The 57,671-nt window shown below is 65.1% G+C and carries 55 protein-coding genes (1 of these 55 cut by a window edge); 45 read left to right on the top strand and 10 right to left on the bottom strand.

What is annotated here, in order from left to right; all coding sequences use genetic code 11:
- On the top strand, positions 1–1,204 hold the 3' portion of the coding sequence (locus QW863_RS03970) for a S41 family peptidase (protein ID WP_315711628.1). Its footprint begins 131 nt before the window's first position; 1,204 of the gene's 1,335 nt are visible here — the last part of the coding sequence; its start codon lies off the left edge, out of view; it ends in the stop codon at positions 1,202–1,204.
- A gap of 241 nt (positions 1,205–1,445) precedes the next feature.
- On the opposite strand, the gene QW863_RS03965 is transcribed toward QW863_RS03970, so the two are convergent.
- The 5 genes from QW863_RS03965 to QW863_RS03945 all read right to left on the bottom strand — a co-directional run bounded on the left by QW863_RS03965 (position 1,446) and on the right by QW863_RS03945 (position 8,585).
- Positions 1,446–4,157: an EAL domain-containing protein gene (locus QW863_RS03965; protein WP_315711629.1), complete on the bottom strand. Its 2,712-nt coding sequence runs from the start codon at positions 4,155–4,157 to the stop codon at positions 1,446–1,448.
- A gap of 152 nt (positions 4,158–4,309) precedes the next feature.
- Complete coding sequence (gene moaC, locus QW863_RS03960; protein ID WP_315711630.1) at positions 4,310–4,804, bottom strand: cyclic pyranopterin monophosphate synthase MoaC; 495 nt, start codon at positions 4,802–4,804, stop codon at positions 4,310–4,312.
- Between the two features lie 2 nt (positions 4,805–4,806).
- Positions 4,807–5,625, bottom strand: a complete 819-nt coding sequence (gene trpC / locus QW863_RS03955; protein ID WP_315711631.1) for an indole-3-glycerol phosphate synthase TrpC — start codon at positions 5,623–5,625, stop codon at positions 4,807–4,809.
- 16 nt (positions 5,626–5,641) lie between these two features.
- Positions 5,642–6,655, bottom strand: a complete 1,014-nt coding sequence (gene trpD, locus QW863_RS03950; RefSeq protein WP_315711632.1) for an anthranilate phosphoribosyltransferase — start codon at positions 6,653–6,655, stop codon at positions 5,642–5,644.
- Positions 6,656–6,677: 22 nt separating this feature from the next.
- Positions 6,678–8,585 carry a peptidylprolyl isomerase gene (locus tag QW863_RS03945; RefSeq protein WP_315712605.1) on the bottom strand — a complete coding sequence of 636 codons (1,908 nt, stop codon included), beginning with the start codon at positions 8,583–8,585 and terminating at the stop codon, positions 6,678–6,680.
- A gap of 222 nt (positions 8,586–8,807) precedes the next feature.
- On the opposite strand from QW863_RS03945, the gene tpiA reads away from it, so the two are divergent.
- The gene (tpiA, locus tag QW863_RS03940) at positions 8,808–9,563 is read left to right on the top strand and encodes a triose-phosphate isomerase (protein WP_315711634.1); all 756 of its coding nucleotides are present in this window, start codon (positions 8,808–8,810) and stop codon (positions 9,561–9,563) included.
- A 27-nt stretch (positions 9,564–9,590) separates the two neighbouring features.
- Here the strand turns inward: tpiA and QW863_RS03935 are convergent, their stop codons facing one another.
- Positions 9,591–10,118 (bottom strand): GNAT family N-acetyltransferase, encoded by a 528-nt coding sequence (locus tag QW863_RS03935; RefSeq protein WP_315711635.1) that lies wholly within the window; start codon positions 10,116–10,118, stop codon positions 9,591–9,593.
- Between the two features lie 2 nt (positions 10,119–10,120).
- Entirely contained in the window at positions 10,121–10,687 is a 567-nt protein-coding gene (locus QW863_RS03930) for an XRE family transcriptional regulator (protein WP_315711636.1), read from the bottom strand.
- Between the two features lie 210 nt (positions 10,688–10,897).
- Between QW863_RS03930 and secG the strand changes: the two genes are divergently transcribed.
- From secG to QW863_RS03880, 10 genes are all read left to right on the top strand, one after another.
- Positions 10,898–11,281 carry a preprotein translocase subunit SecG gene (gene secG, locus QW863_RS03925; RefSeq protein WP_315711638.1) on the top strand — a complete coding sequence of 128 codons (384 nt, stop codon included), beginning with the start codon at positions 10,898–10,900 and terminating at the stop codon, positions 11,279–11,281.
- Between the two features lie 167 nt (positions 11,282–11,448).
- Positions 11,449–13,080 carry a CTP synthase gene (locus QW863_RS03920; RefSeq protein ID WP_315711639.1) on the top strand — a complete coding sequence of 544 codons (1,632 nt, stop codon included), beginning with the start codon at positions 11,449–11,451 and terminating at the stop codon, positions 13,078–13,080.
- A gap of 198 nt (positions 13,081–13,278) precedes the next feature.
- Positions 13,279–13,605, top strand: a complete 327-nt coding sequence (locus QW863_RS03915; RefSeq protein ID WP_315711641.1) for an NIPSNAP family protein — start codon at positions 13,279–13,281, stop codon at positions 13,603–13,605.
- Between the two features lie 117 nt (positions 13,606–13,722).
- On the top strand, positions 13,723–14,586 hold the full coding sequence (gene kdsA / locus QW863_RS03910) for a 3-deoxy-8-phosphooctulonate synthase (protein ID WP_315711642.1): 864 nt from the start codon (positions 13,723–13,725) through the stop codon (positions 14,584–14,586).
- Positions 14,586–15,794: an MFS transporter gene (locus tag QW863_RS03905; protein WP_315711643.1), complete on the top strand. Its 1,209-nt coding sequence runs from the start codon at positions 14,586–14,588 to the stop codon at positions 15,792–15,794. The genes kdsA and QW863_RS03905 overlap by 1 nt, the downstream gene beginning before the upstream one ends.
- A 1,741-nt stretch (positions 15,795–17,535) precedes the next feature.
- Positions 17,536–18,009 (top strand): hypothetical protein, encoded by a 474-nt coding sequence (locus QW863_RS03900; protein WP_315711645.1) that lies wholly within the window; start codon positions 17,536–17,538, stop codon positions 18,007–18,009.
- Between the two features lie 629 nt (positions 18,010–18,638).
- Positions 18,639–18,956, top strand: a complete 318-nt coding sequence (locus QW863_RS03895; protein WP_315711646.1) for a hypothetical protein — start codon at positions 18,639–18,641, stop codon at positions 18,954–18,956.
- A gap of 20 nt (positions 18,957–18,976) precedes the next feature.
- On the top strand, positions 18,977–19,657 hold the full coding sequence (locus QW863_RS03890; RefSeq protein WP_315711647.1) for a hypothetical protein: 681 nt from the start codon (positions 18,977–18,979) through the stop codon (positions 19,655–19,657).
- Between the two features lie 63 nt (positions 19,658–19,720).
- Positions 19,721–19,915, top strand: a complete 195-nt coding sequence (locus QW863_RS03885) for a hypothetical protein (protein ID WP_315767375.1) — start codon at positions 19,721–19,723, stop codon at positions 19,913–19,915.
- Positions 19,916–20,203: 288 nt separating this feature from the next.
- The gene (locus QW863_RS03880) at positions 20,204–21,172 is read left to right on the top strand and encodes a hypothetical protein (protein ID WP_315711648.1); all 969 of its coding nucleotides are present in this window, start codon (positions 20,204–20,206) and stop codon (positions 21,170–21,172) included.
- A 237-nt stretch (positions 21,173–21,409) separates the two neighbouring features.
- Here the strand turns inward: QW863_RS03880 and queF are convergent, their stop codons facing one another.
- Positions 21,410–21,886: a preQ(1) synthase gene (gene queF / locus QW863_RS03875; protein ID WP_315711649.1), complete on the bottom strand. Its 477-nt coding sequence runs from the start codon at positions 21,884–21,886 to the stop codon at positions 21,410–21,412.
- Positions 21,887–22,060: 174 nt separating this feature from the next.
- Between queF and eno the strand changes: the two genes are divergently transcribed.
- The 8 genes from eno to QW863_RS03835 all read left to right on the top strand — a co-directional run bounded on the left by eno (position 22,061) and on the right by QW863_RS03835 (position 29,850).
- A complete protein-coding gene (gene eno / locus QW863_RS03870) occupies positions 22,061–23,344 on the top strand; it encodes a phosphopyruvate hydratase (RefSeq protein ID WP_315711650.1) in 1,284 nt (427 codons plus the stop codon).
- A gap of 43 nt (positions 23,345–23,387) precedes the next feature.
- Positions 23,388–24,530, top strand: coding sequence for a zinc-binding dehydrogenase (locus tag QW863_RS03865; protein ID WP_315711651.1), 1,143 nt, complete (start codon positions 23,388–23,390; stop codon positions 24,528–24,530).
- A gap of 119 nt (positions 24,531–24,649) precedes the next feature.
- The gene (locus QW863_RS03860; RefSeq protein ID WP_315711652.1) at positions 24,650–25,657 is read left to right on the top strand and encodes an MBL fold metallo-hydrolase; all 1,008 of its coding nucleotides are present in this window, start codon (positions 24,650–24,652) and stop codon (positions 25,655–25,657) included.
- Positions 25,658–25,904: 247 nt separating this feature from the next.
- Entirely contained in the window at positions 25,905–27,074 is a 1,170-nt protein-coding gene (locus tag QW863_RS03855) for a serine hydrolase (RefSeq protein WP_315711653.1), read from the top strand.
- Positions 27,075–27,221: 147 nt separating this feature from the next.
- Positions 27,222–27,779 carry an NAD(P)H-dependent oxidoreductase gene (locus QW863_RS03850; protein WP_315711654.1) on the top strand — a complete coding sequence of 186 codons (558 nt, stop codon included), beginning with the start codon at positions 27,222–27,224 and terminating at the stop codon, positions 27,777–27,779.
- A gap of 145 nt (positions 27,780–27,924) precedes the next feature.
- Positions 27,925–28,716 (top strand): aldolase, encoded by a 792-nt coding sequence (locus tag QW863_RS03845; protein WP_315711655.1) that lies wholly within the window; start codon positions 27,925–27,927, stop codon positions 28,714–28,716.
- 26 nt (positions 28,717–28,742) lie between these two features.
- A complete protein-coding gene (locus QW863_RS03840) occupies positions 28,743–29,453 on the top strand; it encodes a GNAT family N-acetyltransferase (protein WP_315711656.1) in 711 nt (236 codons plus the stop codon).
- A 79-nt stretch (positions 29,454–29,532) separates the two neighbouring features.
- Positions 29,533–29,850, top strand: a complete 318-nt coding sequence (locus QW863_RS03835; RefSeq protein WP_315711657.1) for a septum formation initiator family protein — start codon at positions 29,533–29,535, stop codon at positions 29,848–29,850.
- Between the two features lie 134 nt (positions 29,851–29,984).
- Here the strand turns inward: QW863_RS03835 and QW863_RS03830 are convergent, their stop codons facing one another.
- Entirely contained in the window at positions 29,985–31,664 is a 1,680-nt protein-coding gene (locus tag QW863_RS03830; RefSeq protein WP_315711658.1) for a methyl-accepting chemotaxis protein, read from the bottom strand.
- Positions 31,665–32,144: 480 nt separating this feature from the next.
- Between QW863_RS03830 and pdhA the strand changes: the two genes are divergently transcribed.
- From pdhA to QW863_RS03705, 25 genes are all read left to right on the top strand, one after another.
- Positions 32,145–33,167 carry a pyruvate dehydrogenase (acetyl-transferring) E1 component subunit alpha gene (gene pdhA / locus QW863_RS03825; protein WP_315711659.1) on the top strand — a complete coding sequence of 341 codons (1,023 nt, stop codon included), beginning with the start codon at positions 32,145–32,147 and terminating at the stop codon, positions 33,165–33,167.
- 30 nt (positions 33,168–33,197) lie between these two features.
- Entirely contained in the window at positions 33,198–34,595 is a 1,398-nt protein-coding gene (locus tag QW863_RS03820) for a pyruvate dehydrogenase complex E1 component subunit beta (RefSeq protein ID WP_315711660.1), read from the top strand.
- 18 nt (positions 34,596–34,613) lie between these two features.
- The gene (locus QW863_RS03815; RefSeq protein ID WP_015666657.1) at positions 34,614–34,919 is read left to right on the top strand and encodes a DUF5076 domain-containing protein; all 306 of its coding nucleotides are present in this window, start codon (positions 34,614–34,616) and stop codon (positions 34,917–34,919) included.
- 2 nt (positions 34,920–34,921) lie between these two features.
- Positions 34,922–36,277: a pyruvate dehydrogenase complex dihydrolipoamide acetyltransferase gene (locus tag QW863_RS03810; RefSeq protein WP_315711661.1), complete on the top strand. Its 1,356-nt coding sequence runs from the start codon at positions 34,922–34,924 to the stop codon at positions 36,275–36,277.
- A 39-nt stretch (positions 36,278–36,316) separates the two neighbouring features.
- The gene (locus QW863_RS03805) at positions 36,317–36,553 is read left to right on the top strand and encodes a hypothetical protein (protein ID WP_315711662.1); all 237 of its coding nucleotides are present in this window, start codon (positions 36,317–36,319) and stop codon (positions 36,551–36,553) included.
- Between the two features lie 32 nt (positions 36,554–36,585).
- A complete protein-coding gene (gene lpdA, locus QW863_RS03800; protein WP_315711663.1) occupies positions 36,586–38,007 on the top strand; it encodes a dihydrolipoyl dehydrogenase in 1,422 nt (473 codons plus the stop codon).
- A gap of 125 nt (positions 38,008–38,132) precedes the next feature.
- Positions 38,133–39,374, top strand: a complete 1,242-nt coding sequence (locus QW863_RS03795; RefSeq protein WP_315711664.1) for a threonine synthase — start codon at positions 38,133–38,135, stop codon at positions 39,372–39,374.
- A 90-nt stretch (positions 39,375–39,464) separates the two neighbouring features.
- Entirely contained in the window at positions 39,465–40,436 is a 972-nt protein-coding gene (locus QW863_RS03790; protein WP_315711666.1) for a tripartite tricarboxylate transporter substrate binding protein BugD, read from the top strand.
- 236 nt (positions 40,437–40,672) lie between these two features.
- Complete coding sequence (ilvD, locus tag QW863_RS03785; protein ID WP_315711667.1) at positions 40,673–42,397, top strand: dihydroxy-acid dehydratase; 1,725 nt, start codon at positions 40,673–40,675, stop codon at positions 42,395–42,397.
- Between the two features lie 103 nt (positions 42,398–42,500).
- The gene (locus QW863_RS03780; RefSeq protein WP_409977886.1) at positions 42,501–43,217 is read left to right on the top strand and encodes a tetratricopeptide repeat protein; all 717 of its coding nucleotides are present in this window, start codon (positions 42,501–42,503) and stop codon (positions 43,215–43,217) included.
- 47 nt (positions 43,218–43,264) lie between these two features.
- Positions 43,265–43,741 carry a GNAT family N-acetyltransferase gene (locus QW863_RS03775; protein WP_315711670.1) on the top strand — a complete coding sequence of 159 codons (477 nt, stop codon included), beginning with the start codon at positions 43,265–43,267 and terminating at the stop codon, positions 43,739–43,741.
- A 200-nt stretch (positions 43,742–43,941) separates the two neighbouring features.
- Entirely contained in the window at positions 43,942–44,994 is a 1,053-nt protein-coding gene (locus QW863_RS03770; RefSeq protein ID WP_315711671.1) for a substrate-binding domain-containing protein, read from the top strand.
- A gap of 97 nt (positions 44,995–45,091) precedes the next feature.
- A complete protein-coding gene (locus QW863_RS03765) occupies positions 45,092–46,330 on the top strand; it encodes an ABC transporter substrate-binding protein (RefSeq protein WP_315711672.1) in 1,239 nt (412 codons plus the stop codon).
- Positions 46,331–46,395: 65 nt separating this feature from the next.
- Positions 46,396–47,262 (top strand): ABC transporter permease subunit, encoded by an 867-nt coding sequence (locus QW863_RS03760; RefSeq protein WP_315711674.1) that lies wholly within the window; start codon positions 46,396–46,398, stop codon positions 47,260–47,262.
- Positions 47,262–48,317: a branched-chain amino acid ABC transporter permease gene (locus QW863_RS03755; RefSeq protein ID WP_315711675.1), complete on the top strand. Its 1,056-nt coding sequence runs from the start codon at positions 47,262–47,264 to the stop codon at positions 48,315–48,317. Before QW863_RS03760 ends, QW863_RS03755 begins: the two co-directional genes overlap by 1 nt.
- Before the next feature lies 1 nt (position 48,318).
- Entirely contained in the window at positions 48,319–49,047 is a 729-nt protein-coding gene (locus QW863_RS03750) for an ATP-binding cassette domain-containing protein (RefSeq protein WP_315711676.1), read from the top strand.
- Positions 49,044–49,745, top strand: coding sequence for an ABC transporter ATP-binding protein (locus QW863_RS03745; RefSeq protein ID WP_315711677.1), 702 nt, complete (start codon positions 49,044–49,046; stop codon positions 49,743–49,745). Before QW863_RS03750 ends, QW863_RS03745 begins: the two co-directional genes overlap by 4 nt.
- A gap of 86 nt (positions 49,746–49,831) precedes the next feature.
- Positions 49,832–51,346, top strand: a complete 1,515-nt coding sequence (locus QW863_RS03740) for an amidase (RefSeq protein ID WP_315711678.1) — start codon at positions 49,832–49,834, stop codon at positions 51,344–51,346.
- Entirely contained in the window at positions 51,346–51,648 is a 303-nt protein-coding gene (locus QW863_RS03735) for a putative quinol monooxygenase (protein WP_315711679.1), read from the top strand. The genes QW863_RS03740 and QW863_RS03735 overlap by 1 nt, the downstream gene beginning before the upstream one ends.
- Positions 51,649–51,811: 163 nt before the next feature.
- Complete coding sequence (ureE, locus tag QW863_RS03730; protein ID WP_315711680.1) at positions 51,812–52,261, top strand: urease accessory protein UreE; 450 nt, start codon at positions 51,812–51,814, stop codon at positions 52,259–52,261.
- Entirely contained in the window at positions 52,254–52,931 is a 678-nt protein-coding gene (locus QW863_RS03725; protein WP_315711682.1) for an urease accessory protein UreF, read from the top strand. Before ureE ends, QW863_RS03725 begins: the two co-directional genes overlap by 8 nt.
- Positions 52,932–52,947: 16 nt before the next feature.
- A complete protein-coding gene (ureB, locus tag QW863_RS03720; protein ID WP_315711684.1) occupies positions 52,948–53,646 on the top strand; it encodes an urease subunit beta in 699 nt (232 codons plus the stop codon).
- A gap of 4 nt (positions 53,647–53,650) precedes the next feature.
- A complete protein-coding gene (gene ureC, locus QW863_RS03715) occupies positions 53,651–55,357 on the top strand; it encodes an urease subunit alpha (RefSeq protein ID WP_315711685.1) in 1,707 nt (568 codons plus the stop codon).
- Positions 55,354–55,998 carry an urease accessory protein UreG gene (gene ureG, locus QW863_RS03710; RefSeq protein ID WP_315711687.1) on the top strand — a complete coding sequence of 215 codons (645 nt, stop codon included), beginning with the start codon at positions 55,354–55,356 and terminating at the stop codon, positions 55,996–55,998. Before ureC ends, ureG begins: the two co-directional genes overlap by 4 nt.
- Positions 55,995–56,834, top strand: a complete 840-nt coding sequence (locus QW863_RS03705) for an urease accessory protein UreD (RefSeq protein ID WP_315711689.1) — start codon at positions 55,995–55,997, stop codon at positions 56,832–56,834. Before ureG ends, QW863_RS03705 begins: the two co-directional genes overlap by 4 nt.
- Here the strand turns inward: QW863_RS03705 and bla are convergent.
- A complete protein-coding gene (gene bla / locus QW863_RS03700) occupies positions 56,789–57,658 on the bottom strand; it encodes a class A beta-lactamase (RefSeq protein ID WP_315711690.1) in 870 nt (289 codons plus the stop codon). The two genes, QW863_RS03705 and bla, sit on opposite strands and share 46 nt — an antisense overlap.
- Between the last annotated feature and the right edge of the window lie 13 nt (positions 57,659–57,671).

Below are 57,671 nucleotides of genomic sequence, written 5' to 3'. Positions count from 1 at the left end.
GCAGCTCAATCTGTTCGGTGCGGTGTTCGAGCGTGTCCGCGCCGACTATGTCGAGAAGCCCAGCGATCCCGCGCTGATCGAAGGCGCCATCAACGGCATGGTGTCGTCGCTCGATCCGCACTCGCGCTACATGAACGACAAGTCCTGGCGCGACATGCAGGAGACGACGTCCGGTGAGTTCGGCGGACTCGGCCTCGAGGTCACCATGGAGGAGGGCCTGGTCAAGGTCGTCGCGCCGATTGATGACACGCCCGCGTCCAAGGCCGGCATTCTCTCCGGCGATCTCATCGCCAAGATCGACGGCGAAGCCGTGCAGGGACTGACGCTCGAGCAGGCCGTCGCCAAGATGAAGGGCGGCGTCAACACCAAGACCAAGCTCACCATCATGCGCAAGGGCAAGGAATCACCGCTCGACGTCACGCTGACGCGCGAGATCATCAAGGTGCGCCCGGTGCGCTATCACACCGAAGGCGGCGACATCGGCTATATCCGCATCACATCGTTCAACGAGCAGACCACCGAGAGTCTGCGCAAGGCGGTCGCCAGCATCTCCAAGGAGATCCCGCAGGAGAAGCTCGCCGGCTACGTGGTCGACCTGCGCAACAATCCGGGCGGGCTGCTCGATCAGGCCGTGTCGGTCTCCAGCACATTCCTGCCGCGGGGCGAGGTGGTCTCCACCCGCGGCCGCAATCCGGAGGAGACGCAGCGCTTCACTGCGCGCGGCGGCGACCTCACCAAGGGCAAGCCGCTGGTGGTGCTGATCAATGGCGGCTCGGCCTCGGCGTCGGAGATCGTGGCCGGCGCGCTGCACGATCACAAGCGTGCGACCCTGGTCGGCACGCGCTCGTTCGGCAAGGGCTCGGTGCAGACCATCATTCCGCTCGGCGCCGGCAACGGCGCGCTGGCGCTGACCACGGCGCGCTACTACACGCCGTCGGGCCGCTCGATCCAGGCGCAGGGCATCGCACCGGACATCGAGGTGAAGCAGGACGTGCCGGACGAACTGAAGGATCGCGGCGATCTCAAGGGTGAGGCCGGCATGCGCGGCCATCTCTCGGCGCCCGACGGCACCGAGCAGACCGGCTCGCAGTCCTACGTTCCGCCGGACGAGAAGGACGACAAGGCGCTGCACGCCGCATTCAACGTGCTGCGGGGCGTCACGGTGAACGCCGACGTCCGCGCCAAGGCGGCCGTGCCGAACTGATCTGCGAAGCGGGCGGGTGTGCGGCTTGCGACGCGCGATGCTCACACCCGACGGGGCGGCCCTGAGGCCGTCCCGCCGTGGTTTTCGACCAGCGTGTACAGGCGAACACGGAGTATGTCCGTCTGTGTCCCGTAGATCATGGCGGAGCCGTGGACTTCAAGGCACGACCGGTCGGCAGGGTTTGAATCTGGCTTGCGGAAAAGCCTCAAATTGCAACGGTATTTATCGGTTCGGAACCGGATCAGGCGGCGTCCGAGCGCGAACGGCGGCCGGATGAGGGATTGGCGCGCTGCGCGGCGAACAATTGCCGCACGTCGGCTGCGGGCTTCGGAGGGCTGAACAGATAGCCCTGCATCTCCGAGCAGCCGAGCCGCTTCAGCAGCTGGCGCTGCGCCTCGGTCTCGACGCCCTCGGCGGTCGTCGACATCTTGCGGATGGCGGCGATGTTGACCACGGCCTGGACGATCGCCGCGGAACCCTCGCTCTCGGTGATGTCCTTGACGAAACAGCGGTCGATCTTGATCTTGTCGAACGGAATGCGCTGGAGATAGCTGAGGCTCGAATAGCCGGTGCCGAAATCGTCGAGCGCGATGCGGACGCCGAGCGCGCGCAACTGGTGCAGGGTGTCGAGCGCGTCGTCGTCGCGGATCAGCACCGCTTCGGTGATCTCGAGTTCCAGCCGATGCGGCGGCAGGCCGGAGGTCGCAAGTGCGTTGGCGACCTTGAGCGCCAGGGTGCCGCTCTTGAACTGCACCGGCGAGACGTTGACGGCGAGCCGGATGTCGTCCGGCCAGCTCACCGCCTCGGTGCAGGCGACCTGGAGGACGCGTTCGCCGAGCAGGTTGATGAGGCCGGTGTCCTCGGCGATCGGAATGAACTCGGCCGGCGAGACGGCGCCGCGGGTCGGATGCTTCCAGCGCACCAGCGCCTCGCAACCGACGATGCGGTCGTCCTGCAGGCTCAGACAAGGCTGGTAGTAGACCTCGAGTCGATCGTCGGCCATGGCCTGGCGCAGGTCGACCTCGAGCTGGTGGCGCGCCTTGATCTGGGCGTCCATCTCGGGCTCGAAGAAGCGCCAGGTGCGCCGTCCCGCGGCCTTGGCGGCGTACATCGCCAGATCGGCGTCCTTCATGATCTGGTCGAGATCGGTGCCGTGCTCGGGGATCAACGCCACGCCGATCGAGGCGTCGGCGGTGAGCTGATGGCCGAGGCAGTCACGCGGAGCGCGGATCGCGCCGAGAATATCCTCGATCAGCTGTTCGACATCCTCCCGGTTGCGGATCGCCGTCTGAACCACGGCGAACTCGTCGCCACCAAGGCGGGCGACGAACCCCGCGGTGCCGACACAGGCGCTCAGGCTCGCCGCGACGGATTTCAACAGCTCGTCGCCGATGAGGTGGCCGAGCGAATCGTTGACGCCCTTGAACTCGTCGATGTCGATGTAGTGCAGCGCGAGGCGCCGGCCGTGGGGGACGCCGGTCAGCTCCTCCTTGAGGCGCTCGTGAAACAGGGTGCGGTTCGGCAGATCCGTCAGGGCGTCGTAGTGCGCCAGATGCGTGATCTGCTCCTCGGACCGCTTGCGCTCGGTAATGTCCTCGTGGGTGGCGAGCCAGCCGCCGCCCGCGATCGGCTCGTTGACGATCTGGATCCAGCGACCGTCCGTGGTCTCGATGATCTGCGAGGTCTTGCGGCCGATGTCGCGCAGCACCGCATCGGCATATTCGACGTCGTCGCCCGCCAGCGAGCCGGTGGCCTTGCGGTGCGCGATCAGCGCGCGAAACGTGCAGCCTGGTTTCACGACGTCAGCAGACAGGCCGTACATGTCGACGTAGCGCTGGTTGCTGATGACCAGGCGCTCCGATGCATCGAACAGCAAGAGGCCCTGGGTCATGTTGTTGACGGCCTTGTCGAGCCGTTCCTTCTCCAGCGTCAAGCGGCGGCTGGAGGCGTCGTGGTCGCTGATCAGCCGGCGCACCACGACGTAAAGCATGCCGGCGATCAGCAGCACCGACGTCACGCCGACGGCGATCAGGAAGCGCATCTGCTCGCGCCAGTCGGCGAGCGCCGCCGAGACCGTCGTCGTCGCAGTCACGATCAAGGGATAGCTCGTCAGCCGGTGCGATGCGCCGATGCGGTGCTCGCCGTCGACGGGGCTGCTGAAAATGCCCGTGGTGTTGCCATCACCGGCCAGGATCTGGCGGAAGATCGGCGCGTTCTTGTAGTTCTGGTTCTGCATGCCCTCATGGCGTGGATGGCGGGCCAGAAGGGTTCCGTCGCGATGCATCATCGAGATCGCCGCGTCGGGCCCGAGCGCGACCGAGGCGAAGAACCGCTCGACATTGATGGGTTCGAGACTGCGGCTGATGATGCCCAGGAACTCGCCGTTGGGACTGGTCAGTTTCAGGGCGATGACTGCGACATATGTGCCGGTGATCCGGCCCACCACCGGCTCGATCAGCAGTTGCGGCGCGGTCGGATCGGATTTCAGCCGCTTGAAAAAGGTGCGATCGGCAATGTTGACGGGCGGCACCGGCCAGGCCGCTCCGGAGTTGATCAGGTTGCCGTCGGAGTCGAAGATGTTCAAACCGCCGACATAGGTCACCGCGCTCAGCTTGTCCTTCAGCATGGCATTGACGGCGGCGCTTCCCATCTGCTCCTTGAAGCGGGCGCCGCTGTCGATGTGGTTCTGTCGGACGTAGTTGGCGAGATCGCGCTGGATCGCGCCGAGATCCTCCATCTGCTGATCGAAATGGCGCGCCAGCAGGAGGACGGTGTTCTCCAGCTCACGCGTCGCGCTGTTCAGCGCGCGTTCCCGGAAACTGTCGGCCATGATGGTCGTACCGATCGCGATGGCTGCAATCAGCACGAGGCCTCCGCCGACCAGCCAGCGGATCGGTCCACCGCGGTCGGTCGAAGCTCTGAGGGCATTCCCTGGACTAGCGTTGGTCGTCATCGGTCCTGAATACGCTTGCGATCGGCGCTTCGGGATGGAACCGCTACGATGTCCCTCCCACAACCATTGCTATCGGTCCGCAATGGAAGTGAGGTTAGGAAGTTGAGTTAGCGAACAATTAATTCGAAGTTGTATTTGGCTTGGTAATCTCTTCAGGCGCGATAGTGCCCGGACTTGCCGCCGATCTTTTCGGTCAAGCGGATACCTTCGATGCGTACGCCGCGCTCGGCCGCCTTGATCATGTCGTAAATGGTCAGGCAGGCGACGGACACGGCCGTCAGGGCTTCCATCTCCACGCCGGTCGGCCCGGTCACCTTGACGGTGGCGCTGACAAGGCAGCCGGCTAGTGCGGCATCGGGCGTGATGTCGACGGTGACTTTGGACAGCGCCAGCGGGTGGCACAGAGGAATCAGCTCGGAGGTCCGCTTGGCGGCCATGATGCCTGCGATGCGGGCAGTTCCGAGCACGTCACCTTTTTTGGCGTTGCCGGACAGGATGAGCTCGAGCGTCGCCGGGCTCATGACGACGCGGCCCTCGGCGGTCGCGGTTCGCTCGGTCGCGGCCTTGTCCGACACGTCGACCATGCGGGCTTCACCGCGGGCGTCGATGTGGGTCAGGGCGGGAGCGTCGGGCGACTTGTCGGCCATGGTCACTCAGCCGCGCTGGCGGAGGCGGCATTGCGCGCAAGCAGCGCGCGCGTCGCCGCCGTGACGTCCGCCTGCCGCATCAGGCTCTCGCCGACCAGGAAGGTCTGGATGCCGACGCGCGCCAGGCGCGCGAGATCGGCCGACGTGAAGATGCCGCTCTCGCCGACCAGAAGACGCTCGACCGGGACCAGCGGCGCCAGCGCTTCGGAGGTCGCCAGCGTGGTCTCGAAGGTTCGCAGGTTGCGGTTGTTGATGCCGATCATCGGCGAGCGCAGCTTCAGCGCGCGATCGAGCTCGGCGCGATCATGGATTTCGATCAGGACATCCATGCCGTGGGCGAGCGCGGCAGCCTCGATGTCCGCAGCGGCGGCATCGTCCAGCGCGGCCATGATGATGAGGATACAGTCGGCGCCGTGAGCACGCGCCTCGATCACCTGGTAGGTGTCGAACATGAAGTCCTTGCGCAGCACGGGCAGGGCGGTTGCGGCCCGCGCGGCGACCATGAAGTCGAGATGGCCCTGGAACGACGGCGTGTCTGTCAGCACCGACAGGCAGGCCGCGCCGCCGGCCTCGTAGGCCTTGGCAAGCACCGGCGGATCGAAATCGGCGCGGATCAGTCCCTTGGACGGCGAGGCCTTCTTCACCTCGGCGATCAAGGCGTAGTCGCCGTTCGCATGCTTGGCTCGGATCGAGGCAACGAAGCCGCGCGGCGGCGAAGCGTCACGCGCGCGGGCCTCGAGCTCCGGCAACGGGCATGCCCGCTTGGCTGCCGCGATCTCCCCGCGCTTATACGCTTCGATCTTGGTCAGGATGTCCGACATGGCACGCTCCGGTGGATCAGCTGTTGGAGACCTCGATCAGCTGCTTCAGCCGCGCCGCTGCGGCGCCGCTGTCGAGCGAATCCCGGCCGATTGCGACGCCTTCCTTCAGCGTCTTGGCGCGGCCGGAAACGACCAGCGCCGCCGCGGCGTTCAGCAGCGCCACGTCGCGATAGGGGCTCGGCAGGCCGTCCAGGACGCTCTGCAGGGCCACCGCGTTGGCTTCGGCGTCGCCGCCCTTCAGACCGTCGCTGCCGCACAGGCCAAGCCCGGCCTCTTCGGGCGTGACCTCGAAGGTGCGGATATGACCGTTCTCCAGCGCGGCGACAAAGGTCGGGCCGGTCAAGGTGATCTCGTCGAGCCCGTCGGAGCCGTGCACGACCCAGGCGGCCTCCGAGCCGAGATTCTTCAACACGTGGGCCAACGGCTCGACCCATTGCCGCGAGAACACGCCGACCATCTGGCGCCTGACGCCGGCCGGATTGGACAGGGGACCGAGCAGATTGAAGATCGTGCGGGTGGCGAGCTCGACCCGGGTCGGCCCGACGTTCTTCATCGCCGGATGATGCGCGGGCGCGAACATGAAGCCGATGCCGGCCTCGCGCACGCAGCGCCCGACCTGGTCCGGCTTCAGGTCGATCTTGACGCCGAGCGCGGCGAGCACGTCGGCGGCGCCGGAGCGGGACGACAGTGCGCGGTTGCCGTGTTTGGCGACCGGCACGCCGGCGCCGGCCACGATGAAGGAGGCGCAGGTCGAGACGTTGACCGAGCCGGAGCCGTCACCGCCGGTGCCGACGATGTCGACCGCGCTCGCCGGCGCATCGACGCGCAGCATCTTCGCCCGCATCACGCTGACGGCGCCGGTGATCTCCTCGACCGTCTCGCCGCGCACGCGCAGCGCCATCAGCAGCGCGCCCATCTGCGACGGCGTCGCCTCGCCCGACATCATGCTGTCGAAGGCGGACGCCGCCTCCTCGCGGGACAGCGGCGCGCCGGTCGCCACCTTGCCAATGATCGACTTGAGATCGTCCATCACGCGTGCCCCTAGCAAACCGTCACTGATTGTTGCCGCCGACCACCTGGGCCACCGCAGCCTCGTTGATCGTCGTCCCGATGTCCTTCTCGAGCTTCATGACATAGGCCGTGCCTTGCTCGTCGGCGAGCGCGCGCTGCAACTGGTCCTTCAGCTTCTTGGTATCTTCGGACGCGAGGTCGACCTTAGGCTCGATGATGTCGGTGACACGGAACACAATCCACCGCCGGCCGCCATCAGCCTCGGTCTGGCCGACGCCGTCCTTTGCCGTGCGGAATGCGGCGGTGATCGCGCCGGTGGGGACGCCGGGCACCGAGGCGTCGCGCTTGAACGCACTGGCCGCCTCGACCTTCACGCCGAGCGATGCCGCCTCGTCGGCGAGCTTGCCGCCCTCGCTGAGCTTCTTGACCAGCTCGGTGGCCTTCGCGCGCAGCTTGGTGGCGACCTCGTCATCGCGCCAGCGCGCGGCGACCTGATCCTTGACCTCGTCGAGGGGGCGATCGCGCGGCGGGGTGATGCCGAGAACCTCGAACCAGACATAGCCGCCGCGGAACGAGATCGGCTCGTTGTCGACACCGACATCGCTGGTGAAGGCCTGCGCAACGACATCGAGGCCAAGCGGGATGTTCGAAACGGGCTGGCCGTTGGGTTGCTTGCCGGACCTGTCGACGGCTTCGAGCGTGATGGCATTGAGACCGAGCTTCTTGGCTGCCTCGGCGACGCTGGCGCCACCGCCGCGCTCGTCTTCCATCTTGTCACGAAGATTGGCGACTTGCGACTTGGCGCGGTCGGCTGCGATCTCCTTCTTGATGTCGGCAGCGACGCTCTCATATTCGGGCTGCTGGCCCGGCTGAATCGCGCTGACCTTGACCAGCGCCACGTTGAATGCGCCCTTGACGGGCTGGCTGACCTCGCCGGTCGGCAGCGAGAAGGCGGTATCGGCAACGACAGGGTCGAGAATCGCCGATTTCGTCACCAGACCGAGATCGAGATCGGCTGGGTTGAGGTTGCGCTCCTTGGCGAGCTCGTCGAACGTGACTTCACCCGCGGCGATCCGGGCGCGCGCCGCCTGTGCCTCCTCCATGGTGGGGAAGGTCATCTGCTGGACCTGGCGCTTCTCCGGCGTGCCCATCAGCGCCTTGCGCTGGTCGAACAGCTTCCTGGCGTCCTCGTCAGAAACGTCGGTCGACTTGCCGATCTCTTCGGGCGTCACCACGACGAAGGAGATCTTGCGATATTCCGGCGCCTTGAACTGGGCTTTGTGCTCTTCGAAATAGGACGCGAGAACCTCGGGCGAGGGCGCATCGATGGTGCCGGCCTGCGCCGCGTCGAGCTTGACGTAATCGATCGAGCGCTGCTCGTTCTGGAAGCGGCCGAGCGCCTCGAGCATCGTGTTGGACGGCTCCAGCCCGGCCGCGATCGTGCCGGTGATCTGCCGCCGCAGCGACTGTCGGCGCTGGTCAGCCAGGTAGCGCTGCTCGGTGAAGCCGAAATTGCGGATGATGGCCTGGAAGCGCTGCGGGTCGAACGCCCCGTTCGGGCCCTTGAAGTTGGGATCGCTGAGGATCACCCGCATGGTCTCCGCATCGGACTGGGCGAGACCGAGACGGCGAGCCTGCTCATCGAGGGCGGCTTCCGCAATCGTCTGCTGCAGCACGGAGCGGTCGAGCCCGAACATGCGGGCCTGCTCGGTGGTCAGCGGACGACCGAGCTGGCGGCCGATCTGCTGCAGCCGGTCGGTATAGATCTGCCGGAACTCGTTGACCGAGATCTCCGTGCGTCCCACGGTTGCAGCCGTCGACTGCCCGAAGCCGCGGAAGATGTCGGCGATGCCCCAGATGCCGAAACTGACGATCAAAACGCCCATGACCACCGCCATGATGGTCTTGCCGAGCCAGTTTGATGAGGCCTTGCGTAATCCTCGAAGCATGGGTCCAGTCTGTCTGCAGGAAAAAGGATGAAGAGGCCGCGCCTTAAAGCAGATTCCGCAAAAGGCCGTCACCGAGTTGAAACGGCTTATAAAGAGGCGGCCGCCCGGTCGCAACCTCGGCCCTGAGGCCGATTGAAGCGGTGGGAAGACGGCTCCCGCTCTGGTGCTCGTCGAAGGGCTCTGCTAGCCGATGTCCGTCACAACATTTGCTGGAATCCCGCCATGACCGACCGCATCCGGCCGCTGATCGCCGGCAATTGGAAAATGAACGGCCTGAAGGCCTCGACCGCCGAGTTCGACGCCATGCTGGCCGGAGCCGCCGAGGTCACCGGAAAGGCCGACCTGCTGGTCTGTCCTCCCGCCACCCTGGTGGCAGGCTTCGCCGAGAGGGCGCGCGGCTCCCGCGCGATCGCGGTCGGCGCTCAGGATTGCCACCCCAAGGCGTCGGGAGCCCATACCGGGGACGTTTCGGCGGAGATGCTGGCCGATGCTGGCGCCACCGCCATCATCGTCGGCCATTCCGAGCGGCGCGCCGATCATGGCGAAAGCGATGTTGTGGTGCACCAGAAGACCGAGGCGGTGTGGCGCGCCGGGCTGGTCGCGATCGTTTGCGTCGGCGAAACCCAGCAGCAGCGCGATGCAGGGCAGACGCTCGACATCCTGCGCGGCCAGCTCAACCTCAGCCTGCCGCAGGAATCACGGGCCGGCAACCTGGTCGTGGCCTATGAGCCGGTTTGGGCGATCGGCACCGGCCTGACCCCGACTGCCAAGGATGTCGAGCAGATTCATGCCTTTATCAGAGAGCTGCTGATCGATCGCTTCAAGCAGGAGGGAGCGCGGACGCGCATCCTCTATGGCGGCTCGGTGAAGCCCTCCAATGCGGCCGAGCTGATGGCGGTCGCGAATGTCAACGGCGCGTTGGTCGGCGGCGCCAGCCTGAAAGCCTCAGACTTTCTCGCCATTGCGAAGGGCTGTTGAGAAGCAACGTGAGCGAAAGCGCACGCCTCAGTCCGCCTGTTCGATTCGCTTCCAATAGATCTTCGTGCCGGTAAGGCCGCCATGCGGCTTCAAGGCATAGTCCGGAATGGTTCCGCTCAGCTGGAAGCCGACGCTTTCATAAAGCCGTGAGGCGCCCCCATCCTCGGCGGTATCGAGGACCAGCATCGTCCGACCGTGCGCGCGGGCGAGGTTTTCGGCCGCGCGCAGCAGCGCGGTCGCGATTCCGCGTTTGCGGTGGCTGATGCGCGTCATCATCTTTGCGATCTCGGCGCGGTGCGGCTGGTTCGGCGGCAGCTTCAGCTGCAACGTGACGGTCGCAATCACATCCTCGCCGTCGAAGGCGCCAAGAACGGCTCGTTCGCCGCGCGCCGCGGCCGAAAGCGATTCCCGCCAAAAGGCGTCGGCATCCTCCTCGCGAAGCGGGTGCATGAAACTGACCGAACCACCATCGGCGACCGTTTCGATCAGCATGGCGCGAAGCGCGCTTCGCACGACCGGTGTGTCCGATAGGGATGCAATTCGAATCGCGGACATTCTCAACTCCGGGCAAGCGCCACGACATAGACGCAGGGTGCGTCCGACTCGTTGGCAAAGGTGGTGTCGATCGGTGGGCCGAAGCCGAGGCAGTCGCCGGGGCCGAGGACGTGGCGTTCCGCGCCTTCCGTGATGGTCAATTGCCCGCTCTGCACCCAGAGAAGCTGGCGGATGTGGATGTATGAGGAGGCCGGCAAGGTCACGCTGCGGTGCGCCGGCATCTCGACGGTCACCAACTCGATCGGATGATCCGGCCTGAGAAAGACCTGGCGCCGGACATAGCCCGTGTCCGGATCGCGCCAGACCGGCTGCTCGGCCGCCTTGGACAGGCGCTCCGACTGGGCCTCGGCTCGGAGCATCAAGCCGGCCAGCGTGAGATCGAACGCGCTTGCCAGCTTGACCAGGATGACCGCCGTCGGGCTGACCTCGGCGCGCTCGATCTTGCTGATGGTGGCCTTTGACACTCCCGAGCGCTCGGCAAGGTCGGCCAGCGACCAGCCGCGGCTGTCCCGTTCCAGCAGCAGGCGGCGCGCCAGCCGCTGGCTGAAGTCGTCTATTATTTGATCCATATGTCTCTAATAGTAGAAAATGGATGGTCGGGCAAGCCTCGACGACGGGCGGCGCGGCAGCGCTTGTGAGAAGCGCGGCTGCGATTATCTGCGGGGTGGCGTTGCCCGACATGATCGTGTAACACCGCGCAAATTTCCGAATAGCCCGCGAAGCTCTCGCGATCCCGGCCTCCGGCCGGGGCCTGCGAGGGCTTGTGACGGAAGGTCACCATGCAGACTGTCTTGATCGTCATCCACCTCATGATTGTCGCCGTCCTGATCGGTACGGTGCTGTTGCAGAAATCCGAGGGCGGTGGCCTTGGCATGGGCGGCGGCGCCGGTTTCATGTCGAGCCGCGGCACGGCCAACCTGTTAACGCGCACGACCGCGATCCTGGCACTCCTCTTCTTCCTCACCAGCCTGGCGCTGACTTGGCTCGCGGGTCTGGATCGCAAGCCGACCTCGATTCTCGGCACCTTGCCTGGGCAGACCCAGTCAGGCGGTGCGACCCCGGTGGCGCCGACCGGGGGCGGCGTGCTCGACCAGCTCAAGAAGGCCGACGAGCAGCAGGCTCCCGCGGCTCCGGCTGCGCCGCAGGCACCGCAATCGCAATAACGCGGATAAGCCATGCAGGAACGCAATTGGCGTCCTGCGTCATGAGGCGGTCTCAAGTTACTGAGACCATTCAGATTTTGAAGTAACCCACAGGCCCGCGACAGCGTTGCGGGCTGCAAGCGATTCGTTTTGGCGAATCGAGCGCGCGGCATTAAAGGTAGGGTCCCATGGCGCGGTACATCTTCATCACCGGCGGCGTGGTTTCCTCGCTCGGAAAGGGTCTGGCTTCAGCCGCGTTAGGCGCGCTGCTGCAGGCCCGCGGCTACAAGGTCCGGCTTCGCAAGCTCGACCCCTATCTCAACCTCGATCCAGGCACGATGTCGCCGTATCAGCACGGCGAAGTGTTCGTGACCGACGATGGCGCCGAGACCGATCTCGATCTCGGCCACTACGAACGCTTCACCGGGCGGCCCGCGACCAAGGCCGACAACATCACCACGGGACGCATCTACCAGGACATCCTGACCAAGGAGCGGCGCGGCGACTATCTCGGTGCGACCATCCAGGTCGTCCCGCACGTGACGAACGCGATCAAGGATTTCGTCCTGTCCGGGAATGACGAGTATGATTTCGTGCTGGTCGAGATCGGCGGCACCGTCGGCGACATCGAGGGCCTGCCGTTCTTCGAGGCGATCCGGCAGCTCGGCAATGAGCTGCCGCGCCATCACGCGATCTACATCCACCTCACGCTGCTGCCCTACATCCCGAGCGCCGGCGAGTTGAAGACCAAGCCGACGCAGCATTCGGTCAAGGAGCTGCGCTCGATCGGCATCCAGCCTGACATCCTGCTGTGCCGCACCGACCGCCCGATCCCGAAGGAGGAACGGCGCAAGCTCGGCCTGTTCTGCAACGTGCGCGAAAGCGCCGTCATCGAGGCGCGTGACGTCGACAACATCTATGCCGTGCCGGAGGCCTATCATGCCGCCGGCCTCGACGACGAGGTGCTGGCCGCGTTCGGCATCGAGCCGCGGGTGCCGCCGGCGCTGTCGAGCTGGCACACGATCAACGAGCGCGTTCGCAATCCGGAAGGCGACGTCACGATCGCGATCGTCGGCAAGTACACCGGCATGAAGGACGCCTACAAGTCGCTGATCGAGGCGCTGTCGCATGGCGGCATCGCCAACAAGGTCCGCGTCAAGCTCGACTGGATCGAGAGCGAGGTGTTCGAGAACGAGGACCCCGCGCCATTCCTCGAGCACGTCAACGGCATCCTGGTGCCCGGCGGCTTCGGCCAGCGCGGCGCCGAGGGCAAGATCCGTGCGGCGCAATTCGCGCGGGAGCGCGACGTACCGTATTTCGGCATCTGCTTCGGCATGCAGATGGCGGTCATCGAGGCGGCGCGCAATCTCGTCGGGATCGCCGAGGCCAATTCGACCGAGTTCGGTCCGACGCCGGAGCCGCTGGTCGGTCTGATGACGGAATGGCTGCGCGGCAACGAGCTGGAGAAGCGCTCCAAGAGCGGCGATCTCGGCGGCACGATGCGGCTCGGCGCCTATCCTGCGGCGCTCAAGCGCGGCAGCCGCGTCTCCGAGGTGTATGGCGGCGCCACCGAGATCTCCGAGCGCCATCGCCACCGCTACGAGGTCAACACCGCCTACAAGGATCGGCTCGAGCAGCACGGTCTGAAGTTCTCCGGCCTGTCGCCGGACGGCGTGCTGCCGGAGATCGTGGAATACGAGGACCATCCCTGGTTCATCGGCGTGCAATTCCATCCCGAGCTGAAGTCGCGCCCGTTCGAGCCGCATCCCTTGTTCGCGTCGTTCATTCAGGCCGCGGTGGTGCAGAGCCGGCTTGTGTAGCAGGCCTTTGTCGCCAAGTGCCGTCATTGCGAGCGGAGCGAAGCAATCCAGAGTCGCGGGCGGGACTCTGGATTGCTTCGTCGCTGACGCTCCTCGCAATGACGGCCGAGGCGCGCAACGCGACCTTTGACGGCCGCGACGATTGTTGCGACAACGCTCCCCGATCGCGCGAAGCCAGAAAAGATCAGGGAGGATCAGATGATCTACGAGAGCCGCATCTATCGCTGCATTCCGGGCCGGCTGCCGGCGCTGCTGAAGCGCTTCGAGACCACGACGCTGAAGCTGTGGGAGAAGCATGGCATCCGCCCGGTCGGTTTCTTCACGACTCTGATCGGCGAATCCAACCAGGACCTGACCTATTTCCTGGCCTGGGAATCGCTCGCCGAGCGCGAGACCAAGTGGACCAAGTTCATGACCGATCCCGATTGGATCGCGGCGCGCGCCAAGAGCGAGGAGGACGGCCAGATCGTCGCCAACATCACCAGCCAGTTCCTGGTGCCGACGGCGTTTTCGGCGCTGAAATAGAGCCCGGGGAGGGGCTGGGATGACCGATCCCCGCAACCCTGCTATTCGCAGGCAAACGCCGGTTGATCCGGCAGCCGGCGCCGGGCCATGGTCGCGCGCTCTCATGAGGATGATGTCGTGAACGCTCCGATCTCTGCCGCGCCGGTCGTCAGCCTCGGCTCCGTCAAGTTTGGCAACCACCTGCCGCTCGCCGTGATCGCCGGCCCATGCCAGCTCGAGAGCCGCGCGCATGCGCTCGAGGTCGCCTCGGCGCTGAAGGAGATCGCGGCGCGGCTGAACATCGGCCTCGTCTACAAGACCTCGTTCGACAAGGCCAACCGCACCTCCGCCTCGGCGGCCCGCGGGCTGGGGCTTTCGCAATCGCTGCCGATCTTCGCCGAGATCCGCTCCTCGCTCGGCCTGCCCGTGCTGACCGACGTGCATGACGCCAGCCAGTGCGCCGAGGTGGCGCAGGCCGTCGACGTGCTGCAGATCCCCGCGTTCCTGTGCCGGCAGACCGACCTGCTGCTGGCGGCCGCGGCGACGGGCAAGGTCGTCAACGTCAAGAAGGGCCAGTTCCTGGCGCCCTGGGACATGACCAACGTGGTCGCCAAGATCACGGGCTCCGGCAATCGCAACGTGCTGGTCACCGAGCGCGGCGTCTCGTTCGGCTACAACACGCTGGTCTCCGACATGCGGTCGCTGCCGATCATGGCGCGCACGACCGGCGCACCGGTCATCTTCGATGCGACCCACTCCGTGCAGCAGCCGGGCGGCAAGGGCACGTCCTCGGGCGGCGAGCGCGAGTTCGTGCCGGTGCTGGCGCGGGCGGCGGTGGCCGTGGGCGTCGCCGGCGTCTTCATCGAGACCCATCCCGATCCCGATCATGCGCCCTCCGACGGGCCGAACATGGTCCCGCTCGCGCAGTTCGAGGGGCTGCTGCGAACGCTGATGGCGTTCGACGCACTCGCCAAGGCGCCGTCGGCGGACGCCGGGCGCTGATGCACCAGACCGCCGCCAAGCCCGCGGGGAAGTTTCCACCGGCCGTGAACATCATCGCGCTGGCGGGCTTCTCGGCGGCGCTGTCGACGCGGGCGCTCGATCCGGTGCTGCCGCATGTCGCCGAAGACTTTTCGATCAGCATCACCACGGCGGCGAGCATCGCTGCCGGCTATGCGCTGATCTACGCATTGATCCAGCCAGCGATCGGCGCTGCCGCCGATCTGTTCGGCAAGGCGCGGCTGATGACGCTGTGCCTGGCGCTGCTCGGCGTCGCGAGCCTGCTCGGCGCGCTCGCCACCTCGTTCCCGCTGCTGTTCGCGACGCGCATCCTCGCGGGCATCGCCTCGGGCGGCGTGTTTCCGGTGGCGCTCGGGCTGACCAGCGATCTCGTCGCGCCCGACAAGCGGCAGGTCGCGATCGGCCGCACGCTCGCGGGCTCGATGGCGGGCAATCTGCTCGGCGCGACGGCATCCGGCATCATCGGCGATTTCATCGGCTGGCGTGGCGTGCTCGCGATCCTCGGCGCGCTCGGGCTGATCGCCTCCTTCGCGGTGGCGGCAGGCTTTCGCGGCGCCAAGGTCACACATGCGCCGACCACCGATCTCGCCGCGCTGAGGAAGGGCTACCGCACCATCTTCACCAATCCCAATTCGCGCTTCTGCTTCTCGGCCGTGTTCGTCGAAGGCTGCTGCGTGTTCGGGCTGTTTCCGTTCATCGCCTCGTTCCTGTTCGATCTCGGCGAGACCTCGCTGTCGATCGCGGGCATCGTCATCGCGGGCTTCGCGGTCGGCGGCCTGTTCTACACGTTCACGGTCTCGAACTTCCTGCCGCGGCTCGGCGTCAAGGGCATGATGATCACGGGCGCTGCCCTGGTCGGGTTGCAGCTTGCCGCGCTCGCCTTCGGCCCGGGCTGGAAGCTGCAGTTCGGCTGCATGCTGCTCATGGGCTGGGGCTTCTACATGATCCATGGCTGCCTGCAGGTGTTCGCCAGCGAGCTGTCGATCGGGGCGCGCGCGACCGCGATGTCGCTGCACTCGTTCTTCTTCTTCATGGGCCAGACGGTCGGCCCGATCGCCTACGGCTTCGGCCTGGTCCATGGCGGCAAGCAGCCGACCTTGCTGATCGCCGCCATCATGATGGTCGTGCTCGGCTTCGCCTGCGCCGCGCTGCTGCGGCAGCGGCCGCCGGCGGATGCGGCGGTCAGCTGACGGCCATGTCCGACACGGGCGCGGGCCCATTGCATCTGAAGACATGGTCCCGTCGCGGCAGCAACGCCTGCTCATTTGTTGCTCCGTCATGGCCGGGCTTGTCCCGGCCATCCACGTCGTTCGGCGCGCTGAGAAGGACGTGGATGCCCGGGCCTTCGCCGCGCCGAAGCGGCTTCGGCCGCGCAGGCGGGACAAGCCCGGGCATGACGACGTGGAGACGGGCGAGGGCAAAATGCCCGTCGTTAGCTGCGATGGTCCTGGGGAAGTGCGGCGAGGGCGTTTCTCGCTCTCGATGCTGTAGATGCGCGGCTGAGACATATCGGCGCTTTCGTTGGCTGCGGGACGCACCGCCGCCATCTCGCGGCGCGTCTGCGTCCGAGCTTTGCCTTGGGACATGCCCTCTTTCTGAGAAGAGGGCGCGGGGAATGCCGGGAGCTGGCCGCCCCCATGGCCCGCCAGCAGAAAAAAATGCTGGCGGCAGGAACCACAGGTTCAGCCGAGACATCCCGGCATTCCCCGCGCGATGGTCTTCACGCTTATACGCGATCTCCCCGGTGTCCGGGCTTGTTAGCCACCGTCGTCCTCGGGCTCATCATCACCCCAGGACTTAGCGCCAGCGTCGGGGCGCCAGGACCACGCGATTTCACGTCCGCAACAAGCTGTTCGTCCGCACGCACGAAGCGCGCTGCAGCCAGCTGCGGCCACCGCTCCCCGCACCCAACGTCCGTGACGATCGCGAAGCGCCCCTCTCGAGGAGCACGGGATGGGGGTGTCTAGCATGGATTTCTGAAAAATGGAAGAAGAAAATTTGCGCCGCCCGCTCGACGGGATCTTATTCAGGTCGGCGCGGAAAAAACAGGGACGCGAAAGTGGCGGGCTTGAAAAGATACTTCACGGTTGAGCTTTGCAAGTATGAGCACGTTGCGGAACGAATCGCTGCGAAGCGTACGTGTGTGGAGTGCGACCGCGCGGCGCGGGCGTAATACAACGCGAACCCGGGCCGCCGCGCCAAGAAGGCAGCTTACGACGCTAGTGCGGAGAGCCACGCGGCGCAGGCGAGATACGCCGCTAGCCGCGGAAGGCCGTGCAACATATTCCAAACGTCCTGCAGCGCCACCGCGGGCTAGTTTGATGAGCTAACAGCGCTCCCGAAACCGGCAGAACTATCCGGCCTCCGAGGCGGAAACCCTTCGGGGTCGCTTTTTTTTGTGAGAACTGCGACCTAAGACAGCACTGTTGACCGTAATCTTGCGGGCATTGCAGGTCACCAGGGCAACGAACATGGCGCGGATTGCAACGCCACCGTCGAACTGGACGGCTTCGAATGCGTGAAGGCTGTTAGTCGGATCGGCGAACAGTCTTTCCTCTTACAGCTCACTAGCGATCACTCCCCCCCCCCCCATCGGGAGAGCCTTCGAGCGGCCGATGACGCTTGCGGAGGAGTTCGGATGGCTGCGCGATCAGAACAGAAAATTAGTCGCGAATTCGTGAACTGAGAAAATGAGGGATAACTGACGAGTAGTCGTGCGGTCGGGAACCTGTGCGTGTAGGGCTGTTACCATTGTCCACAGCGAAGAGGACCGACATGACAAGCCACGCTTTCACCAGTATCAGGCGCGCAGCCCTCGGGTGGCGGTCCGGCTTTTCGCTTGCGAGTGGCGCAGTAGCAGGGTTGTTCGGCCTATTGGGCTGGCCTGCTGTTGTGCCCTCCGTAGTGTGGTGGGGGGTAGCGCTAGCCCTGATGTTTGTGACTGCGTGGCGTGGCTACTACGAAGCGGAGCGCGAACGGGACCATAAGCGCAAGCCGCTCCCCGATATGCCGCTTGTCGATGTGGTCGCGCAAATCATCGGCACACCGGCTGACAAGCTCTTCGATGAAGGCAACCCGCAAAAGGTCAGTGACGCGCTCTGCGACATTCGAGAGAAGGCGCTGCTAGACGCGATCAGCACTTGGGGCCGCCGTGACTGCAACTCAATGGACCTTCGCTTCTATCCGCTGAATACCATTGAGCGCGCGGCCTGGGAAAACCTCCATGTCGACTATCTGGCCTTCATGCGTGACAGACGGTGCGCGCTTGGGGATTGGTCCGGGCAGCCGACAGCCTACAAGCTTTCGGACATCCACATGAACCGTGATCAGGTTGACAGAGTATGGCCGAAGAAGGCTGTGCGACGGTTTGATGTAGGATGGCCGGGCCGGAAGGCTGCAGCCTAACCGGGCCATCGAGCGTCCACTCCATGTCAAACCAGTTCGATGTTATGTTGGTCGCGACAAGCTTGCCGCACGTATCGCAACGTATCGCCTGATAGACTCGGGGCCGCAGCCAGTCCGGCGGCAGCGCTCCGTATTCTATCGCGGGACTCATTGAAACCGTAGCGGGAAAGCTGGAGGAGGCAATGGACGTAGAGGTGGGGCTGTAGGTTGCCCCGACTGGTAGTAGCCGCAGAAAGTCTGGTAGTAATAAGTATGTGCAAGAGCTGTTGCGTGGAGTTGTTTACACTTCCGTGGGCGCTAGATAGGATACTCGACCGAGGTGGTGTTTTCTAATGGATACCCGTGATTGGATAGTCGGAATATCTAGTCTTGGTGCGCTCGCTGTGAGCGCTTTGAAGCTTTATGCAGACTGGCATAAGGAAACTGAAGAGGGCAAAGTCTCTCGCGTCTCGCCTCTGCTCATAGTCTGTGGGTTAGTTATAATAGTTTTGTCTGTGGTGGGCTATGATATCTATGATCGTAGACACCCCCTGGTGGGGCCGTCTTTGGTTAGTTGGGGTGGAGACCTCAACGCCTATCATATGACCGTTACAACCCAGGGCCTTCTAGAATACTCCAAGACGCATCGCTTGATGCTGATTATCCGGCCCAACCTGATGGGCGCCGATCCGATGACGGATACGAACATTGGGAAGAGTGCACTTTTCACCATCGCTGGCCCGGTTGTGACGTTGGCGCTTCCCGGCCGCATCCCCCTGCAGATGGTGCCCAACCAGATCAATATGATGGAGTTCTACGCGGTACGCGTACCGGTTGGCGTAACGGTCGACCGTATTCGATCCGTGGGCGACGTCATCGACCTTGGGGGGACTATCGTGCTGAGGTCAGGGGCTGCGATCATGGCAGGCGCTCCCACCGACCAGTCCCCGCCGCAACCGCAGAAGTAGGAGGCGATAGGGAGCAGAAAATGGCGAAGAGGCAATTTATCCCAAATCAGATATTCATCGGTCTGCCTTGGCAGTTAGGCGCCAAATACGACCGAGTTATTGCTAAGCTTCACGCGAAGTATCCACTGTACTTTACAATTGTCGGGCGACGTGACGCCCAAGACGCGGTCAACTTGTTCGACGTCATCAAAGAGCGGATCGAAACCTCAAGTTACGGGATTTTTGACGCCACCGGGGGAAATGCGAACGTCTCGTTGGAGTTTGGCTACGCCGAAGGAATTGAGGTTCCGCGAATGATAACGCTTAGTTCGCATCGGAGCGCTCAAAAGCATACGAAGGCCACTCCAATAATCTCCGATTTAGTCGGGATGAGACGCGCACAATATACTAACGAGGAAAAGTTGTTTTCAGTACTGGAGAGATTTTGCAAAGACCATGACTATACTCAAAGATTTGAAAAGGCTCTCGCGAAAATGGGAAGAGGAATCAATCGCGGCGAAAAGAAGGCCGCTAGAGCTGCCTCGTTGAAGGCAGTAAGAGCGCTAGACGCCAAGAGCAAAATACGAAGAGCAGAACTAGTACAGCATCTTGAGGCGAAGGGTTATGAGACTGACGAGGTTGAGTGGGTGCTAAAGCAGCTGCATAACACAAAAGTAATAAGAGTCACGGTTGGAAAATACTCCGAAGTTTCTTTGGTTTAGATTCTTGCGCCAAATGAAGGGGCCGACTTTCGTTTCGAGAAAGCGGCCTCAAGAGAGGACGAGATGGCAACAGGTTGGATCATCGTTTTTGAAGGGCAGGGGCGCTTAGTTGACGAACGTCATCCGAGCGCTTTGATCCATAGAACTCGTGAGCAGGCGGAAGCGGCATTAAACCGCGGCGATCAAGTCGGAAAGCCGCTCAGCTTACTTGAGATCAATTGGGATGACAGCAAGGCCCAGCGGCCGTGGCCTCCCTAAACAATCTCGCCTGATGTCAATGAGTGAAATTGAAAGATACAGATCACAAGAGAAGAATTAGGCTGACGTTGCTGGACTGCACCCTTGGGTGACACGTGATAATTTCGGGTGACAGCGGGTGAGCGTCATCGTGTTTTATTTTGCGCGAACGCGGCTTCGAACTCAAAGGGTGGTCGATATCCAAGCGCCGAGTGCAGGCGCTCGACCAGGCCGGGCCAGGAAATTCCCGGCAGAGGCTTACTTTAAAGCCTTTCCAGGTGCGAACCTATGCAACCGGAGGGAAGCAGCATGATCGGCGTTGATTACAGCGCGTGGATGGTTCAAGACGGCGAGCTACGGCGGCGATACGTCTACCAGGACTCCAAGACGAAGAAATACATCGCCACGATCTATCTCGATTGCAAGATCGAGCGAGGTACCGCCGAACCGCTCACCTTCCTCTCTTTCATGTTCACACCCTTCCGGGTCATTGACGGCCTCGACCTCGGCCTGTCACTTGCGAGTCTCGACGGCGGCCGCCCCGCGCCAGTGGGAGTGAACGTCACCTCGGCTGATGATGGCCAAGGCGCGCTAATGTCACCGCGCACTTCGCAGGGGCTTAGACTTCTGCTTTCGCAGCTGCTCAGTGGCAAGCACCTCAAGTTTGGCATCTTCCAGGGCCCTGAGCAACTCGTGGACATGCCGTTTTACAACGACCCGGAATTCGCTCAGCTGCATCGAGCGCAAGTGGGAGCATTGACGACGAAAAAGGAGAGCGTGTTTCTGGCGAAGATTACAGGAGTAATCCCCAAGGGCATGAACCTGCGGGCCGCACCGGTTCAGACACAGGAGTTCGACAACATTACCGCCGCCAAGCAATGGTTGCTCGGTGAGGCGCTGACCAACCTTCCAACGCCGATCAACAACGTCGAGGTCTTCGAGAACGGCCAGTCGGTCTGGCGCGAATGGCACTGGAGCCACGACGCATTGAAATCAAAGAACGAGCTTTGGTGGGACGCGAAAGACCCAGGCCGGAAGGGACGGGAGGCTGCCGACCAAGAACGCAAGCGGCAAATCGAGGCTGGCCTTATCCCCGACAGCCAGCTTTCCATGAAAGAGCAGTACGAGAAGGCAAACCCGCGCTGGCTGGGGCCTTACTTCGCCTGGCTTCCGACAAGCACCCTCGACGCGGGGACAATTTGGATGACGCGGTATTGGGTGCGCGCTACCCTAGGCCTCAAATACAAGAACAAAGGTTGGTTTCCGGATAACGATTAGGGAATTGCCGTGACAGTGCACCAAATGGCCTAGAGGATTACGAATTTAAGTGGACTGTCACCCAAAATCCCCCTCGCTATCGAACTGCGGTGGATCTCCTTTGCAATCCTCGCCTTGTGTGCTGCTGGCAGCGAAGACGGCCACGTGACGGTTATGGTGCACTTGGGACAGAACACCGACAGGCGGGGGTATTCTACGGCGCCGTTCACAGCCTTACCTCCTTCGCCTCGATCAGTTTCACCCCCGCCCGCGATACGGCGCCACGCCCTGGTCGGGGACCCACAATCCCTTCGGCAGCTTGCCGGTCTGCCAGAACACGTCGATCGGGATGCCGCCGCGGGGATACCAGTAGCCGCCGATGCGCAGCCATTTCGGCTTGATCTCGGCGGCGAGGCGCTTGCCGATCGCGACGGTGCAGTCCTCGTGGAACGCGCCATGGTTGCGGAAGCTCGCCAAATAGAGTTTGAGCGACTTGGATTCGACCAGCCACGGGCCGGGGGCATAGTCGATCACGAGATGCGCGAAATCCGGCTGGCCCGTCACCGGGCATAGCGAGGTGAACTCCGGCACCGTGAAGCGGGCCAGATAATCGGTGTCCTTCTGCGGGTTGGGAACGCGGTCGAGCGTCGCTGCATCCGGGCTGTCCGGCGCCGCCACCTCTCGGCCCAGCTGAAGGCCGGCCGATGTCGGGGATGTGTTGGGTCTTTTCGCCATGTGTCGTGTCACCTGCCGCAGTGGCGCCCGTTTAGCCAATCGGGGCGCCCCCGTCACCCGCTTCGTGATTTGGTCGTGACTTGATTTCAACGCCACTTGGCCTTTTCGCGCTCGCGGGCTTGCGGTAGAAGCAGCGCAACAACGCCCACCTAGAAACGCCCGCGAGAGGACCTCATGACCGCCATCGTCGACATCATCGGCCGCGAAATCCTGGACAGCCGCGGCAATCCCACGGTCGAGGTCGACGTCGTGCTGGAGGACGGCTCGGTCGGCCGCGCTGCCGTGCCGTCCGGCGCTTCCACGGGCGCCCATGAGGCGGTCGAGCTGCGCGACGGCGACAAGCACCGCTATCTCGGCAAGGGCGTGCTGAAGGCCGTCGAAGCCATCAACGACGAGGTCTACGAGGCGCTCAGCGACATGTCGGTGCAGGACCAGGTCCAGATCGACCAGATCCTGATCGAGCTCGACGGCACCGAGAACAAGAGCCGGATCGGCGCCAACGCCATTCTCGGCGTCTCGCTCGCCTGCGCCAAGGCGGCGGCGATCTCCTACGACATGCCGCTGTATCGCTATGTCGGCGGCACCTCGGCCCGCACCCTGCCGGTGCCGATGATGAACATCGTCAATGGCGGCGTCCACGCCGACAATCCGATCGATTTCCAGGAATTCATGATCATGCCGGTGGGCGCGCCGAGCTTCGCGGAGGCGCTGCGCTGCGGCTCGGAGATCTTCCACACGCTCAAGGCCGAGCTGAAGAAGGCCGGCCACAACACCAATGTCGGCGACGAGGGCGGCTTCGCGCCGAACCTGCCGTCGGCGGACGCAGCCCTCGACTTCGTCATGAGCGCGATCGGCAAGGCCGGCTACACCGCGGGCGAGGACGTGATGCTGGCGCTGGACTGCGCCGCCACCGAGTTCTTCAAGGACGGCAAGTACGTCTACGAGGGCGAGAACAAGTCGCGCTCGCGCTCCGAGCAGGCCAAGTATCTTGCCGACCTGGTCGCGCGCTACCCGATCGCCTCGATCGAGGACGGCATGTCCGAGGACGACATGGACGGCTGGAAGGAACTGACCGACATGATCGGCCACAAGTGCCAGCTCGTCGGCGACGACCTGTTCGTCACCAACGTCAACCGCCTCGCCGACGGCATCCGCAACGGGCGCGCCAACTCGATCCTGATCAAGGTCAACCAGATCGGCACGCTGACGGAGACGCTGGCCGCGGTCGAGATGGCCTACAAGGCCGGCTACACCGCCGTGATGTCGCATCGCTCCGGCGAGACCGAGGATTCGACGATTGCCGATCTCGCGGTCGCCACCAATTGCGGGCAGATCAAGACCGGCTCGCTGGCGCGCGCCGACCGCACCGCCAAGTACAACCAGCTGCTGCGCATCGAGCAGGAGCTGGACGCGCAGGCCAAATATGCGGGCAGGGCGGCGCTGAAGGCGCTGGCCTGAGTCAACGCAGAACGACAACAACCAAAAACGAGGGGAGGCACGCATGGGTGTCGAGACACAGGGCCTGCAACTGCGGACGTTGATCAGGCGCAGCGGCGAGCTCGAGCTCTCGCTGGTCGACGTGCCGACCCCCGAGCCGGGGCCGGACGAGGTGGTGGTGCGGATCGAGGCGGCGCCGATCAATCCGTCCGATCTCGGCCTCCTCGTCGGCGCGGCCGATCTGTCGACCCTGCAGGCGTCCGGCACCAAGGAGCGGCCCGTAATCACGGCCAAGGTGCCGGAGGCGGGGATGCGGGCGATGGCCGGCCGGCTCGACGAGTCCTTGGCCGTCGGCAACGAGGGCGCGGGCGTGGTGGTCAAGACCGGCTCCTCGGATGCCGCCAAGGCGCTGATGGGCCGCACCGTCGCCGCCATCGGCGGCGCGATGTACAGCCAGTATCGCTGCCTGAAGCTCTCCGAATGCCTGCCGCTGCCGGCCGGCACCACGCCGGCCGAGGGCGCCTCCTGCTTCGTCAATCCGCTGACCTCGCTCGGCATGACCGAGACGATGCGGCGCGAGGGCCATACCGCGCTGGTGCACACGGCCGCCGCGTCCAACCTCGGGCAGATGCTCAACAAGATCTGCCTCAAGGACGGCATCCCGCTCGTCAACATCGTGCGCAGCGCTGATCAGGCCGAGTTGTTGCGCGGCCTCGGCGCCAAATACATCGTGGATTCGACGGCGCCGACTTTCATGGACGACCTGATCGCGGCGCTGGTCGAGACCGGCGCGACCATCGCCTTCGATGCGATCGGCGGCGGCAAGCTCGCCGGCCAGATCCTCAACGCGATGGAAGCTGCGATCAACAAGTCCGGCAAGCATCCCTACAGCCGCTATGGCTCGAACGTGCACAAGCAGGTCTACATCTACGGCAGCCTGGACACGCGCCCGACCGAGATCACGCGCGGCTTCGGCATGACCTGGAGCGTCGGCGGCTGGCTGCTGTTTCCGTTCCTGATGAAGATCGGCAAGGCGGATACCGAGCGGCTGCGCCAGCGCGTCGTCGACGAGCTGAAGACGACCTTTGCGAGCCACTACACCAAGGTCGTTTCCTTGTCCGAGGCGCTCGATCCGGCCAACCTCGCCGCGTACGCCAAACGGGCCACCGGCGAAAAATTCCTCATCGACCCCAACAAAGATAAGTGACCTAACGTCGCTCCTCGGACGTTGCTGACGGGCTTGCGTTTGGCCCGCATGCGGAGACAATCCGCCCCGTTTGTCTGGGGGCGGTGTCAGCCGCATGGAGCACTGAGGAGAGATTTGTCATGACGCTATTGGATCGCCGTCTGGATCGCCGTCGATTTCTGGCCGGTGCGGCCCTCGCCGGAGCTACAACCGCTTTGCCGCCGCTGGCCGGACAGGCACGCGCAACGGTTGCACCCGCCGGCGCGCAGGCGCCCGGCTTCTATCGCTACAAGGTCGGCGACTATGAATGCACCTCCGTCAATGACGGCGCGCGCACCTTCCCGATGCCCGACACGTTCGTCGTCAACACGGCGAAGGACGACGCGCTCGCGGCTGCCGAAAGCGCCTACATGCCGAAGGGCATGATCACGATCCCCTTCAATCCGCAGTTGATCAACACCGGCTCCAAGCTGGTCCTGATCGACACCGGCAACGGCGCTGGCGCCTTCGAGGCCAGCAAGGGCGCGGTTGGCCGCACGCTGCAGAACCTCGCTGCCGCCGGCGTCGATCCGAAGAGCATCGACGTCGTCGTGCTCTCCCACATGCATGGCGACCACATCAACGGCCTCAAGCTCGCGGACGGCTCGCTGGCGTTCCCGAACGCCGAGCTGAAGGTGCCGGCCAAGGAGTGGGCGTTCTGGAATAGCGACGAGAACGCCGCCAAAGCGCAGACCGACTTGATGAAGGGCAACTTCGCCAACTTCAAGAAGGTGTTCGGCGGGCTCGAGAGCAATGTCACTCAGTACGAGTGGGACAAGGAGGTCGCGCCCGGCATCACCGCGCTCGGCACGCCCGGTCACACGCCGGGACACACCTCGTTCGCGGTCGCGTCCGGCAACGCCAGGGTCCTGATCCAGGCCGACGTCACCAACGTCCCCGAGCTGTTCCTACGCAACCCCGACTGGCACGTGATGTTCGACACCGATGCCGAGATGGCGCAGGCCACGCGGCACAGGTTCTACGACATGGCCGCCGCCGAGAAGGCCAAGGTGATCGGCTTCCACTTCTCGTTCCCGTCGGTGGGCTATGTCGAGAAGGACGGCGCCAAGTACCGGCTGATTCCGGCGCCGTGGAATCCGGTGATCTGAATATCGGTTCGCGTCATTGCGAGGAGCCCCCGGGTCTCGCCTCCGGCGAGCCCGAGGACAGGCTCCGCGACGAAGCAATCCAGACTCCCAACCGAGCCCTGGATTGCTTCGCTTCGCTCGCAATGACGGAGGAGAGAGGGGGCCGCCTTCGGGCGGCCTGAGCGTTTTTGCATATGCGAGATGTCGGGCTTTCCGCGCCTGTTGCGAACCCCTATGTCGAGCACCTCGGAAATCCCGCAGGATTCGTATGTCGACCGATCCCTCTCCCTCCAACGCCGACCTCTCCAACTGGCGCACTGCGCCGTTCAGCCGCTGGGCCTTTCACAACATCCGCGCGATCCTGCCGGTCGCCGACATCGAGAGCGCGCCCGGCAGCGCCTGGACGCTGCCGGCGAGCCTCGTGTCGTTCGACGATTTCAGCGTGCGGCTGCCCAAGGGCGGCACGCTCGATCTCGACGGTTTCCTGAAGGCGACGGCGACCGACGGACTCCTGATCCTGCAGGACGGCCGCATCGTCTTCGAAATGTATGACGGCGGCACCGACCGCGACACGCCGCACATCCTGATGTCGGCGACCAAGTCGATCACCGGCCTCACGGCCGGCATCCTGGCCGGCCGCGGCGAGCTCGATGTCGACGCCGAGGTCACGCGCTATGTGCCGGAAGTGGCCGCCACGGCCTATCGCGGCGCCACGATCCGGCAGCTGCTCGACATGCGTGCGGGCGTCGTGTTCGATGGCGCCGGCCTGCAGGCCTATGCCGACGCCGCGGGCTGGGAGCCGGTCGCGCCGGGCACGAGGCCGAACCTGCACGATTTCTTTGCGACGATGCGCGCTCAGGCGGCGCCGCATGGCGGCGCCTTCAGCTACGTCTCGTCCAACACCGATCTGCTGGGATGGGCGATCGAGCGCGCCACCGGCCGCAGCTTCGCGAGCCTCGCCGGCAGCCTGCTGTGGAAGCCGATGGGGGCGAGCGGCGAGGCCTTCATCACCCTCGACCGCGACGGCGCGCCGCGCTGCACCGGCGGCTTCTGCGCCACCTTGCGCGACGTCGCCCGGCTCGGCCAACTCGTGCTGTCAGGCGGGCGGCGGGGCTCTCACACGATCATTCCCGAAGGTTGGATCGACGACATCAGGCACAATGGCGATGTGCAGGCCTGGCGCGAGGGCCAATGGCGCGACAGTTTTGCCGCGATCAGCCGCAACATGCACTATCGCAGCGGCTGGTACGTCACAAACGACGCGCCGCAGCTGATGTTCGCGATGGGCATTCACGGCCAGAACCTGTTCGTCGATGCCGCCAACGGCATCGTGATCGCCAAGGTCTCGTCATGGGCGCAGCCGGTCGACGGGCAGGCGATCTGGCTCACACATCAGGCGGTGGCGGAATTCACGCGCTGTCTCAAGGCGACGGGCTGAGCTCCACGACGCGGGCAAGGGTCGGGAACACTCGGGCGTTGCTTGCGATGAAACGCAGTGTTTCGCGTGAGGATGGTCCATGCACTTGCATGTTCCTGCTCGCGCGCCTTAAGTGCGCTCCACACCCCGCTCCTCAAAGGATTCCCCATGCCCGCACCTTATTCGATCGTCGCCCTCGTCGGCAGTCTCCGCAAGGAGAGCTTCACCCTGAAGATCGCCAATGCGCTCGCCAAGCTGGCGCCGGCCAGCCTGAAGATCGACGTGACCACGCTCAACGGCCTGTCGTTCTTCAACCAGGATCTCGAAGCCAATCCGCCGGCCGACTGGCTCGCCCTGCGGGAGAAGCTGAAGGCCTCGAACGGCGTGCTGATCCTGACGCCGGAATACAACCGCTCGATTCCCGGCGTGCTCAAGAATGCGATCGACGTCGCCTCGCGTCCCTATGGGCAGAGTTCGTTCCTGGGCAAGCCGGTCGGCCTCATCTCCAATTCGCCGGGCCCGCTCGGTGGCGTGGCGGCGGCCAAGCATCTGCAAAACATCATGCCTGGCATCTCGGGCCCGGTCATGGGGCAGCCGGAAATCTACCTGAATGGCGTCGGCGACGCCTTCGACGCCCAGGGCGAGCTGGTCAAGGATTCGCTCAAGACGGTGTTGCAGCAATATCTGGGTGCATTCGCCGCATTCGTGGCCAAGCAGAACGGCTGATCGCGTTCGCCGCCGCCGCGTCCACCTGCGGCGGTCGGCAACTGCATGACGGGTATGATGCGGGCAGGGCGTTGACGCGCCTTGCCCGATCCGTTTCAAGGCGATGCCGGACCTGCGCAAGGATGCGCATTGCCAAGGAAGCACGATGGCCCATTCGTTCACACCCGCGTCGTCGTCGAGGCCCGGCCCGAACCAGCCGGATCTCGACTCGGAGGCCGTCTGGCAGACGCGGATCGACCTCGCGGCCTGTTTCCGGATGGCGGCGCGGCACGGGTTCGAAGAGGGCATCTGCAACCACTTCTCGGCGCTGGTCCCCGGCTATGACGACCTCTTCATCGTCAATCCCTACGGCTATGCGTTCCGCGAACTGACGGCCTCGAAGCTCCTGGTGTGCGACTTCGACGGCAACGTCGTTGCCGGCGACGGCCGCCCGGAGGCGACCGCCTTCTACATCCACGCCCGCATCCACAAGGCGCTGCCGCGCGCCAAGGTGGCGTTCCACACCCACATGCCCTACGCCACCGCGCTATCGATGACCGAAGGCGACCCGCTGATCTTCGCCGGGCAGACGGCGCTGAAATTCTATGGGCGAACCGCGGTCGACGAGAATTACAACGGGCTGGCGCTCGACGCGCGGGAGGGGGATCGCATCGCCGGGGCTGTCGGTGATGCCGACATCGTCTTCATGAAGCATCATGGCGTCATGGTTCTGGCGCCGACCATCGCCGAAGCCTGGGACGATCTCTACTACCTCGAGCGTGCCTGCCAGGTGCAGTGCCTGGCGCTGTCGACCGGCCGCAAGGTGGTGCCGGTCGCGCCCGAGATCGCCGAGGCCGCCTATCGCCAGATGCGCGAAGGAGATGCGGAATCGGCTCGGTTGCACCTCGAGGCCGTCAAGCGCATGCTCGACCTCGAAGAGCCGGTCTACCGGAGCTGAGGACGGATCGTCTGGAGGCTGGTTCGATGTCCAAATTGGAGCTTTCTGCCGAGCAGCACGCAGCGCTGGATCGCCCCGTCTGGTCAGCCCTGACCACCGGGCACCGAGCGCTTGCGGAGGGCGCCGCGCATGCTCGTCGCTATCCGGCGGCGATTGCGCCATTTGCCGCCATGTCGGACGACAGCGATGCTGCGTGGTCTGAACTCGCCGACCTTGCCAACGAGGATGTCGTTGCGATCGTGACCCCTGCACCCCCGGGCGAGGTGCGTGGCCTTGACGCCCGGCTCAGAGCCAGCGTCCGCCAGATGGTTGCCGTCGGGGCGGTCGATCCCGTGGGGGATGCCGCGGTCGAGGTGCTGGACGAGCGCGACATCCCTGCGATGCTGGAGCTGACTGCACGGACCAAACCCGGTCCGTTCCTGGCCAGGACCCGCGAGCTGGGCCGCTACATCGGCATTCGTGACGGGGAGCGACTGGCCGCCATGGCCGGGGAGCGCATGCGCCTCGACGGGTTCACGGAAATCAGCGCGGTCTGTGTCCATCCGGACTATCGCGGCCTTGGCTATGCCCAGAGGCTCGTCACGGTCCTGATGACGGCCATCAGGGGCAGGGGCGAGACGCCGTTTCTCCACGTCATAGACGACAATCATGCCGCGATCGCGCTGTATGAGCGTCTCGGCTTCGTGTCGCGAGCCACCTTGTGTTTCACGGTGCTTCGGCAATCCGTCAGCCAGTGACGCGTGATGGGACCTTCGGAACGAAGCCGCGCGGCGTAGATTAGCAGATCCTTAACCAAGGCGCCCCATCTTCCGGCCCATGGTCTCCCGCGCGCGGCTCAAATCGTTCCTGACCGGGCTCGCCCTCTACACGATGGCGGCCGCCATCATCGGCTATTTCGGCATCAACGCCTATACCGGCCGCTACGGCCTGACCGCGCGTCAGGAGCTCGACCAGGAGATCATTGCGCTCACCTCCGAGCTCGCCCGGCTGAAGCAGGAGCGGGCGGAGGGTGAGAAGCGCGTGTCGCTGCTGCGCTCCGACCGGGTCGATCCCGACATGCTCGATGAGCGCGCCCGCTTCCAGCTCGGCTACGCTAACCCGCGTGATCTGATCCGGATCAATCGGCCGAACTGAGCGAGCCGGTCTCCGCGATGCATCCGTTGTGAGACTCGCCTCGCGTCTGCGTAACGAACGCAGGCACGACAAGCCCATGACGAGGAAGACCCGCGCTGCGCGCGGGCCTTCGACGATCGCTGATGGGCTGCCCCTTATGCGGCCCGCACGGTGGCGAGGAACTTGTGGACCTCGGCCTTCAGGCGGTTGCTGTCCTGGGACAGTGACTGCACAGCGTTGAGCACCTGGGACGAAGCCGTCCCCGTCTCGGTTGCTTCGCGCTGGACGTCGGCAACATTCGCGGAGACCTCTTTCGTACCGCTGGCGGCTTGCTGGATGTTGCGCGAGATTTCCTGGGTTGCGGCGCCCTGTTCTTCGACAGCGGCTGCGATGGTGGCGGCGATTTCCGACATCCGGCCGATCGTGTCGCCGATTTCCTTGATGGCGGTCACCGAATGCTGAGTGGCGGTCTGGATGGCGCCAATCTGCTGGCTGATCTCTCCCGTCGCCTTGGCAGTCTGCTCGGCTAGCGCCTTGACCTCCGAGGCGACAACGGCGAAGCCGCGGCCGGCTTCACCCGCCCGCGCCGCCTCGATGGTGGCGTTCAAGGCCAGCAGGTTGGTCTGGCCGGCGATGGTGTTGATGAGCTCCACCACGTCGCCGATGCGAGCCGCCGCTTGCGACAATTCGCCCACGCGTTCATTGGTCTTGCGGGCCTGCTCAACGGCTTCACTGGCGATCGCCGAAGACTGCTGCACCTGCCGGCTGATCTCGTTCACGGAGGAGGACATTTCCTCGGTGGCGGCGGCGACCGACTGGACGTTGTTGGAGGCGGCGCCTGAGGCGCCGGCTACGACGGTGGCAAGACCCTTCGAGCGCTCGGCCGTTGCGCTGAGCGACTGGGCCGATGACTCCAGATCGGTCGCTGCCGACGACACCGTCTCGATGATCTGGCCGACCGCTGTCTCGAAATCGTTCGCAAGGCGCATCGTATCGATCTTGCGCTGCTCGGCCTGGCGTGCCTCCAGCTCGTTCTGCTCGGCCTCGAGCCGCTGGCGGGCGACGGCATTGACCTTGAACACCTCGACGGCACGGGCCATCTCGCCGACCTCGTCGCGCCGTTCCGAGTTCGGGATCTGCACAGCGAGATTCCCGTTCGCAAGCTCGGTCATCGTCCGGGTGATCGCTTGCAGCGGCCGGACCAGGCCGCGCGCGATCATCAGGGTCGCAACGCACAGCAGGGCGATCAGTCCGACGGCCCAGATCAGCGTCACCTTGACGGAGGCGTAGAACGCCTCGTCGAGATCGTCGACATACACGCCTGTGCCCACAACCCAGTTCCACGGATCGGCCTTCATGGTGTAGCCGAGCTTCGCCACCGGGACGCTGCTGCCGGCGCGCGCGAACATATAGCTGACGAAGCCGCCACCAGGCTGGGTCGAAGCCGCGATCAACTCGCGTACGAAGGGCAGACCATTGGCGTCCTTTTCGTTGAGCAGACCCTTGCCCTCCCAATCCGGCTTCGGGCCAAGCACGAGGTTCACGCCGTCCGGCTGGTAGACGAAGATGTAGTCGTTCTTGCCGAACCGAATGCCGCGGAGCACGGCCTTGGCGCGGTTCTGCGCCTCGTCCGCGGTCAGGGCCCCCTTCGCCGCCGCATCGGCAAAGCCCTTCACGATCGACACGGCAGATTGCACCTGTCCGACGACTGCGGCCTTACGCTCTTCGACCAGGGCTGTTCGGGTGGCCAGCAGCTGGCTGACCACGGCGACGATACAGACGCCGATGGATAACGCGACCAGAACCGCAAAGCGGCGAGGGATGGTGAGAACCATGTTCGTTCCTGTCAGAGGGCCCAGGCAGCCGGACAGTCCAGGCAGCCAGGGATTTTCGTTGAGTTGTTTGATTTCGTTGATGAATTCGGAAAAATTGTGCGCTGCGGAGGGTTTAGAATTGATTGATTCGAAGGCCCGTAGGAACACGGAGACCCCCTGCCGCTGCTCGGTCGGAATATCCGTTATGCCGATGTTCGATATGTCGGGTTTTTTGGTCGCTGTCGGCGTCGTCGAGATCCCAACGATGAGGGTGTCGTCGAGGGCGTCGCCGGCTTGGCCTCACGCGTCCCATCCGCTGAGATGGCTGCTCTTTTTTGTAGCGGCCTGCGGTCGGATTCCAAAAATGGTGGAATTGTATTTGCAATATTTCGTGTGCATTGCAGCGCGGCACGCCAAAGCCTTCGGACGCGCCACGCGGTCCTTTTACGTCTCCTGGAGTTGAGCTAGAGAGAGCTACTTTTTCTCTCATCCGGAATTGCCATGGCCGCACCGAAGAAGACCGCCGCAAAGGAACAAGGGCAGGACAGAGACAACGGCCCGCCGCCGGAATTCACCAGAGAACAGGAATTGGCTGCGCTTCGCGACATGCTGCTGATCCGCCGCTTTGAGGAAAAGGCCGGTCAGCTTTATGGCATGGGTGCGATCGGCGGCTTCTGCCATCTTTACATCGGCCAGGAAGCCGTCGTGGTCGGCATGCAGATGGCGCTGAAGCCGGGCGATCAGGTCATCACCGGCTATCGTGATCATGGCCACATGCTGGCCACCGGCATGGACGCCAAGGGCGTGATGGCCGAGCTCACCGGGCGCCGCGGTGGATACTCCAAGGGCAAGGGCGGCTCCATGCACATGTTCAGCATGGAGAAGAACTTCTTCGGCGGCCACGGCATCGTCGGCGCCCAGGTCTCGCTCGGCACCGGCCTTGCGCTCGCCAACCGCTACCGCGGCAACGACTCGGTCAGCGTCGCCTATTTCGGCGATGGCGCGGCCAACCAGGGGCAGGTCTATGAGAGCTTCAACATGGCGGAGCTCTGGAAGCTGCCGGTGATCTACGTCATCGAGAACAACCGCTATGCGATGGGCACGGCGGTGTCGCGCGCCTCGGCGCAGACCGACTTCTCCAAGCGCGGCATCTCCTTCAACATCCCGGGCGAGCAGGTCGACGGCATGGACGTCCGCGCCGTGAAGGCTGCGGGCGAGAAGGCCGTTGCCTGGTGCCGCGAGGGCAAGGGCCCGTACATTCTGGAAATGCAGACCTACCGCTATCGCGGCCACTCGATGTCGGACCCGGCGAAGTATCGCACCCGCGAGGAGGTGGAGAAGGTCCGTCACGACCAGGATCCGATCGAGCAGGTGCGCAACCGCCTGCTGGCGGCCAAGGTCAGCGAGCAGGATCTCAAGACGATCGATGCCGACGTGCGCAAGATCGTCAACGAGGCCGCCGATTTCGCGCAGGCCGATCCCGAGCCCGATGTCGCCGAGCTCTACACCGACGTTTACCGCTGAGCGCGCGCAAGCTGTTTCTCTGGAGCTGATATGCCTATTCAAGTTTTGATGCCTGCGCTGTCGCCCACGATGGAAAAGGGCAATCTCGCCAAATGGCTGAAGAAGGAAGGTGAGGCGATCAAGTCGGGTGACGTGATCGCCGAGATCGAGACCGACAAGGCCACGATGGAGGTCGAGGCGACCGACGAGGGCACGCTCGGCAAGATTCTGATCCCCGAAGGCACCGCCGACGTCGCGGTGAACACCCCGATCGCCACAATCCTCGCAGATGGTGAGACCGCCGCCGATCTCGGCAAGGCGGCAGCGCCGGCCGCTGAGATGAAGGCCGCGCAATCCGCGCCGCCATCCGAGCCGGCTACGACCATGCAGGCATCACCCGCGCCGACCGGCGTGGCTGCGCCGCAGAGCGTGGCCGAGCCCGATCCCGAGGTGCCCGCGGGCACCGAGATGGTGACGCAGACCATCCGCGAGGCGCTGCGCGACGCCATGGCCGAGGAGATGCGCCGCGACGGCGACGTCTTCATCATGGGCGAGGAGGTCGCCGAATATCAGGGCGCCTACAAGGTCACCCAGGGCCTGCTGCAGGAGTTCGGCGCCCGCCGCGTGATGGACACGCCGATCACCGAGCACGGTTTCGCCGGCATCGGCGTCGGTGCCGCGATGGCCGGCCTGAAGCCGATCGTCGAGTTCATGACCTTCAACTTCGCCATGCAGGCGATGGACCAGATCATCAACTCCGCGGCGAAGACGCTCTATATGTCCGGTGGCCAGATGGGCTGCTCGATCGTATTCCGTGGTCCGAACGGCGCCGCCGCCCGCGTTGCCGCGCAGCACAGCCAGGACTACGCGTCCTGGTACTCGCACGTGCCGGGCTTGAAGGTGATCGCGCCGTATTCCGCGGCGGACGCCAAGGGCCTGCTGAAGGCCGCGATCCGCGATCCGAACCCGGTGATCTTCCTCGAGAACGAGGTGCTCTACGGACACTCCGGCGAGGTGCCGAAGCTCGACGACTACGTGATCCCGATCGGCAAGGCGCGCATCGCCCGCAGCGGCAAGGACGTCACCATCATCTCGTGGTCGAACGGCATGACCTACGCGCTGAAGGCCGCCGATGAGCTTGCCAAGGAGGGCATCGAGGCCGAGGTGATCGACCTGCGCACGCTGCGTCCGATGGACACCGAGACCATCGTCGCCTCGGTCAAGAAGACCGGCCGCGCGGTGACGGTGGAGGAGGGCTGGCAGCAGAGCGGCGTCGGCGCCGAGATCGCCGCGCGCATCATGGAGCACGCCTTCGACTATCTCGATGCCCCAGTCGCGCGCGTGTCCGGCAAGGACGTGCCGATGCCGTATGCGGCGAATCTCGAGAAGCTCGCGCTGCCCTCGGCCGCGGAGGTCGTTCAGGCCGCCAAATCCGTCTGCTACCGGTAAGCCGTCGAGGACGCCCAGATGGCCGGACCCAAGGAGCAGCCGCTGCCGCCCGATGTAATCGGCCGCGAGGACGCCACCGAAGTGTTGCGCGCCTTCGTGCTCGATGGCGGGCTCTCGATCGCCTTCCAGCGCGCGTTCGAGGAGCCCGACGTGTGGGGGCTGCTCCTGGTCGACGTCGCCCGTCATGCTGCGCGCGCCTATGCGCGCGAGAGCGATTATTCCGAAGACGAGGCGCTGCAGCGCATCGTCGAGATGTTCGAAGCCGAGCTGGCTCGGCCGACCGATACGGGCACCACCAGCCCCAGGTCGAAACAAGGTCACTGATCATGCCGATCAACATTCTCATGCCCGCGCTGTCGCCGACGATGGAGAAGGGCAACCTCGCCCGTTGGCTCAAGAAGGAAGGCGACCAGGTCAAGTCAGGCGAGGTCATCGCCGAGATCGAGACCGACAAGGCCACGATGGAAGTCGAGGCGGTCGACGAAGGCACCCTCGCCAAGATCCTGGTGCCGGAAGGCACGCAGGACGTGCCCGTGAACGACGTGATCGCGGTGCTCGCCGGCGAGGGCGAGGACGTCAAGGCCGCCGGCAGCGCACCGGCTGCGGCAGCTCCCAAGCCCGAGGCCAAGCCCATCGCATCGGCGGCTCCCGCTGCGACGGCTGCACCGGCCGCGGCGCCCGCGCCGAAGTCGGCTACGGCTCCTGCGCCAGCCGCGCCTGCGGCGGCCCCTCAGGTCAACGGTCATGCGCGCATCTTCTCGTCGCCATTGGCGCGACGTCTCGCCAAGGATGCCGGCATCGATCTCGGCCGCATCACCGGCACCGGCCCGCACGGCCGCGTCGTTGCGCGCGACGTCGAGGACGCCAAGTCCGGCAAGGGCCTGAAGGCCGCGCCGTCGGCGGCACCTGCCGCGACAGGCGCGCCCGCGCTGGCGCCGTCGATGTCGGACAAGCAGATCCTGGCGCTGTTCGAGCCCGGCTCCTACGAGGTCATCCCGCACGACGGCATGCGCCGCACCATCGCGCAGCGCCTCACGGCGTCGGTGCAGAACGTCCCGCACTTCTATCTCACGATCGACTGCGACATCGGCAAGCTCCTGGCTGCGCGCGAGGAGATCAATGCGGCGGCTCCCAAGGACAAGGAGAAGAAGCCGCTCTACAAGCTCAGCGTGAACGATTTCGTCATCAAGGCGATGGCGGTGGCGCTGCAGAAGATCCCGAACTGCAACGTCAGCTGGACCGAAGGCGGCATGGTCAAGCACAAGCATTCCGACGTCGGTGTCGCCGTCGCAATGCCCGGCGGACTGATCACGCCGATCATCCGCAAGGCCGAGACCAAGACGCTATCGGCGATCTCCAGCGAGATGAAGGACTTTGCCGCGCGCGCCCGCTCGCGCAAGCTGAAGCCGGAGGAATATCAGGGCGGCACCACGGCCGTCTCCAACCTCGGCATGTACGGCATCAACCACTTCACCGCCGTGATCAATCCGCCGCATGCGACGATCCTCGCGGTTGGCACCTCGGAAGAACGCCCCGTGGTGCGCAACGGCAAGATCGAGATCGCGAGCATGATGAGCGTGACCCTGTCGTGCGATCACCGCGCGATCGACGGCGCGCTCGGCGCCGAGCTGATCGGCGCCTTCAAGCAGCTGATCGAGAATCCCGTGATGATGATGGTGTGATCTTGCTTTCCGGAGCGGGATGGCAAACGGGGCCAACGCATGCGCATCAGAACGCGATGGCCCTGGATCACGGCGCTGGCGAGCGCCGCGCTGTTCGCCAATCCGCTCGGGATCGACGTCATCCATTCTGCCTTCTTCTCCGGCGAGGCGCTGTCGCGCGGCATCTGGGCGCCGATCGCGCTCGCCGGATTCGCTATCTGCACCCTGCTGATGCTCCTGGAAGCCGTCATGCGAGCCATGATCTGGCGACGCTCCGTCCGCAGCCCCACCGTCTGATTTCCGACTGCTTAAGTTGAATGGGAGCCGTCATGGCCGACACATCCTTCGACATCATCATCATCGGGTCCGGCCCGGGCGGCTACGTCGCCGCGATCCGCGCCGCCCAGCTCGGCTTCAAGACCGCGATCATCGAGAAGTCCTACCTCGGCGGCATCTGCCTGAACTGGGGCTGCATTCCGACCAAGGCGCTGCTGCGCTCGGCCGAGATCTATCACTACATGCAGCATGCCAAGGACTATGGCCTGTCGGCGGAGAAGATCTCCTACGATCCGAAGGCGGTTGTGCAGCGCTCGCGCGGCGTCTCGAAGCGCCTCAATGACGGCGTCGGCTTCCTGATGAAGAAGAACAAGGTCCAGGTGATCTGGGGCAAGGCCGCGATCGACGCGCCCGGCAAGATCACGGTGACCAAATCCGACGTCGAGGCGCCCAAGGGCGCGCTGGGCGAGGGGACCTATCAGGCGAAGCACATCATCGTTGCCACCGGCGCGCGGCCGCGCGTGCTGCCGGGGCTCGAGCCGGACAAGAAGCTGGTCTGGACCTATTTCGAGGCGATGGTTCCTGACAAGATGCCGAAGTCGCTGTTGGTGGTCGGCTCTGGCGCGATCGGCATCGAGTTCGCGTCGTTCTTCCGCACCATGGGCTCCGAGGTGACGGTGGTCGAGGTGCTGCCGCAGATCCTGCCCGTCGAGGACGCCGAGATCGCCGGCCTCGCGCGCAAGCAGCTGGAGAAGCAGGGCCTCAAGATCATGACCGGGGCCAAGGTCACCAAGCTCGACAAGAAGAGCGACAGCGTGGTCGCCACGATCGACGACGGCAAGGGCAAGATCGAGGCGGTCGAGTTCGATCGCGTGATCTCGGCCGTCGGCGTGGTCGGCAACATCGAGAATCTCGGGCTGGAGAAGCTCGGGGTGAAGACCGATCGTGGCTGCATCGTCATCGACGGCTACGGCAAGACCAACGTGCCCGGCATCTACGCCATCGGTGACGTCGCCGGTCCCCCGATGCTGGCGCACAAGGCCGAGCATGAGGGCGTGGTCTGCATCGAGGCGATCAAGGGCCTGCATCCGCACGCGATGGACAAGAACCTCATTCCGGGCTGCACCTATTGCCATCCGCAGGTCGCCTCCGTCGGCCTCACCGAGGCCAAGGCCAAGGAGCAGGGCCGCGACGTCAGAGTCGGCCGCTTCCCCTTCGTCGGCAACGGCAAGGCAATTGCGCTCGGCGAGGACCAGGGCCTGGTCAAGGTGATCTTCGACAAGAAGACCGGACAACTGATCGGCGCCCACATGGTCGGCGCCGAGGTCACCGAGCTGATCCAGGGCTATGTCGTGGCGATGAACCTCGAGACGACAGAGGAAGAGCTGATGCACACGGTCTTCCCGCATCCGACCCTGTCGGAGATGATGAAGGAAGCCGTGCTCGACGCCTACGGCCGCGTGCTGAACATGTAGCTCCGTCCCCGCTCGTCATGCGCGGGCTTGACCCGCGCATCCATCGCGCTTCGGGAAACGTTGCGAAGCGGATGGATTGCCGGGTCAAGCCCGGCAATGACGACAGCAGCCAGAAAGTCACTGCCGTGAAATCCAGCGACAATCTCACCATCGAACGTCCGACCTTCGTCACCCATCTCGAATGCGCGATGGAAGGCGATCACTATCCGGCGGATCAGGTCCACAACCTCTCCAAGGCCGGCAAGCCGCTGCTGGTGCGCTACGATCTCGCAGGCGTGAAGCGGGCGCTCACGAAGGACGCGCTGGCGCAGCGTCCGGCCGACATGTGGCGCTATCGCGAACTGCTGCCGGTGCGCAAATGCCAGGACATCGTCAGCCTCGGCGAAGTCATGACACCGCTGATCAGCCTGCCCAAGCTGTCGAAGAAGCTCGGCGGCGGCGAGATCATCGTCAAGGATGAGGGCCGGCTGCCGACCGGCTCGTTCAAGGCGCGCGGCCTCGTGATGGCAGTGTCGATGGGCAAGGCGCTCGGCATCAAGCACATGGCGATGCCGACCAACGGCAATGCCGGTGCTGCGCTCGCGGCCTATGCGACCTCCTGCGGCATCAAGACCACGATCTTCTGTCCGGCCGATACGCCGGAGGTGAACGTCAGCGAGATCGAGCTGCAGGGCGCGACCGTCTACCGCGTCAACGGACTGATCGACGATTGCGGCAAGATCGTCGGCGAGGGCAAGGCCAAGGTCGGCTGGTTCGATACCTCGACGCTGAAGGAGCCGTATCGCATCGAGGGCAAGAAGACGATGGGCCTGGAGCTTGCCGAGCAGCTCGGCTGGGACGTGCCCGACGTGATCTTCTATCCGACCGGCGGCGGCACCGGCCTGATCGGCATGTGGAAGGCGTTCGACGAACTGGAGAAGATCGGCTTCATCGGTTCCAAGCGTCCGCGCATGGTCGCGGTGCAGGCGTCGGGCTGCGCGCCGATGGTGCGGGCCTTCGAGCAGGGCGTCGAGCATGCGCCCCGGTGGGAAGACGCCCACACCATCGCGTCCGGCATCCGCGTGCCTCAAGCGGTGGGTGATTTTCTCATCCTGCGCGCGGTGCGCGAGAGCAAAGGTTTCGCCATCGCGGTCGATGATGAGAAGATTTCATCTGCGCTCAGCGAAGTCGCGCGCGAGGAGGGGCTGCTGTTGTGCCCGGAAGGCGCGGCGACCTATGCCGCCTACAAGCAGAGCCTGGCCGACGGGCGCGTAACGAAAAACGATCGCGTCATGCTGTTCAATTGCGCGACAGGACTTAAGTATCCGCTGCCGCCGGTCACCCGCACGCTCGATCGTCACCAGCCGATCGACTTCGGGCAGTTCTAACTAACAACCAGCACCGCGGCCTCGGGCACATGCTCCGGCGCAGACGCATTCGCGTCTGCCGCCGGTGCGTGCGACACAAGGGAGGACGTGATGCGACGAGCTCTTTGCGCCGTGCTGTTAGTGTGTCTTGCGCTGATGCAGCCGGCGCGCGCCGACAATTATCCCTCGCGCGCGATCACCGTGATCGTGCCATTCGCTGCCGGCGGCCCATCGGATGCGATGATGCGCATCCTCGCCGAGCACATGAGACAGACGCTCGGCCAGCCCGTTCTGATCGAGAACGTGACAGGGGCGGGCGGTTCGATCGGCGTGGGCCGTGCCGTCCGCTCGAAGCCCGACGGCTACACCGTGAGCTTCGGCCATCTCGGCACCCATGTCGCCAACGGCGCCGTCTACCGGCTCGGCTATGACCTCGAAGCCGATCTCGAGCCGGTGGTGCTGCTGCCGAGCAATCCGATGATCATCGTCAGCAGGAACAATATCCCGGCGAAGTCGCTGCCGGAGTTTCTCGCCTGGGTGAAGTCGCAGCCGAACCCCGTGTCGGCCGGCACGGCGGGCAATGGCTCCGGCAGCCACATCGCGGGGCTCTATTTCGAGCAGGTCACCGGCCTCAAGCTGCAATATGTGCCGTATCGCGGCACGGGACCGGCGATGAACGATCTGGTCGCCGGCCAGATCGATCTGATCGTCGACCAGACCTCCAACGCCATCAACCAGGTTCGTGCCGGGACGATCCGCGCCTACGCCGTCACCGACGCCAAGCGGCTCGAGTCCGCGCCGGAGATTCCGACCACCGACGAGGCCGGCCTGCCGGGCTTCCACATGACCCTGTGGTCGGGCCTCTGGCTGCCGAAGGGCGCCAGCAAGGAGATCGTCGACACCCTCAATGCGGCGGCGGTGGCCGCGCTGGACGAGCCGGATGTGAAAAATCAGTTGAAAAACCTGGGGTTGCAGATGCCGGCGGCCGATCAGCGCAGCCCCGCCGCGCTTGGAACCCTGCAGCGCGCCGAGATCCGCAAATGGTGGCCGATGATCCGCGCCGCTGGAGTGGTGCCGGAGTAGGCTCGCCCTGCCACGCCCAACCGCACATGGTTGCGCATCGGCCACGAATGTTGCGACGTCGCCACAGTTTACGAAGTTTTGGTAACAATCTCCGGCGCTCCGCAAACGCGCCGCTTTTTAGCCACACCTGGTCGTGAAATACTTTGATCAGAACATAACCAGTGCGTGTGAGGCTGCCGAAAATCCACTTGCCGGATTTTGAGCGTTCTCCGCAGCACCGGGAGGCCAAAACAGCGATGGACGCGAAGACCGACATCAAGCGCAGGCTGCCCAGCCGTCATGTGACGGAAGGGCCCGAGCGTGCGCCGCATCGGTCCTACCTCTACGCCATGGGCCTCACCACGGCGCAGATCCATCAGCCCTTCGTCGGCGTCGCCTCGTGCTGGAACGAGGCTGCGCCCTGCAACATCGCGCTGATGCGGCAGGCCCAGGCGGTGAAGAAGGGCGTCGCCCACGCCGGCGGCACGCCGCGCGAATTCTGTACCATCACCGTGACCGACGGCATCGCGATGGGCCATGACGGCATGCGCTCGTCGCTGCCGTCGCGCGAGGCGATCGCCGATTCGGTGGAGCTGACGATTCGCGGCCATTCCTACGATGCGCTCGTCGGCCTCGCCGGCTGCGACAAATCGCTTCCGGGCATGATGATGGCGATGGTCCGGCTCAACGTGCCCTCGATCTTCATCTATGGCGGCTCGATCCTGCCCGGCAATTTCCGCGGCCAGCAGGTCACCGTGCAGGACATGTTCGAGGCTGTCGGCAAGCATTCGGTGGGTGCGATGTCGGACGACGATCTCGACGAGCTCGAGCGCGTCGCCTGTCCGTCGGCTGGCGCCTGCGGCGCCCAGTTCACGGCCAACACGATGGCGACGGTGTCCGAGGCGATCGGGCTGGCGCTGCCTTATTCGGCCGGGGCCCCGGCGCCTTACGAAATCCGCGATGCCTTCTGCATGACCGCCGGCGAACAGGTCATGGAGCTGATTGCCGCCAATATCCGCCCGCGCGACATCGTCACGCGAAAATCCCTGGAGAATGCCGCTGCGGTTGTGGCGGCGTCCGGCGGGTCGACCAATGCTGCGCTGCATCTACCTGCGATTGCGCACGAGGCCGGCATCAAGTTCGACTTATTCGACGTCGCCGAAATCTTCAAAAAGACACCTTATATCGCGGATTTGAAGCCGGGTGGCCGCTATGTCGCCAAAGACATGTTCGAGGCTGGTGGCATTCCGCTCTTGATGAAGACGTTGCTCGACCATGGCTATTTGAACGGCGACTGCCTCACAGTCACCGGCCGGACGATCGCCGAAAACCTCAAAGGCGTGAAGTGGAATCCGCACCAGGACGTGGTGGTGCCGGCTGACAAGCCGATCACTGCAACCGGGGGTGTCGTCGGTCTGAAAGGCAATCTCGCGCCAGAGGGCGCGATCGTGAAAGTCGCGGGCATGTCGAACTTGAAATTCTCTGGGCCGGCCCGCTGCTTCGATCGGGAAGAGGACGCCTTTGACGCCGTCCAGAAGCGCACCTATCGCGAAGGCGACGTGATCGTTATTCGCTACGAGGGGCCGCGCGGCGGTCCGGGCATGCGGGAAATGCTGCAGACCACGGCGGCGCTGACAGGGCAGGGCATGGGCGGCAAGATCGCGCTGATCACCGACGGCCGGTTCTCGGGCGCGACCCGGGGCTTCTGCATCGGCCATATCGGACCGGAGGCGGCGGTCGGCGGACCGATCGCGCTGGTCGAGGATGGCGACATCATCGAGATCGACGCCGAGGCGGGCATCCTTAACGTGAAGTTGAGCGATGCCGAGCTGGCGACACGCAAGACCAAGTGGACGCCGCGTGAGACGCATCACACGTCAGGTGCACTTTGGAAATATGCCCAGCAGGTGGGGCCGGCCGTGGCGGGCGCCGTGACCCATCCAGGTGGTGCGCAAGAGAAGTATTGCTATGCGGACATCTGATCGGATCCTTTTCGCATTGATGCTGGGGGTTGCCCCGCTCGCGTTGCCGACGCCATCGTTCGCGTTCGATGGCGCTCCGGTCAACCAGGAGCCGGCGATTCCCGTGGCTGGACAGCAGGCTGGCGCCGGCGCGCTGCGCAAGGCGCTGCCCGCGACGACGTCCTCGACCTCACCCACGCAGTCCCTGACGGCGCTGCAATACGCGGCGGAGGAAGGCCACCCGATTGCGCAGTTCAAGCTCGGCCGCATGTATGCGGCGGGCGATGGCGTTGCGCGCGACGACATGCGCGCCTTCGACTATTTCAGCCGCATCGCCAATGCGCATGCGGAGGACAGCCCGTCGGCGCCGCAGGCGCAGATCGTCGCCAATGCCTTCGTCGCGCTCGGCCGCTATTACCTGAGCGGCATCCCCAACACGAAGGTCAAGGCCGATCCGGATCGCGCGCGGGAGATGTTCTCCTATGCGGCGTCCTACTTCGGCAATGCGGACGCCCAGTACGACCTAGCGCGGATGTACCTGAAGACCGCGGATGCCTCGCGCGACGACTTCCGTTATGGTGCGCGCTGGCTCGGCCTCGCCGCGCAGAAGGGCCAGCACCAGGCCCAGGCGCTGCTTGGTCAGATGCTGTTCAACGGCGACCGGTTGCCGCGCCAGCCGGCGCGCGGACTGATGTGGCTCACGCTGGCGCGCGACAGCGCCGGTCCGGACGAAGCCTGGATCAAGGAGAGCTACAACCGCGCCTTCGCCAAGGCCTCGGACGATGACCGCGCCTCGGCGCTGCAGATGCTCGAGAGCTGGGTGCAGGGCAAGCGCGAGTAGCAGGAGCGGAATGCATCGCGTTCCCTCCGTTCGAGAGAGGGGCTGCGATGATCATCCGCGATGCGACGGCTGACGATGCCGAGGCGGCCTGCGCCGTGTTGCGGGCCTCGATTTCCGAATTGTGCAGGGACGACCACCGCGGCGACCCGCAGATCCTGGCGCGCTGGCTGGCCAACAAGTCACCCCAGAACGTGGCGCAGTGGGCGGACGGGCAGGGGCGCTCACTGCTGGTCGCGGTCGAGGATGGTGCGATTCTCGCGGTCGGCGGGCTCGCCCATCCCGGCGAGATCACGGTCAACTACGTGTCGCCGCAAGCCCGGTTTCGCGGCATCAGCTCGGCGCTGGTGGCCGAGCTGGAGCGGCGGGCGCTCGCGCTTGGTGCAAGGGAGATCGCCTTGTTGAGCACCGAGACCGCGCATCGATTCTATCTCGCCCGCGGCTACGCCGATGTCGGCGTGCCCGCCGGCAAGTTCGGCACCGCGGCCTCCTATCCGATGCGCAAAACCCTCGGTCCCGCGCGGTGAGTCGCGGGTCGCGACGACACATCGAGGCCATGGCAGCGGATGCCTAACGAATAGGCGTCGGCGCGCCGATGTTCTGACCAGCGTCAGGTTCCAGAACCAAAATCGGCGAACTTTGGTACACGGAACGACCGCGATGACGCCAAAACGCGCTTGGCACGATTCGTGAGTGCAAATCCTCTGCAACAGCAGAGGCGGCACGTTTGCACAGCGTTCGGATCGGCCTGATCATTCCTCAGCGCGGCTCGGCGGGGTTGTGGGCACCCTCCGCGGAAGCCTGTGGGCGGCTGGCCGTGACCGAGCTGAACCAGGCCGCCGGCATCCGCCGCCGACAGGTCGAGCTGATCGTCATCGACGCCGGCGCAACCGCCGCCAGCGCGGGTCGGGCCGCGGTCGAAGCGGTCGACGAGTTCGCCGTCGACGGCCTCGTCGGCATGCTGCCGAGCTACGCGCGCGATCCTGTCGCGCAAGCCGCGCGCGGCCGCGTGCCGTTCGTCTACACGCCCCAGTTCGAGGGCCTGCCGGCGAACAGCGATGTGATGACCACGGGCGAGACCGCCGGCGAATTGCTGGCACCCGCGATCCAATGGCTCTCGGAGTGCAAGCGCGCCCGGCGCTTCTTCCTGTGCGGCAACGACTACATCTGGCCGCGTTCCTCGCTCGACATCGCCAAGCGCCTGATCGCGCGATACGGCGGCGTCGTCACCGGAGAGCACTACGTGCCGGTCGGCGTGCATGATTTCGACGAGATGCTCGATCGTATCAAGACCACGCGCAGCGACGTCGTTCTCCCGGTCTTTCTCGGCTTCGACTGCATCGTGTTCAGCCGCGCCTTCTGCGCCGCCGGGCTCAGCCGCCACGTTCTGCGCTTCTCCTCGGCCTTCGACGAGACCATCGTCTATGGACTCGACAGCAGCGAGACCGAGAACGTGTTCGTCGCCTCCAGCTACTTTGCATCGCTGCGCTCGCGCAACAACGGCGCCTTCCTGGAGCGTTACTACACGGCGTTCGGCGACAACCCGCCGCCCGCGAACGGCTATGGCGAGTCCTGCTACGAGGGCATTCACGCGCTCGCCGCGCTGATCGAGCGCGCCGAGAGCTTCGATGCGCGCGTTCTCAGGCGCTTCTTCGGGCGCACGCTGCAGCGGCGCACCGCGCGCGGCACGGAGGCACAGCCGGTGGTTGGCGGCCGGCACCCGATCCACCTCGCCGAGCTGGACGGCTACGATTTCTCGGTTGTCGCATCGTCACACTGAGCGCTGCCGCGCCAAAAAGAACTTGCATTTTCAAATATTGTAATTTTAAACTTTGCGCGACTTGTGCAACAGCATCACCAACCGATGGGGACCCCTGATGACTTTTTCCCGCCGTCGTTTTCTGCAACGCTCGGCCATCGCGACGTCGACCTTGATCGCGACACCTGCGGTGTTCCGCTCAGGCGCGCTCGCGGCCGAGAACCCGATCACGGTCGGCAGCCTGCACGACCAGTCGGGCCCGATCGGCACCTCCGGCACGCCGATGGTCTACGCGCTGCAGCTCGCCGTCGATGAGATCAATGCCGCCGGCGGCCTGCTCGGCCGTCCCTTGAAGGTGATCCACTACGACACCCAGTCCAACATCCAGCTGTACTCGCAATATGCCCAGCAGCTGGCGGTGAAGGACAAGGTCGACGTCGTCCATGGCGGCATCACCTCGGCCTCGCGCGAGGCGATCCGGCCGACCTTCGACCGCTTCAAGGTGCTGTACTTCTACAACACGCTGTACGAAGGCGGCGTCTGCGACCGCAACACGTTCTGCACCGGCACCACGCCGGCGCAGACGGTCGAGAAGCTGGTGCCGAGCGCGATGAAGAAGGCGGGCAAGAAGGCCTACATCATCGCGGCCGACTACAATTACGGTCAGATCACCGCGAAGTGGATGACCAAGTACTGCAAGGACAATGGCGGCGAGATTCTCTCGACCGACTTCTTCCCGCTCGACGTCACCAATTTCGGCTCGACCATCTCGAAGATCCAGGCGGCCAAGCCCGACCTCATCCTGTCGGCGCTGGTCGGCGGCAACCACACCGCATTCTACCGGCAGTGGACTGCCGCCGGCATGAAATCGAAGATCCCGATCGCCTCGACCACCTTTGGGCTCGTCAACGAGCCCTCGACGCTGGACGCGGCGGAAAGCGATGGGGTCATTGGCGCCTACGGCTATTTCGAGGAGCTGACCACGCCGGCCTCCAAGAGCTTCGTCGAGAAGATCAAGAAGGCGCATCCGGATTCGCCTTACATCAGCGAGCTCGCCTCGTGCACCTATGAAGGCGTGATGCTGTGGGCCGAGGGCGTCAAGAAGGCCGGCAGCATCGACCGCATGAAGGTGATCGAGGCGCTCGAAAGCGGCCTCGTCTTCGACGGCCCCAGCGGCAAGGTCTCGCTGGACAAGCCGACCCATCACACGGTTCGCAACGCGTTCCTTGCCGAGGTGAAGGACCGCAAATGGTCGGTGCTGGAGACCTACACCGACGCCAAGCCGGCGGACACCGCGAGTGTCTGCGACCTCGTCAAGAACCCCACCGACACCAAGCAGTACATCATCAATCTCTGACGCCTGCCGGGTCCCGCCATCCGGCGGGGCCCGGTGTCCCTGGACTGCCCTGAAAGACCTGACGCATGGCGATCTACGTCATCCTCGCGCTCGACGTCCTCAATGGAATCTCGTCGCTGTTCCTGCTCTGCCTGGGACTGGCGATCATCTTCGGCATGATGAAGATCATCAATCTCGCCCATGGCGAATTCATCATGCTCGGCGCCTATGCGACCGTCATTTCCGCCAATGCCGGTGTGAACATCTGGATCGCGATGCTGATCATCGCGCCGCTGTTCGTCGGCATCGTGGGGCTCGTGATCGAGCGCTGCCTGATTCGCTTCCTCTATGGCCGCCTGGTCGATTCGATGCTCGCGACCTGGGGCCTCAGCCTCCTGATCATCGGGATCATCACGACGATCTATGGCAACACCCAGCAGGGCGTGCCGACGCCGCTCGGCGGCTTTTCGATTGGCTCGTATCAGTCGAGCTACTACACGCTGTTCCTTGCCTTGATGGCGGCCGTCATGATGGCGATCATCTACGGCGTGATGCGCTACACCCGTTTCGGCCTGGTCGCCCGCGCCACGATGCAGAATCCGGCGATGGCGGCGACGCTCGGCGTCAACCCGGCCCGGGTCTACATGAGCACCTTCGCGCTCGGTGCGGCCGTGACCGGCCTCGCCGGCGGCCTGCTGGCGCCGGTGTCCGGCATCACCCCCGTGATGGGCGGCGCCTATGTCGCGAAGGCGTTCATGACCGTGGTCGGCGGCGGCGCCGCGATCCTCTCCGGCACGCTCTCGGCCGCGAGCCTGTTCGGCTCGGTCAACCAGATCGGCGCCTATTTCACCACGCCCGTCTATGGCGAGGTGATCGTCTTCACCACCGCGATCGTGCTGATCCGCTTGCTGCCGCAGGGCATCTCCGGGCGCTTCTTCAAGGGAAACCTGTGATGGACAAGCACCTCCGTCTTTCCGGCCAGGTGGGCGCGATCGTCCTTGCCATCGTAGCGATTGCGATCGTGCCGAGCGTGATCGAGCTGTTCGCGCTGATGCAGCTGACGCTGTTCGCTGCAATGGCGGTGCTGGCGCTCAGCCTCGCCTTCATCTGGGGCTTCGGCGGCATCCTGTCGTTCGGACAGACCGCGTTCTTCGGGCTCGGCGGCTATGCCTATGCGATCGCGGCCATCAATTTCCAGGACTCGACGCCTGCGATCCTGGTGGCCATCGCGGTCCCGGCGACGTTCGCGGCGATCCTCGGCTATTTCATCTTCTTCGGCCGCATCTCCGACGTCTATCTCGGCGTCATCACGCTCACGGTGACCCTGATCCTGTTCAACTCGGTCAACTCGACCTCGGGCGATGCGTACAAGATCGGCAAGGCGCTGCTCGGCGGCTTCAACGGCATGCCGGCCGTGCCGACCTTCAACATGCCGTTCGATCCCTCGACCGTGCTGTCGCCCGAGCAGTCGTGGTGGACCACAGCAGGCGTGCTGCTGGCCGTGTTCCTGATGCTGCGCCTGTTGCTGGCGTTGCCGGCCGGGCGCATCATCGTCGCGGTGCGCGAGAACGAGGTGCGGGCCTCGCTGCTCGGCTACGACCCGCGGCTGGTGAAGTGCCTGACCTTCATTCTCGGCGGTGCGATCGCCGGGCTTGCCGGCGCGCTCTACGTCAACTGGGGCGCCTTCGTCAGCCCGACCATCTTCAGCCTTTCGCTGTCGGCGGAGATCATCATCTGGATCACGGTCGGCGGGCTCGGCACCTTGTTGGGGCCGATCATCGGCTGCGTCGTCATCGAATACATCGTCGCCTATATCGGCTCGCAGCAGCTGTTGAACTCCAACCTCGTGCTCGGCGGCGTGCTGGTGATCTTCGTGCTGCTGCTGCCGAAGGGCATGGTGCCGACCGCCCGCGATCTCGTGATGCGGCTGATGCCGGCCTCCAAGCCGAAAGCCAATGGTCCACCGGTGCAATCCGCTGCGGCGCCGCATCCTGCAGGAGCCGAATGACATGGCAGACCTCGTTCCTCTGCTCAAGGCCGAGCACCTGACGATGCGCTTCGGCGGCGTCGTCGCCAATGACGACATCACCTTCACCCTGCAGGAGATGGAGTTGCGCTGCCTGATCGGCCCGAACGGCGCCGGCAAGAGCACGTTCTTCAAGACGCTGACGGGACAACTGGTGCCAACGTCGGGCAGCATCGCGTTCCGCGGCATGCCGATCGCCGGCAAGCTGTCGCACGAGATCGCGCGCATGGGCATCGGCATCAAGACCCAGGTCCCGAACGTATTCAACGGCCTCTCGGTGCGCGAGAACATCTGGATGGCGGTGCGCCGCAAGGCGACCCCGCGCCAGCAGGGCCCGGCGGTCAATGCCGTGCTCGAGATGATCCGGCTGACCGACTACGCCGACAGCATCGTCGCGACGCTGTCGCACGGCCAGCGCCAATGGGTCGAGATCGGCATGGTGCTCGCCGCCGAGCCCGAGCTGATCCTGCTCGACGAGCCCGCCGCGGGGATGACCGACGAGGAGACCTTCCACACCGCTGCGATCATCCGCGAGATCAACCAGACCCGTGCGATCGTGGTCGTCGAGCACGACATGGAGTTCATCAAGCAGATCGCCAAGCGCGTGACGGTGTTCCACCAGGGCCGCGTGCTGGTCGAGGACACGGTGGACAAGGTGCTCGCCGACCAGCGCGTCCGCGACGTCTATCTCGGCAAGAAGGTGGCGGCATGAGTGCGCTTCTCGAAGTCAACGGGCTCAAGTCCGGCTATGGCCGGATCCCGATCCTGTTCGGCGTGGACCTGACCGTGGCGGACGGCGAGTATCTCGGCATCCTCGGCCATAACGGCATGGGGAAGACCACGGCGCTGCGCACCTTGATGGGACACCTGCCGACCACCGACGGCTCGGTGGTGTTCGCAGGCCGAGCCATCACGCATCTCAAGCCGCACGAGCGCTCGCGGCTCGGCATCGGTCTGGTGCCGCAGGGCCGCGAGATCTTCCCGGATCTGTCGGTGATGGAGAATCTGCGCATGGGCCTTGCTGCGGCGCCCAAGGAGGACCGCAGCGTCATCGACACCGTGCTGCAGGATTTTCCGCGACTGGTGCGGCTGCTCGATCGCCGCGGCGGCGCGCTGTCCGGCGGCGAGCAGCAATTGCTGGCGCTGGCGCGCTGCCTGTGCACCAAGCCGAAGCTGATCCTGTTGGACGAACCGACCGAAGGCATCCAGCCGTCGATCATCGAGGAGATCATCGAGACGCTGCTGGCGTTGAAGTCGCGCTGGAAGATGTCTTTGATCGTGGTCGAGCAGAACCTCGAATTCATCACGTCGTTATCGGACCGCATCCTGCACATCCAGAAGGGGCGTATCACAGAGGAACTCGACCGTGAGACTCTCCTGGCCCGGGAAGGTCAGATGGTCCCGAGCTAGAGCCCGTACCGGCGCAGCTGCGCCGGCCCATTGAACTGACAATCTGCTGTCTCTGCCCAGCTTGTCCTCACAAGAAAGGATGACTCATGTCCATCAAACGCCCGAATGCCGAGGAAGTCGCCGATCTCGCCGCCAGCCTGCACATGAACATGACGGTGGAGGAGGCCGCCGAATATCTGTCGCTGATGGGCGGCATGTTCGACCAGTACGATATCATCGACGAGCTGCCGAACCCGCTGCCGCCTGTCAAATATCCGCGCACGCCGGGCGCCAAGCCGCCGCCGAAGGAGAACAAGTACAACGCCTGGGCGATCAAGACCGAGGTGAAGGGCGCGTCCAGCGGCAAGCTCGCCGGCCGGAGCGTCGTGCTGAAGGACAACGTCGCGCTCGCCGGCGTTCCCATGATGAACGGCTCGACCACGCTCGAAGGTTTCATTCCCGCCGCCGACGCCACCATCGTCTCCCGCATTCTCGATGCCGGCGGCACCATCGTCGGCAAGGCCGTCTGCGAGCACTTCTGCCTGTCCGGCGGCAGTCACACCTCCGATCCCGCGCCGGTGCACAATCCCTGGAAGATGGGCTATTCGGCCGGCGGCTCGTCGTCGGGCAGCGCCGCGCTGGTGGCGGCCGGCGAGGTCGACATGGCGATCGGCGGCGACCAGGGCGGCTCGATCCGCATTCCAGCGTCCTATTGCGGCATCTACGGCATGAAGGCGACCCACGGCCTCGTGCCTTACACCGGCGTGATGCCGATCGAATCGACGATCGACCACACCGGACCGATGACCAAGTCGGTCGCTGACAATGCGCTGCTGCTCGAAGTGCTGGCCGGCGCCGACGGTCTCGATCCCCGGCAATATGCGCCGAAGGTCTCGGCCTACACCGAGGCGCTCGGCAAGGGCGTCAAGGGTCTCAAGATCGGCGTCCTCAAGGAAGGCTTCAGCGCGCCCAACATGGAAGAGGGCGTGGTCGCCAAGGTCAAGGCTGGCGCGGAGCGCTTCGCCAAGATGGGCGCGAGCGTGTCGGAAGTCTCGATCCCCGAGCACATGCATGCGCTGGCGGCGTGGAATCCGATCACGCTCGAAGGCTTCCTCGTGCAGATGATGCTCGGCAACGGCATGGGGTTCAACTGGAAGGGCCTTTACGATGTCGGTCTGCTCGATGCGCATTCCGGCTGGCGCACGCGCGCCGACGATCTGTCGGTGACGTTGAAGCTGACCATGCTGGTCGGGCAGTGGGGCCTCGAGCACTATCGTGGCCGCTACTACGCCAAGTCGCGCAACATCGCGATTCAGGCCAAGGCGGCCTATGATGCCATGTTCGGCTCCTACGATCTGCTGCTGATGCCGACCCTGCCGTGCGTCGCCACGCCGATCCCGGCCAAGGATGCGCCGCTCGCCGAGGTGGTGCAGCGCGCCTTCGAGATGACCGCGACGACCAGCCCGTTCGACGTGACAGGCCATCCGGCGATGACCCTGCCGTGCGGCCTCTCGGACGGCCTGCCAGTCGGCCTGATGCTGATCGGCAAGGACTACGCCGAATCCACCATCTACCAGGCGGCGGCGGCGTTCGAGGCCGACGGCGACTGGAAGACCTTCTGATGATCACCATCACCGCGGTCATCAGGGCCAAGGCGGGATACGAGGCCACGATGCGCGACGCTCTGGTCGCCGTCGCGGCCCATGTCGCGGCCAACGAGCCGGAGACGATCGGGTTCTTCATCTCGCAGAGTGAGACCGAGCCCGGTCTGTTCACGACCTACGAGCGCTTCGCCGACAAGGCCGCGATGGACCGCCACAACGGCTCCGCCGCGGTGGCGACCTTCTTCGGCATCGCCAAGCCGATCCTCGACGGCGAGGTCATTCTCGTGACGTCGCAGGAGGTGTCGGCGACGCTGCGGTAGTGCGCTGGGAGGTACCAACCGTCTCCACAGTCATTCCGGGGCGATGCGACAGCATCGAACTATGGTGCGCAATTGCGCACCTGAGAATCTCGAGATCCGGGTTCAGCCCTGGCGGGCTGCCCCGGAATGACAGTGATGACGTCAACGAGAGGAAATCACGCCGATGCTCCGTTTGCACGGCATCATAGGACGCGCCGACGACAGGGCTTATGCCGGAAAACTCCACGCGCTGGAGCATCGCGGCGGCATCGAGCTGTTGTTCGTGCCGCCGGAGGACGCCGGCCGCAGGCGCTTCCGGCTGACCACCGATCGCGGCACCGACTGCGCCGTCAGCCTCGATCGCGACGAACAGCTCGTCGACGGCGCGCTGCTGCATCTCGATTCCGATCGCGCCATCATCGCCCGCTTCGGTGAGGAGCAGGTCTGGCACCTGCGCGCGCGCGATCCGGCCTGTGCGCTGAAGCTCGGCTGGCACGCCGGCAACCTGCACTGGCGCGTCCGCTTCGAAGACGATCATCTGATCGTGCTGCTCGATGCCCCGCTCGACACCTATCGCGCCCGCATCCAGCCGCTGCTCGATGCCGGCGAGGTCGTGGAGCGCGATCATGTTTGACCGCGGCGAGGCGCTCGCGCTGCTGCAGCTCGGCGACAGTGCCTTTCCCGCCGGCGGCTTTGCGTTCTCCTGGGGCATCGAAGGCCTCGCGGCCGACGGCCTGCTGTCCGGTCGCGCCGACCTCGACGGCGTTATTGCCGATCACCTCGCGCAGCGCTGGGCCAGCATGGATCGCATCCTGCTCCGCCGCGCCTGGCACGCCGACGACATTGCCGCGATCGCCGCCGTGGATCGCCTCGCCGAGGCGACAACGCCGTCGGCCGAGATGCGCGAGGGCTCGCGGCGCGCGGGCAGGGCGCTGCTCGGCGTCTGGGTCAAGCTCGCCGGTCCGTTGTCTCAGGCGTACCGTGCCCGCGCTTCTGCCGATGCGCGGCTCGGACATCTGCCGGTGGTACAAGCCATCACCGGCCGCGATGCCGGCCTTGGCCTCGACGCGGCCGAACTGGTCTCCGGCTGGACCCTCGTCGCCGGCCTCGTCAGCGCCGCCGTGCGGCTCGGCCTGATCGGCCACATCGAGTCGCAGCGCAGCCTCGCGCTTGCCCGCGCACGGCTCGCTGATCTGCTCGACGAGACACCCGACGACGACGCGATGCCGTCGAGCTTCACGCCCTTCATCGACATCGCCGTGTCGCGCGGTCCGCTGCGGCACGTGCGCATGTTCACGACCTGACCAGAGGTGCCGCGCCATGATGAACCTGTCGCCGACCGAGATGGATCGTCTCGTGATCTTCAACGCCGCGCAGATGGCGCGGCGCAACCGCTTGCTCGGCATCAGGCTCAGCCATCCGGAGGCGGTGGCCTACATCACCGACGAGGTGATGACCGCGGCGCGCCGCAATCTGCCCTATGCCGAGATCCGCGACATGGCGGGACGGCTGCTCACGACCGACGACGTCGAGCCCGGCGTCGCCCAGATGATCCCGATGCTCTATGTCGAGCTGATGTTTGCCGAGGGCACCAAGGTAATGGCGCTGTTCGAGCCGATCCAGCCGGCCGACGGCACTGCGGGTGACGAGTTCGTGCCCGGCGAAATCATTGCGGGCGGCGACGACATCGCGATGTTCACTGAGCTGCCGGCGGTCACGCTCGACGTCGTCAACACCGGCGACCGGGACATCCAGGTGCGCAGCCACACCCATTTCTTCGAGGTCAACCGCGCACTGTTGTTCGATCGTGCCGCCGCCTGGGGCATGAAGATTGATCGTCCGGCGGGACTCGGCGTCCGCTTCGAGCCGGGCGTCACCAAATCGGTACGCCTCGTGCCGATCACCGGCGACCGCATCGTGCGCGGCCAGGCCGGACTCGTCAACGGCCCGCTCGACGCGGCCGGCGCGCGCGAGACCGGGCTGAAACTCGCGCAGTCGCGCGGCTATCTGGGAGCTTGAACTCATGGCCACGCTGACCCGCCGCGCCTATGCCGAGCTGTATGGCCCCACCAAGGGCGATCTCATCCGGCTCGCCGACACCAGCCTGCTCGCCGAGATCGAGCACGACTACACGACCTACGGCCATGAGCTCCTGGTCGGCGCCGGCAAGAACCTGCGCGACGGCGAGGCCATCGCCGGCCACCGCACGTCGTCCCACAAGATCCTCGACGTCGTCGTCAAGAACGCGACCATCGTCGACGCCGTCGCCGGCATCGTGAAGGCCGACATCGGCATCCGCGACGGGCGTATCGTCGGCATCGGCAAGGCCGGCAATCCCGACGTGATGCCGGACGTGCATCCGGATATGGTGGTCGGCCACACCACCGCGCCGATCGCCGGCGGCCCGTTCATCGTCACCGCCGGCGCGATCGAAAGCCACGCGCATCTGATCTCGCCGGAACAGTCGGACCATGCGCTGGCCGGCGGCACCACGACGATGATCGGCAACGGCTCCGGGCCGGCGTTCGATGTCGGCTCCGGCTCGGGGCCGAATTTCGGGCACTTCCTGAAATCGATCGAGTTCTCGCCGCTGAACTACGCGCTGTTCGGCCGCGGCGGCTCCGATCCCGAAGCTGTCGAGGAGGCGGTTGCGGCCGGCGGCATGTCGGTCAAGATCCACGAGGACTTTGGCGCCGCGCCCGACGTCATCGACAAGAGCCTGATCGCCGCCGACCGCAACGACTTCGCCGTGCATCTGCACACCGACTCGATCAACGAATACGGCTTCTGCGAGGACACGATGGCGGCGGTCGACGGCCGCACCATCCACATGTATCACGTCGAGGGCGCCGGAGGCGGCCATGCACCCGACCTGCTCAAAGTAGTGTCCTGGCCGAACGTGATCCCGTCCTCCACCAATCCGACCAATCCCTACACCTCCTACGGCATGGAGGAGGGCGTGCCGATGACGATGATCTGTCATCAGCTCAACTACAACGCGCCCGAAGACGTCATGTTCGGCGAGGCGCGGGCGCGGGCGCAGTCGATGGCGGCCGAGGATTTCCTGCACGACATGGGCGCGATCTCGATCTTCGGCACGGACACGCAAGGCATGGGACGTCTCGCCGAGAACGTCGCCAAATGCTGGCAGCTCGCCAGCGTGATGAAGGACCGCGTCGGCCGGCTGCCGGAGGAGACGACCGCGCGCGCCGACAATGAGCGCATCAAGCGCTACGTCGCCAAGCTCACGATCAATCCCGCCATCGCCGTCGGCATCGATCATGTCGTCGGCTCCATCGAGGTCGGCAAGATGGCCGATCTCGTGCTGTGGCCGCGCGCCTCGTTCGGCCTCAAGCCCTACATGGTGATCAAGAACGGCTTCCCGGTGTGGGCCGCGATGGGCGACGGCAATGGCAGTCTGGGTCTCTCCGAGCCGATGATCCAGAAGCGGATGTGGGGCGCGCTCGGCGCAGCGCCACAGCGGCTCGGCGTCAACTTCATGTCGAAGCTCGCGGTCGACGCCGGCATCCGCGCTAAGCTTGGGCTCGGCCGTGAGACCGTGCAGATCAAGAACGTGCGCCGGCTGCGCAAGACCGACATGGTCCGCAACGCGGCGATGCCGCATGTCGAGGTCGATCCGCAGACCTTCGAGGTCCGTGCCGACGGCAGGCTGCTGATGTGCCCGCCTGCGACGACCGTGCCGCTCGCGAGGAGGTTCATGCTGCGATGAGCCGTCTCGCTCTCACCCGCACCGATGCGCCGATGACCGCCGCGCGCGTCGGGATCGGCGGTCCGGTCGGCTCCGGCAAGACCGCTCTGGTCGAGCGCCTGATCCCGGCGCTGCAGGCGCGCGGCATCGACATTGCGGTCATCACCAACGATCTCGTCACCGCCGAGGATGCCGAGCGCGTCCGCCGCTCGGGCCTGATCGACCCGGCGCGCGTGTCGGCGGTCGAAGCCGGCGCCTGTCCGCACACCGTGATCCGCGAGGACCCGACGCTCAACATCGAGGCCGCCGACGAATTGGAGCGGCGCTTTCCGGGCGTCGAGCTGATCCTGCTGGAGAGCGGTGGTGACAATCTCGCCTCGACCTTCTCGCGCGACCTCACCGATTTCTGGATGTTCGTGATCGACGTCGCCGGCGGCGACGACATCCCGCGCAAGCGCGGCCCCGGCGTGATCCGCGCCGATCTGCTCGTCATCAACAAGGTCGATCTCGCCTCGCATGTCGGCGTCGATCTCGATCGCATGCGGCGCGAAGCGGCCGAGGTGCGCGGCGGCCGTCCGGTGCTCTTGACCAACTGCCGACGCGGCGAGGGTATTGATGCGATCGTCGATCTGCTCGAGCGCGAGGTGCTGTTCCGCACGTGAGCGCTTCAGCCCCAGAGCCGCCGCGGCTCGATCTCTCCTTCGTTCGCCGCGGCGGCCGCACGGTGATCGACCGCCGGCTGTTCGCGTGGCCGTTCGTGCTGACACGCAGCTTTCACACCGATGCCGAGCGGCCGGACCTGCTCAGCGTGATCCTGCAGACCGGCAGTGGCGCGGTGCATGGCGAGGACCGGTTGACGCAGCGCTTCACGCTACATGCGGGTGCAGCCGTTTGCGTGACCACGCAGGGCGCCACCTCAGTCCATCGCGCCGAGCCGGGCGCACGTGCCATGGAGCAGGTGCTGCTCCGGGTCGAGACCGGCGCCAGGCTCGATTATCGGCCGGAGCCGCGTATTCTGTTTCCCGGGGCTGCCTTGTGCCAGGTGCTCGAACTGCACTGCGCCGCCGATGCTTTGGCCCTCGTGACCGACGCCTTCACGATGCATGACCCGGTCGGGCAGGGGCGCTTGTTCCGCGAGCTCGACTCCGCGCTCGTCGTGCGCCGGACGGGCGAGGCGCCGCTCCTCATCGACCGCATGCAGCTGCGCGATCCTGATGTCGCCGTCTTCAACGGTCATCGCGCGTTCGGCTCGGCCGTGCTGATGCTGCCGCTGACGAACGATCTCACCGCGCTTCGCCAGCGTCTCGTCGATGCGCTGTCCTGCATCGACGGCCTCTACGCCGCGGCAAGCCTGCTGCCGGAGAGCGCCGGTCTCGGCGTGCGCCTCGCGGGCCGCCAGATGCGCCAGCTGCGCACCGGATTCGACGCGATCGCCGCGATCTATCGCGAGGCTCAGGCCCCGAGCGCGCCTGCGACGGCTCGGCCGACCGCTGCGTGAACCGCGTTGCGCTTGTCGTCGCTGGCCTTGGTCTCGGTGAGATAGCTGCTCACGACGACCGGCACGCGCCCTGTCGGCCAGATCACGGCGACATCGTTGCTGCTGCCGCGCTCGCCCGCGCCGGTCTTGTCGCCGATGCGCCATTCGCCGGGCAGGCCGGCGCGCAGCTTGGCGCCACCGGTCTTGCAGGCGATCAGCCAGCCATTCAGGATGTCGCGCGATGCCGCCGACAGCGCCGTGCCGGTCGTCAGCTTCGCCAAGGTCTGCGCCATCGCCGCGGGCGTCGTGGTGTCCCTGGGATCGCCGGGCACGCTTTCATTGAGCGCAGGCTCGATGCGGTCGAGCCGGGTGATGGCGTCGCCGAAGCCGCGGATGGCGCGGGTCAGGCCGGCGGGGCCGCCGAGGCTCGCCAGCAGCAGATTCGCCGCCGTGTTGTCGCTGAGCGTCACGGTCGCCTCGCACAATTCGCCGACCGACAGGCCCGACGTCCCCACATAGGCCTTGGTGACCGGCGCGTAGGACAGGATGTCTCCTTGCGCGATGGGAATGCGGCGCGAGAGCTGCTCGGTGCCGGCATCGACCTTGGTGAGGATCGCGCCCGCCAGCAGCGCCTTGAAGGTGCTGCACATCGGGAAACGCTCGTCGAGCCGATGGCCGCTGAGTGCCCCGCTCGCGGTGTCCAGCAGCGCCACGCCGAGTCGCCCGCCGCTGCCGGCTTCGATGCCGGCGATGGTGGCCTGCAGGTCGGCGGCAAGCACCGGCTTCGCCGCCAGCAGCGGCACGATTGCGAGCGGAAACAATTGCCGCCGTGTGTAGATCGTCATGGACCGTCCTCGA

The organism is Bradyrhizobium sp. SZCCHNR1017, from assembly GCF_032381375.1.
Lineage (GTDB): Bacteria > Pseudomonadota > Alphaproteobacteria > Rhizobiales > Xanthobacteraceae > Bradyrhizobium.
Note: the sequence above shows the minus strand (reverse complement) of the source record. Positions and strands in the feature narration are given on the sequence as shown.

Coding starts and splice junctions, on each gene's coding strand:
- QW863_RS03965 (WP_315711629.1), bottom strand. CDS start 4,157: ATGACGACCAACGCTAGTCCAGGGAATGCCCTCAGAGCTTCGACCGAC.
- moaC (WP_315711630.1), bottom strand. CDS start 4,804: ATGGCCGACAAGTCGCCCGACGCTCCCGCCCTGACCCACATCGACGCC.
- trpC (WP_315711631.1), bottom strand. CDS start 5,625: ATGTCGGACATCCTGACCAAGATCGAAGCGTATAAGCGCGGGGAGATC.
- trpD (WP_315711632.1), bottom strand. CDS start 6,655: ATGGACGATCTCAAGTCGATCATTGGCAAGGTGGCGACCGGCGCGCCG.
- QW863_RS03945 (WP_315712605.1), bottom strand. CDS start 8,585: ATGCTTCGAGGATTACGCAAGGCCTCATCAAACTGGCTCGGCAAGACC.
- tpiA (WP_315711634.1), top strand. CDS start 8,808: ATGACCGACCGCATCCGGCCGCTGATCGCCGGCAATTGGAAAATGAAC.
- QW863_RS03935 (WP_315711635.1), bottom strand. CDS start 10,118: ATGTCCGCGATTCGAATTGCATCCCTATCGGACACACCGGTCGTGCGA.
- QW863_RS03930 (WP_315711636.1), bottom strand. CDS start 10,687: ATGGATCAAATAATAGACGACTTCAGCCAGCGGCTGGCGCGCCGCCTG.
- secG (WP_315711638.1), top strand. CDS start 10,898: ATGCAGACTGTCTTGATCGTCATCCACCTCATGATTGTCGCCGTCCTG.
- QW863_RS03920 (WP_315711639.1), top strand. CDS start 11,449: ATGGCGCGGTACATCTTCATCACCGGCGGCGTGGTTTCCTCGCTCGGA.
- QW863_RS03915 (WP_315711641.1), top strand. CDS start 13,279: ATGATCTACGAGAGCCGCATCTATCGCTGCATTCCGGGCCGGCTGCCG.
- QW863_RS03905 (WP_315711643.1), top strand. CDS start 14,586: ATGCACCAGACCGCCGCCAAGCCCGCGGGGAAGTTTCCACCGGCCGTG.
- QW863_RS03900 (WP_315711645.1), top strand. CDS start 17,536: ATGTTTGTGACTGCGTGGCGTGGCTACTACGAAGCGGAGCGCGAACGG.
- QW863_RS03890 (WP_315711647.1), top strand. CDS start 18,977: ATGGCGAAGAGGCAATTTATCCCAAATCAGATATTCATCGGTCTGCCT.
- QW863_RS03885 (WP_315767375.1), top strand. CDS start 19,721: ATGGCAACAGGTTGGATCATCGTTTTTGAAGGGCAGGGGCGCTTAGTT.
- QW863_RS03880 (WP_315711648.1), top strand. CDS start 20,204: ATGATCGGCGTTGATTACAGCGCGTGGATGGTTCAAGACGGCGAGCTA.
- queF (WP_315711649.1), bottom strand. CDS start 21,886: ATGGCGAAAAGACCCAACACATCCCCGACATCGGCCGGCCTTCAGCTG.
- eno (WP_315711650.1), top strand. CDS start 22,061: ATGACCGCCATCGTCGACATCATCGGCCGCGAAATCCTGGACAGCCGC.
- QW863_RS03865 (WP_315711651.1), top strand. CDS start 23,388: ATGGGTGTCGAGACACAGGGCCTGCAACTGCGGACGTTGATCAGGCGC.
- QW863_RS03860 (WP_315711652.1), top strand. CDS start 24,650: ATGACGCTATTGGATCGCCGTCTGGATCGCCGTCGATTTCTGGCCGGT.
- QW863_RS03855 (WP_315711653.1), top strand. CDS start 25,905: ATGTCGACCGATCCCTCTCCCTCCAACGCCGACCTCTCCAACTGGCGC.
- QW863_RS03850 (WP_315711654.1), top strand. CDS start 27,222: ATGCCCGCACCTTATTCGATCGTCGCCCTCGTCGGCAGTCTCCGCAAG.
- QW863_RS03845 (WP_315711655.1), top strand. CDS start 27,925: ATGGCCCATTCGTTCACACCCGCGTCGTCGTCGAGGCCCGGCCCGAAC.
- QW863_RS03840 (WP_315711656.1), top strand. CDS start 28,743: ATGTCCAAATTGGAGCTTTCTGCCGAGCAGCACGCAGCGCTGGATCGC.
- QW863_RS03835 (WP_315711657.1), top strand. CDS start 29,533: ATGGTCTCCCGCGCGCGGCTCAAATCGTTCCTGACCGGGCTCGCCCTC.
- QW863_RS03830 (WP_315711658.1), bottom strand. CDS start 31,664: ATGGTTCTCACCATCCCTCGCCGCTTTGCGGTTCTGGTCGCGTTATCC.
- pdhA (WP_315711659.1), top strand. CDS start 32,145: ATGGCCGCACCGAAGAAGACCGCCGCAAAGGAACAAGGGCAGGACAGA.
- QW863_RS03820 (WP_315711660.1), top strand. CDS start 33,198: ATGCCTATTCAAGTTTTGATGCCTGCGCTGTCGCCCACGATGGAAAAG.
- QW863_RS03815 (WP_015666657.1), top strand. CDS start 34,614: ATGGCCGGACCCAAGGAGCAGCCGCTGCCGCCCGATGTAATCGGCCGC.
- QW863_RS03810 (WP_315711661.1), top strand. CDS start 34,922: ATGCCGATCAACATTCTCATGCCCGCGCTGTCGCCGACGATGGAGAAG.
- QW863_RS03805 (WP_315711662.1), top strand. CDS start 36,317: ATGCGCATCAGAACGCGATGGCCCTGGATCACGGCGCTGGCGAGCGCC.
- lpdA (WP_315711663.1), top strand. CDS start 36,586: ATGGCCGACACATCCTTCGACATCATCATCATCGGGTCCGGCCCGGGC.
- QW863_RS03790 (WP_315711666.1), top strand. CDS start 39,465: ATGCGACGAGCTCTTTGCGCCGTGCTGTTAGTGTGTCTTGCGCTGATG.
- ilvD (WP_315711667.1), top strand. CDS start 40,673: ATGGACGCGAAGACCGACATCAAGCGCAGGCTGCCCAGCCGTCATGTG.
- QW863_RS03775 (WP_315711670.1), top strand. CDS start 43,265: ATGATCATCCGCGATGCGACGGCTGACGATGCCGAGGCGGCCTGCGCC.
- QW863_RS03765 (WP_315711672.1), top strand. CDS start 45,092: ATGACTTTTTCCCGCCGTCGTTTTCTGCAACGCTCGGCCATCGCGACG.
- QW863_RS03760 (WP_315711674.1), top strand. CDS start 46,396: ATGGCGATCTACGTCATCCTCGCGCTCGACGTCCTCAATGGAATCTCG.
- QW863_RS03755 (WP_315711675.1), top strand. CDS start 47,262: ATGGACAAGCACCTCCGTCTTTCCGGCCAGGTGGGCGCGATCGTCCTT.
- QW863_RS03750 (WP_315711676.1), top strand. CDS start 48,319: ATGGCAGACCTCGTTCCTCTGCTCAAGGCCGAGCACCTGACGATGCGC.
- QW863_RS03745 (WP_315711677.1), top strand. CDS start 49,044: ATGAGTGCGCTTCTCGAAGTCAACGGGCTCAAGTCCGGCTATGGCCGG.
- QW863_RS03740 (WP_315711678.1), top strand. CDS start 49,832: ATGTCCATCAAACGCCCGAATGCCGAGGAAGTCGCCGATCTCGCCGCC.
- QW863_RS03735 (WP_315711679.1), top strand. CDS start 51,346: ATGATCACCATCACCGCGGTCATCAGGGCCAAGGCGGGATACGAGGCC.
- ureE (WP_315711680.1), top strand. CDS start 51,812: ATGCTCCGTTTGCACGGCATCATAGGACGCGCCGACGACAGGGCTTAT.
- QW863_RS03725 (WP_315711682.1), top strand. CDS start 52,254: ATGTTTGACCGCGGCGAGGCGCTCGCGCTGCTGCAGCTCGGCGACAGT.
- ureB (WP_315711684.1), top strand. CDS start 52,948: ATGATGAACCTGTCGCCGACCGAGATGGATCGTCTCGTGATCTTCAAC.
- ureC (WP_315711685.1), top strand. CDS start 53,651: ATGGCCACGCTGACCCGCCGCGCCTATGCCGAGCTGTATGGCCCCACC.
- ureG (WP_315711687.1), top strand. CDS start 55,354: ATGAGCCGTCTCGCTCTCACCCGCACCGATGCGCCGATGACCGCCGCG.
- bla (WP_315711690.1), bottom strand. CDS start 57,658: ATGACGATCTACACACGGCGGCAATTGTTTCCGCTCGCAATCGTGCCG.